The following is a 57,671-nucleotide window of genomic DNA, read 5'->3' as shown; positions in this document are numbered from 1 at the left end:
ACGCGCAGCGTCGTGGTGGACAGTCGCAGTTCAGCCCGTATCTGAGCGCGCCGGTAGACGGTTCGCCCATCGCTACCGTGCAGCACTACGTGATGGAGCACATCGCGAATCCGCTGACGGTCGAAGAACTCGCGCGTGTCGCGGGCATGAGCACGCGAAGCTTCGCGCGTGCGTTCGCGGAATCGGCGGAGATCACGCCGCATGAGTTCGTCGAGCGCGCGCGGGTGGATGCCGCGCGCCGCGCGCTGGAAAGCAGCGACGCGCCTTTGAAAACAATCGCGTATGAGTGTGGTTTTGGGAATGCCGACCGGATGCGGCTCGTCTTCGCGCGACGCATCGGCGTTTCGCCTGCGGACTATCGCGCGAGTTTTCGGGCGCAGTAAGCGCGATGCCGTTTTGGCAACGCGGGTACGCCGCTATCCCTTGACCTTCGCAGCCACCTGCGCAATCCGGCCACGTACGACGCCAATGGCCTGCTTCAACGCGTACACGTCCTGGAAATAGCGATACGGAATCCGTATCTGGCTGGCATTCGCATCAATGGTTTCGATTTCATCGCGCCATTGCGCGATCTGCTTCGGACCTGGATTCGAGCTCTTCCAGATTTCATCTTCAAGCGACTTGATCTCGCGGTACCAGACAATGAAGCGTCGTTTGATGCGCGCTTCCGCCATGCGCGGCAACGCCTGCAGCAGACCCAGCAACAACGCAGTAAAAGGAACGAGGATCAGGAGGCGCCTTTCGATAAAGCTCGCCAGCCAGAACGGGAGATAGCGTTGCAGGAACGGTCGACCGGATTTGAAGTAGCGCGTGCTTTCGTCGGAGACCGGAAATTCCTCGGTTTTCAGATTGGGGAACGTGCCGAGCGGCGTGAAGTAATCTTCGCCGCTATGGACCGTTCTGGCCGCATCAAGCAGCAGGTACGTGAGCGCGGGGTGCAGCGTGTCCCTGGAGACAAGCAGTGCAGTGGCCGCCAGCAACGTGACATCGGTCTGCGGAAGATCCTTGACGATGCTTGTCGACGCGCGCGGGAAAATCACCTTGGAAAGCGACGGAAACTTTTGCACCAGCGCATCGGCCTGGGCAAAATTCATCAGCTTCAAATTGCTGTTGAGCAGCGTGACCTGCATCGCCGCGTCCGGCCTGCCGATGAAGAATGCGGCATCCAGGGTGCCGTTTTCGAGGCCTTGATATGCTTTCTGCGCATCCATTTCCAGAAGCGCCGTGTTGTCGCGCGTGATGCCGCTCCATGAGAGCAGCACCAACGACACGTTAAGCAGGCCGCTGCCGGGAACGCCTACGGAGATTCTTTTGCCGCGCAGCTGCGCCAGTCTGTCGACGGTGGTGGCGCCGCGATAGAACACCCATATCGGCTCGTAGGAGACCGCGGCGATCGTCTGCAGGTGGTCCGATTCGCTCGGACTGCTGGTGCCCGACTGGATGAAGCCGACTTCGTAATCGCTGTCAGGATCCTTAAGCCGTTGGTAATTTTCGACCGAGCCGGAAGAGCTGCGGATATCGAGCTTGATGCCATCGCGTTTGAGGATCGGAGCATAGCGATCCGCGAAGCCACGATAGATGCCCCCATCCGCGCCCGTCGTGATGACGATCGTGCGCTGGATAGCAGGTTTTATCAGCATCCACACACCCCACCCCGAAGCGGCCAGCAACAGGATCACGCCAGCGATCAAAAGCCACCGGCGCCGCGGTGTCATCGGGCGTTTCTGGATTCGGTGAAGGGCCGGGTTCTGCCTCGCCATGCTTCGGTCTCTCTCGTCAGGGCGCGCCCGCGCGGTGCGGACTGGGCACAGGCTTGTGTGTGGCAGCGTTGCTGATCGTGCCGGATACGAAGATGGATAATGCAGCCGGCTCAGGGGCTTTGTCTATACGTGCGTTTACGCCCGCTTTGGGGGTTCGGAGATTTACGATATCGAACGCAAGGGCTCCCGGGCTGCCGGACGTAAAAGCACTGGTTTTGAAGGTATCCTGCCCGCATTCGAATACACTTGCAAAAACCCAGGACGTCGAACGATAAAATTGCCCGGGCGGTTAATTCAACGGAATTCTTCGGCAAGATGCGTATTATCTATTTCTGCACTTCGCCTGGACCAGGCGAACATGCAGGCGGCGTTAAGGTAATCTACGACCATGTGCGCACGCTGGTACGGCTCGGCGTGCAAGCGTATGTCATGCACGAACGCAGCGGATATTGCTACCCGTGGACCGATTTCCCGGTTCCCGTACTCGCGGACACCGAACTACGCCCGACCGACCACATCGTCATTCCAGAGATCAAGGCGGCGAAGCTCGCGCCAAAGCTCGTCGCAGCCAGCCTGCGTTACTCGATCTTCGTGCAGAACGGTTATTACCTGTCACATCGTGATGGAACGCTTTCGAACGATGACGTCGATTTTGCCTACGAGCAGGCGGCGTACATCCTGTCCATATCCGACGACACGTCCAGCCTGATCCGGTTGCACTATCCCGAACTCGCCCAGCGCGTGATGCGGATGACGTGCGCGCTAGACAGCGCGCTCTTTCACGCCAGCGATACGAAGGAAAGACTGATTACCTATATGCCGCGAAAGAACGGCACGCATGCCGCTGCGGTGGTCTTTGCGTTGCACCGGTATTTATCCGAAGGCTGGACCGTTCTTCCCATCGACGGACTTTCGATATCGGGTGTCGCGGAAGTCATGAACCGGTCTCGAATTTTTCTTTCGTTTTCCGGCATGGAAGGACTGGGTCTGCCGCCCATTGAAGCAGCCATGTGCGGCAACTACGTGATCGGCTATCACGGCGGCGGTGGAAAGGAATACTGGTTCGGACCGAACTTTCAATCGGTTGAAGTAGGCGACGTTGCCGGTTTTGTCGAGCAGATCGTCGAACGCATGAAGACGATCGACGCTGATCCCGGCCTGCACGAATTGCACGACGGCATGAGTTCGCTTTGCGCGCAGTTCTCGAACGAAAACGAAAGCGCGCATCTGCAAACATTCGTACACCAGCTTCAGATCGATGCTGCGACTGCCTGTGAAGGTAGCCACGTACTACCGAAACTGCAGAAGCATCGCAAGCGTGCAATTCTGAAGCGGCTCACGTGGGTGGGCCGCCGGGGTTAAAACGACGCAGGCGGCCGGCGCCTAACCACGGCCGCCTCAGGCGGTCACAGCACCGTGCATGCCGGTAGTTGCGATACCGCTGTCAGCATCATCTTCCGACGAAGAAGCGACACTCTGTCTGCCTCGACGCTCGGCGCCGAACGCGTGGCTTGTGCCGCGCTCGTCCTCATCCAGACGAAACACCGACACCGCGTCGCGCAACACGTCCGCCTGCCCTTCCAACGATTTCGCCGCAGCGGCCGCTTCCTCGACGAGTGCTGCGTTGTGCTGCGTGACTTCGTCGATCTGTGTGATGGCCTTGTTGACCTGGTCGATGCCGTCGCTTTGCTCCAGCGCGGCGGCTTCGATCTCGCTCATGATGCCCGTCACGCGTCCGACGGAATCCATCGCTTCCTGCATCGTGCGACGTGCCTCCGCGACGAGCGATGCGCCTTCCTGTACCTTCGTTGCCGAATCGCCGATCAGTTCCTTGATCTCCTTCGCCGCCGTGCCCGAGCGCTGCGCGAGGCTGCGCACTTCCGAAGCGACGACCGCGAAACCACGACCCTGCTCGCCCGCGCGTGCTGCTTCTACTGCTGCGTTGAGCGCGAGGATGTTCGTCTGGAACGCGATGCCCTCAATCATGCCGATGATCTCGGTGACCTTGCGCGACGAATCGGAGATACCGTCCATCGTTTCCGTCACGCGCGCGACGACGTTGCCGCCGCGCGTGACCGTCTCCAGCGCGCCCTGCGCGAGACGGCTCGCCTGCTTCGCGTTGTCGGTGTTCTGCTTGACCGTCGCGGACAGCTCTTCCATGCTCGCCGCCGTCTGCTGAAGTGCAGCGGCCTGCTGCTCCGTGCGTGCCGACAGATCGGCGTTGCCCGATGCGATCTCGTTCGCACCGAGCGTGATCGAACGTGTGCTGCCGCGCACCTTCGATACCGTGTCGACAAGTCCGTCGCGCATCTGCATGAGCGCCGACAGCAGTTGACCCATTTCGTTACGCGACTTCGATGCGACCGAAATGGTCAGATCGCCCGCCGCGATGCTGCGGAAATGCTCGATCGTCTGGTTGACCGGACGGATCAGTGCCACCGACAAACCAACGCGTGCCAGCAACGCAATCACAATCGCGATTACACCGATGCCGCCGAACAGAACCGTCGCCAGCATGACGCGCTTCGCGGCGGCGCCGGCTGCGCGCTCCTGCTCGACGGCCTGCACGCGCTGGAGCCCGTCGATCGCCTTCGCGTAGGTCGCGTAGTACGTGTTGGCCGTTTCGCCCTGGATCGTGCGGAACGTGTTGAAGTCGAAATCGGTGAGGGCCTTGAATTCCGGTTCAATCGCCTTGTCGACGAGCGCGCTGCGCGCGACGTCGACGGCGTGCGCCTGCTGCTTTTCCTCATCGCTGGAAAACGGACCGCTCGCGTAGGCGCGGAAGTCGCGCGTCGACTCCTCGAGCACCTTGTGCGCGGCCGGGATGAGGCCGTCGGTCTGCTTGCCGACGCTAAAGAGCGTCTCGTAGCTGCCAAGCGCAAGCCGCGCCTGCAACAGCTTTTCCGAGCTCGCCTTCAGATGCGACAGTGCGACCGCACTGCGCTGGGCCTCCTCGAGCCCATTGTTCGTGAGCTTGAGCGCGGCATAACCGACGCCGATCACAGTCAGCAGGAAAGCGACGAAAACGCTGATAACCAGCGTCAGTCCACCGCGGATGGTGATGTTGTTTAGCATTGTTTCTCCGGAACGTCGGGGTCGGTCAACGGCTGGCGCGTTGTCGGATGGTTCGAATGCCACGCCATCTGTGTGTTAACGGCGGCTTTCCGTAAGGGGTTGATTGGGGAAATCCATGAGAAACGGGGTTTCCTCGCGGTGTTTGCCGGTCTTTTGAATCATTATTTGGGAATTAACGGGTTGCTGCGCGGAGGCGCGCACAATCCCGGTTTCGGGGTTGTCGTGGGTTTCGTTTGTATAATTCCGGGTCTTCGCTCAGGTCACTTTCATGCTCAGTTTCGCGCTCGGCTTTCTCGTTTCACTGCTGGTCACGCTGTTGATCGTGCGCTACGCCCATCTGCATGAAAAATTCTCCACCGACACCGATCTTGCCGGCGTGCAGAAATTCCACGCACGGCCGGTGCCGCGTGTTGGCGGGACAGGGATTTTGCTTGGGCTGATTGTGTCCGCGCTGCAGTTGCATCATGCGTATCCGGCAGTTTCTGGCGGGATTCTCGGGCTTGTGGCGTGCGGGATGCCGGCGTTTGCTTCAGGGCTTGTTGAGGACGTTACCAAGCGTGTGTCGCCGCTGGTGCGCCTGCTTTGCACGATGGCCGCTGCTGCACTGGCGTTTTTTCTGCTCGATATCGGCGTGACGCGGATCAGCGTGCCGCCGCTCGACTTCCTGCTTTCCTATGCCGCGATTTCCTGCGCTGTCACCGTACTGGCAGTGGCCGCGCTCGCCAACGCGATCAATATCATCGATGGATTCAACGGACTCGCTTCGATGGTCGCGTTCATGATGTTCGCCTCAATGGCGTATGTCGCGTTTCAGGTTTCCGATCCGGTGGTGCTGTCCGCGTCGCTCATCATGATGGGCGCGGTGATGGGGTTTTTTATCTGGAATTTTCCGGCGGGGCTGATTTTTCTTGGAGACGGCGGGGCTTATTTTATCGGGTTCATGCTGGCCGAGCTTTCGATCATGCTTGTTATGAGGAACCACGATGTGTCGGCGTGGTATCCGGTTTTGCTCTTTATGTATCCGATCTTTGAGACGTGCTTTTCGATCTACCGGAAGAAGTTTATTCGTGGGATGTCGCCTGGGATTCCCGATGGCGTCCACCTGCATATGCTGGTTTATAAGCGGTTGATGCGGTGGGCTGTAGGGGTGAGGACTGCGAGGGAGTTGACCAGGCGGAATTCGTTGACGTCGCCTTATTTGTGGCTGCTTTGTCTCATTGCTGTGATTCCCGCTACGCTGTTCTGGCGGCATACGGTGCATTTGTTCTGCTTTGTTGTTGTTTTTGCTGTTACGTATGTCTGGCTTTATGTGAGTATCGTGCGGTTTAAGTCGCCGCGGTGGTTGGTGGTTAGGAAGGGGCGGCGGTGATGGTCTTATCGTGAACCTCGCCCACGAGGCTTGGTCGATCCGGCTGGAGCCATGCCCCGCGATTCCCGGTTTTTTGATCACAATTGCGGCCGCCGCGAGCGCGTGGAAATACATTCTGGCGTCCAAATGAGTTTAGCGTTCGGACATGCGCTCTACCGGGCACCACTGATAGCCAAAAAACGCCTGTCCCAAGCGTGCGTCATACGGTTCGCATTTTGACGGCAGCAACGAAAATCCGTGAGCGTGGAGAATGTGATTCACCCGGATCGCTTCAGCGACATTTTGTGCCTTTATATCCTGAACATCGTCGGGTCGAAGAGCAAGTTGACAAGTTCCGTCAACGTTAGATTGCACTGTCGCATGCAGGTGTAACCGTTCAACAAGCTGGCGAATTGCCGTGCAGCCGCGACTAGACTGCGTCAATCCCAATCCCTGTACGAAGTACTGCGCTTTAACAAGACTGTCGAGACGACTATTGTTGAACCCCTGAATGACCGCATAGGTAGGCCCACCGCGGCGGGCAATCATCGCCTTTACTCGCTCGTCGTAGGCCGGGGTAACTTCAAAGTTTTGAGCGATCTTGGTGAAGGCAACCGACGGCGGAAAGAATGTGGCCAGCCATCCCCGTGCCGAATCCGCGCCAACTATCAAAACGGTGGTGCGGTCAGGCTCACTAATAGCGGGAATATCCGCCTCGAAGGCTTTCCACGCCCAGCGTGCATGCCCCCAATTCCCCACTCCGCCAAATATCACGACAAACGTCGCTGCGCCAATCACCGTGCCGGCAATCAGTTTCCGGCGCTCAAATGGCAACAAGTCAACCAGTATCGTATACAACACCAGCGGCGCCAGCATTTCGATCGCCACAACGTAGCGGTAAACGCTAAACACTTTGAGCCACACCCCGTAGCCCGTCACAACAAAAAGCAGCACGAACACTTGTTTCGATCGCAGGCGATCGAACCTGCCTCCATTTCTGCAGCGCCAGACGGCCACCGGCAACCAGCAGATCACACTGCCATATAGCACTGCCCAGATTATCTGATGAATGTTGATCTCACCGACGCGCTGTGAGTTCAACGAAAAGATGAACGGCCATAATGCGGTTTCGACCCAGTTCTTCGGAAACCATCGCAAATCGGCTACGGTCATCCGGGGAACAAGATCGTTCGGAAACAGATTGCTGAACTGTGGAAATACTGGATTGTGGAATGTGTCCCACATCTTCAAGAACCAGAATCCTCCGGTCGCGGCGAGTCCGAGTAAGACACCGACACCAACGAGGAATGCGATTCTTATTCGCGTGCGGACGCTACCGGGATACGCGAGACAGGCCACGCACAAGGCAACTGCGTAGACTGCGTTTGTCAGCTTCAAACCGGCTCCAGCACCGGCCAAAGCACCTGCGGCCAGACTGACTGATACGGAGATCAACGACGCTTTGCCTAACTCACCCCAACTTCTCAAAACGAGCGCCACAGCACAAAGCAAGAGCAATGCGGTAGTGTCGTCGCCCATCGTATTACCGAGTCCTGACAGGAAATTTGCCGTGAGACAACCTGCAGCAGCGAGCAGGAGCGGAATCTTGTATCGATCTGCGTCATTTAGATCAACGAGAACGAGACGCGCAATCTCCAGCACCAAAAGGAAGCTCAGTCCATGAAGTACCCCGAGCCCGAAACCAACAATCGGCGCAGGAAAATGCGTGTAAAGGAAATATGTAGCGACATCCAGCAAAGGGTTGAAATACGACTGCATTCCTGCCGGGGCAAGGTCGATGTCGAGTTTCCCGTTAAGAAAGGCGAAGGCGTTATACAGGTGATAGTTGAACTGATCCCCGTTTTGGTCCTGACCGAGCCACAGCGAATAGCAGCCAAACAAGAGCGGAACAAAAATCCGCGAATTCTTCCACACGCGATCACTATTCAGGTTGAAAGCGAAGGCTCGCTCAAGCCACCCACTTACGCGCGATGCAACGGTCTTCGAAGTGAGTGTCATATTCAATGCGACGTCTTGTAAACCCAGTGACGGGCGATGAGGAAGTTGACCATGAGCCCAGCGACGGACCCCGCTGCTACAGAGAGCAGCGGAAGAAACCAATACTTGGGAAGTGTCGCGATGAGAGCACAATAAGTCGCGTAATTGACAATACCTCCGAAGGACATCGCCATGAGATATTTGCCTCCCTCTCGCCACACGTTTTTTCGATCACGGACGGAGAAGGTGAACCGCCGATTCAATTGCCACGTCGTCCATACAGCCAGCAGAAAGGACCATGCACGGCCAACATAGTAGCCAGTGCCAAAATGGAGGGAAATATATAGAACTGATGCATCGACGACGAATCCCGCTGCCCCGACGATACCAAATCTCAACAGTTGCGCTCTCATTTAGCGAAACTGGTGCGTATTCGACGGAGCCGGCACGCGCAAGTAGGCTAGCCGTTTAGCTTCGGCCCGACCGCGAGTGACAGTATCGAGCACTAATCCGCACACGAGAAGAAGGGTTCCGAACAGCATTATTGCGGCGCATAGCAATGCCGTGGGAAAACGAGGCACCAAGCCAGTTTGGACGTATGTTTCGAACACCGGTATTGCCAGGATCATGGAGGCGAGTGTGCATATTGCAAAGCCCAACGAGAAAAACAGTAGCGGCTTTTCCGTCTTGAAGAGACGCAGAATCATTAGCAATATCCGAAATCCATCGCTATAGGTGTTCAGCTTGCTTGCCGAACCTTCCGGGCGCGACTTGTAGGCCGTCGCGATCTCGGCAACCGCCATGCGTAGCTCAAGGGCATGCACAGTGAGTTCTGTTTCGATTTCGAATCCGCCCGAGTGCGCTGGGAAAGACTTTACGAAGCGCCGTGAAAATACTCTATAACCAGAGAGCATGTCTGAAAAAGAGTTGCCAAATATCCGCGCGACTACGCTTGTAAGCATCACATTTCCGAACCGATGCCCACGTCTGTAGGCGGACTCCTCATCGGATGTGCGGGCGCCAACTACCATATCGAGATCCTCGGCGAGCAGCCTTGCGATAAAGTTCGGCGCGTCCGATGCGTCATAGGTACCGTCACCATCGACGAGCACATAGATGTCAGCATCGATATCTGCAAACATGCGTCTTACAACGTTTCCTTTGCCTTGATAATCGACATGCCTCACCGCCGCACCCGCCTCTCGCGCCCGCGTTGTAGTGTAATCGGATGAGTTGTTGTCGAAGACGTGAATGCTCGCGTCCGGCAGATGTGCTGCAAAGTCCAAGATGACAGAAGCGACCGTCGCTTCTTCGTTGTAGCAGGGGATCAGTACGGCGACCTTCGCCGAAATCGGATTTTGCATCGTACTCTGTTGTTATTTGCTCAAGCGAGGTTGGGTTTTGGCGGCTTGGAAGGCCCGGAAATTTGCCATTTTCTCACGAGTCTCGACTCGCGTCCCTCGGAGACGGAGATGCCAGCGGTGGAGAAGCAAGCCACCCGGGTATGCCGCTGCAGCGGTTGTCCAGTTGTTAAAGCTATCCGGTGCTCACTCTGCCACTAGAGACCATGCAAATGGTGACGGGGGCAATAGCGTCGACCGCCGCTTTGTCCACTGTCGAGCACTTTGCGTGGTACCGCGCCCCACTTCTGCCGTCATGCCGCATTCTGAGCCCTCAACGCTCGAGCGGAGCGTGTGAGCGCCTGAATTTCCACCAGCGACAATCGGTCCACCAGCCGAGTATTCCCAATACCGCGTACCAGCATACGGCCATAAGCCACTGAACCTTAGTCGGCAAATGCAGAGCAAGCAGTGCGACCAAAGAACCAATCAGCATCAGTCCGTAGTAGAGAAGCGCGACGCGAACATGAGTGCCGCTCAATTGAACGAGGCGCTGATAGTAGTGCTCGCGATGCGCCTGCCAGAATTTTTCACCGCGCGCTAGACGTCGTATCAATGTCACAGTGGCGTCCGCAATAAACGGTGCGAAAACAAGCGGGGGAAACCAGATGGGCCATGCCGCATGTTGCCATCCCCAAAATCCCAGTGCACCGGCCAGAAAACCCAACGGTATCGAACCTACGTCGCCAAGAAAGATCCTCGCGGGTTTGAAGTTCAGCACAAGGAAGCCTAAGCCAGCGCCTGCTACAGCTACACCAGCAGCCGCCAGCTCTGGATGAGATGGTGTTGCAGCGATCGCGTAGGTCGCGAACCCAAACACGGTCATTCCCCCGGCTAACCCGTTCGAGCCGTCCATGAAGTTGTACAGGTTGACCAGCCAAACGAGCGCAATCACCAGCACGACAGCAAACCACCAGACAACGTCGACAACACTGGTCGCAACCGCCGCCCCAACCACGACGAGGTGCGCGGCAAACCTCACTCTCGCGGACAACCCTCGTCGATCATCAACTTGCGATACCACACCCAGCATGGCCGCTCCGAGCGCAATCCAGCGCAACGATGGCGCCCAGAGCGCGATTAGCAGTAGCGACGCCGGCAGCACCCCCCATCCGCCAATACGCGGCACGGGACGAGCATGCAAGGAACGATGATTCGGAATGTCGACGGCGATATCCCAGGCCCAGCCCGTTCGCAGCAGAATCAAAAGGATCGCCAAACAGAGAATCATCGCAACGGCAGCGATGGATAGCAACGAAAACGAACCGGGCAGGTAAGTACCGGGCGACATATCAGCGGCCTGTCCTGTATGCACGCACGGTTTCGGCAAGCCCTTCGGAGACGGTCCAGGGCGGCATCCATCCAATATCTTTCCGCATTCGCGAGACCTCGATACGGAGTGAGCTAGTCAGGCGTTCGATTTGCGCCGACCTTCCCGTCAACCGTCCAAGACTGCGCAACCAGGAAACCGGGACAGGTATCAAGCGGGCCGATTTGCCAAAGCCACCAGCAATGGCTCGGACCATTCCGGAGACAGACAGATCGTCGCCGTCGCTCACATGAAAGACACCTTCAGTCGGCTCCGGCCGCGTAGCGAGGACGCGGATCGCGTCAGCCAGATTGCCGACGTAGACCATACTGCGGCGAGCCTCGACTCCGCCGAGCGGCAAGGGAATGCCACGATCCACGGCTTTCATCAAACCCTGGAAGTTTGCGCGTACCCCCGGGCCATAGACGAGCGGTGGCCTGACGATAACAATCTCCATGCCTTTCTCTCGTCCGAAGGCTGTCAGCGCCTGCTCTGCTTCAAACTTCGAGATGCCATATGGATCGACAGGAGCTGGTTGGTCGTCTTCGCGCCACGGACGACCAGGCTCGCCCTCTCCCAGCGCCTTGACACTGCTGACGAATATCATCCGTCGTGCACCTGCGCGACGTGCCGCAGCCGCGGCGTTCAACGCGCCTTCGACATTCACGGCCCGATACGCTGCGAGCGGCTCGGCCATCCGATCCTGCATCACGTGCACGCGCGCGGCAAGATGTACGAGTACGTCGCACCGGCCTAGTTCCGGCATGCCGTCAGCGATCCCCTCGAAATTGTCGTCGGCGATCAGGCATTCGTGGGCACGCGCTTCTGAAATGCCAGAACGCCGCACGATCGCGATCACGTCATGACCCGTGTCGCACAGTTGCGAGCAAAGCGTGCGGCCAACGAATCCGTTTGCACCACTCACGGCAATCTGCATATCCCTGTTCCCTTGCATGCGCAGCACGAGGTGTAGCCTATATCACGCGGACAGTGCGCGATAAACGTTCAGTGTTTGCTTTACCGTCGCGTCCCAGGTGAGTTCGGTCGCCCGGCGCAGACCTTTGCCCACAAGCTCTTCGCGCAGTGGCTCATTTCCCAGGAGGCGCTCCAGACCGGCCGTAATTTCTTCGACGGAATACGGATTCACTTCCAGGGCGGCACCCGCCGTAACCTCTGGGATCGAAGTCACATTCGATGTCAACACCGGCACGCCGCTCGCCATCGCTTCAGCCACAGGAAGGCCGAAGCCCTCATACAGCGACGGATACGCAAATACAGCCGCTGACGCATACAGATGGAGAAGGGCTGCGCGCGAAACATAGCCGGGCGTTACGATCTGGCCAGCGCGCGCGAGCGGCTCAATTTCTTGCATCAGTTCCGAGTTCTTCCAACCGTCCGCGCCAATGAGCACCAGCGGAAACGCTTGTCGCATGTCCTCGGGCAGACAAGCGAATGCACGCACGAGACGATGGAGGTTTTTACGCGGCTGTAGCGTACAAACCGAAAGCACGAAACCGCGATACTTCAGGCCCAGCGATTCGAGCGCCGGAGTACAGACCTCGGCACTGTAAGGCTGAAACGATGACTCGACACCCAGATATATGGGAACGACTTTTTCTTCCGGCACGCCGTAGATGTCAAGAATCTCGTTTCGAGTATAGATGCTGTCGGCGATGATCGTCTGCGCCTGGCGGAGGGTCCGCGGCAACTCTCGGTCAAGATACTCGACGGCAACGCGAGGATGAAATTCGGGATGGCGCCGATGCGACAAGTCATGCACGGTTACCACCGACGGCCCCTTGTAGGGGGACGCGACGAAGTTAGTCTCATGGTAGATGTAGCCTCGTTGCGCAAAGTCACCACGCAACGCTCGTGACGCATTGTGTCGCATCACGGTTCGCATTCTGTACAAGCCAGGCAGCCCGCGCGACTTCTGGAGCAGCTTCGCCTTCAATCCGTCGCTGAACTGAACCGCCTTTTGCAATGCTGCTTGATCTGCAATCAGGTCCGTCAGGCGCTCTCCTTCGAACACCGTTGCGCCGACCCATCCGGCAACGTCCTCGACATCTGGTTGCCCACGCAGACCTTCCAGCAAATGTTGTGCGTAATAGCCGATTCCGCTTCTGGGAGGGCGAAGCGAATTAAGATCAAAAAGCAATTTCATGCGTGTGGCTTAAAGACGAATTGAGCAATGCTCGGAGGCAATGATGGCAGCAGAAGCCGTCATCGTGCGATAAGAAAGGAGAATTTCGCGGCGGGGTTCAACCGGTCTACTGCACCTGCCTGAGGCTTGGCACGCTTTGCAGCACGGGGGGCGACGTCGGTTGATATTCTGGCACCCACCGGCGCAGATCGCGGCGAACCTCATCATCCGCAGGTACGCGATGCTGCATCAGCCACGGCAGCAGTTCATCGAGAAGATTGCCCGGCACTTCGCGAGCTTGTGCGATCCGTAGCTTCGGATGCGGTGTACGTGTTGTCGTCTCGTCGCACGCCAGCAACTCTTCGTAAAGCTTTTCGCCCGGCCTCAGGCCTGTGAACACGATCCGGATCTGCTCCTCGTTGAATCCATATAGGCGGATCAGGTCGCGCGCGAGATCCACGATCTTCACTGGCTCACCCATGTCCAGGATGAAGATTTCCCCACCCCGGCCCATGCTCGACGCCTGCAACACCAGCTGTGACGCCTCTGGAATGGTCATGAAGAAGCGCGTGATCTCCGGATGTGTCACGGTCACCGGGCCGCCCTTCGCAATCTGCTGCTGAAACTTTGGAATTACACTGCCGGCGCTGCCGAGCACGTTGCCGAAGCGAACCGTCTCGAACTGCGTGCGTGAACTCGTTTGCTGCAAAGCCTGACATGCCATCTCCGCCAGGCGCTTGCTCGCCCCCATCACGTTGGTCGGGTTCACCGCCTTGTCGGTCGAGATCAGGACGAAATGTTTCACGTCGTGACGAATCGCAGCCCTTGCCACGCGATAGGTACCTAACACGTTGTTGCGCACGGCCTGCCAGGCGTTCAACTCTTCCATCAACGGCACATGCTTGTATGCGGCTGCGTGGAAGACGATGTACGGCGTATAGCGCGACAGGACTTGATCCAGCAACAACGAATCCTTCGCGTCGCCGATCATGGGAATTACCGACAGTTCCGGGAAACGATCGCACAACTCCTCTGTCAGTCGATACATAGCGTATTCGGACAGATCGAATACGATCAGTTGCGCTGGGTTAAAACGCAGGATCTGGCGGCATAGTTCCGACCCAATCGACCCGCCCGCTCCAGTCACCATGACTACCCGCCCGAGGAGCAGCGCTTCGACGTGCGGCATGTCGATTCGCACTGGCTCCCGACCCAGCAGATCCTCCAGGTCGATCTGGCGCACGCGAGAAAGGAAGGCTTGGCCCTGATTGAGTGTGGTTAGCGCTGGCAACACCATGGCACGGACACCGGCACGCACGCACAGGGTCGCGACCCGACGCTGAGCATCCACCGAGGCCGAAGGAATTGCGATGATCGCGTGTTCCACTCGCAGCTCCACCGACCAGCGCTGCAGGTCAGTGATCGAGCCAAGCACCTTGTATCCGTATATCTCGCGACCTTGCTTGGCCGGGTCATCGTCGAGCAGCCCGACCAGCCGCCACTCGCTCGACCGCGAGAGTTCGCGCGCCAGACTCGCGCCTGCCGTTCCGGCGCCCAGCACGATCACCGGCTTCCCTTGGGCGACGAGCCCGCCATACAGGTAGAACTCCTTGGTGGCTCGATAGAGCGCTCGCGATCCTCCCATCGCCAGAAACAATAGCAACGGGGAGACAACCAGCACGGACCGCGGAATAATCGGTGAAGGCTGCACCATCACTGCGCCGATCATGACGAGGAGACCGCCAGTCACCACCGACTTCGATATCCGTATCAGGTCAGGCAAGCTGGCGAACACCCACATACCGCGATAGAGGCCAAATACGCGGAACATCGCCGCATACGTGATCACCACCCATATGAGCGCATTGAAACCGCCATGCCAGAATTCCGCGGGAACCGATCCATTGAACCGGATGGCATATGCGGCAAGCCATGCGCCGGCGACCGCGAACGCATCGAATGCGAATGCGCTGAAGGACAGCCACGAGGACTTGAATCGAAGCATTCCCATTACACCCCAGGCTGTTCAGAACGGTTGGATTGATATGACGACGCCATTGCCGATTCGTAAGAAACCCTGCGAGAACGAGGAAACCCGCCCAGGATGTACCTTATGGCAGTCAGGCGGCAAACTGTAATGCCCGACATTATGCCGACACTGACAAGCAAATACCATGCTCGCCTTTGGTATTCGGCTCCGCGAATTGTGATCTCCAAGCACAATACAGCCGGACGCGCCACGAGGCGATGAAAAATGCGGGTCTCTGCTGCAACAACGGTAACGAGATGTTTGGCAACAGGCGACCGCGGATGCAAATTCCGCTAAAATTACGGTCTGCATAAGCCATCCATGCGCGACTTGATCAATTCGATGAATATTATTCCCGTCATTATTTGCGGCGGCGCAGGCACTCGTCTGTGGCCGGTTTCCCGCGAAGCCTTTCCGAAACCCCTGCTCAAACTGGCCGACGGGCAGAGCCTGCTCCAAAAGACGTTCCTGCGGGCGTCGCATCTCGCGAACGCGAACGAAGTCGTTATCGTCACGAACCGCGAGACGTATTTCCTCACGAAGGATGAATGCGTCGAGGTTGAGTCCTCCGTGTCCCAGCTGGGCTTCATCCTCGAACCGACCGCACGTAATACCGCCGCCGCAATTGGCGTGGCAGCCGAAGTGGTACGCGAACAGCATGGTGGTGACGCCATCATGCTGGTGATGCCCGCAGATCAACTGATCGAAGACGAAAAGGCCTTTGGCGTCGCCGTGCAACACGCAGTCCACTCTGCCCAGGAAGGCCGGCTCGTCACTTTCGGCATTCGCCCGACCCGGCCGGAAACCGGCTTCGGATATATCGAATACGAAGTAAAGCCCCTGCAAGGCACTGAAGCCGTTCACAAGGTAGTGAGTTTCATCGAGAAACCAAAACCAAGTGTCGCCGAGGAGTTAGTCGCGGACGGCCGCCACCTCTGGAACGCCGGGATGTTTTGCTTCACAGCGGAAACGATGCTGGCTGAGCTTGAACGTCACGCGCCAACCGTGGCTGAACCGGCTCTCGGTGCCGTACATGACGCGAAACGGAGCACCTCGGACGACGGCTATGTGATCGAGCTCGATGCCGCTCAGTTCGGCAAGGCCGAAGATATCTCAATCGACTACGCGGTTATGGAGCGCTCCGACAATGTTAACGTCGTCCCGTGTGAAATCGGCTGGAGCGACATCGGGTCGTGGCTCTCGATCAGCGACCTGACCCCCGCCGATGAACGTGGCAACCGGATTCACGGCGAAGCGGAACTGTACGATGTCGACAACTGCTTCATCCGTAGCGACGAGCGCGTAATCGGCGTCGTCGGCGTACGTGACCTGATCGTGGTCGATACCGCCGATGCACTATTGATCGCCGAGCGTGGGCGCGCACAGGATGTAAAGCAAATCGTTACGAAGCTGAAGCGGGCGAACCACGATGCGTATCGTCTGCACCGCACCGTTCATCGTCCGTGGGGTACTTATACCGTGCTGGAAGAGGGCGATCGCTTCAAGATGAAACGCATCGTCGTCAAGCCGCAGGCGTCGTTATCTTTACAAAAGCACCATCATCGCAGCGAACACTGGATTGTCGTTAGCGGCTGCGCGGAGATCGTCAACGGTGATCGGGTCATCTCGCTCCAGCCAAACGAGTCGACCTACATTCCCGCCGGGCACAAGCATCGCCTGATCAATCCGGGCGTAATGAACCTCGTTCTGATCGAAGTTCAGTGTGGCGAATATCTGGGCGAAGACGATATTGTCCGGTTCGACGATATCTATGGACGCGCACCAGCCGCATAGCCATCGCGCGTGCCGAAGCGCGTTTCGTTTGTCGCTGCCGGCGGGCGCCACACGGCCGTTGTGACAATGTTGAGGAACGGGCTTCGAGGCCGCTCCGCTGACCACTGAAAGCCGAGCGGATTTGCTCAGCCAAACTTATGCGCGTTCTACATTTCTACAAGACATACAAGCCGGATTCGATGGGCGGGGTCGAGGAACTGATCAACCAATTGTGTTCAGGCTCCGCGAGACGTGGAATCACGAGTGAAGTGCTTACCGTCAGCAAGAATACTACGACTGTGAACCTTGGTGACCATCTTCACCACAGGGCAAAACTCGATGTGGAAATCGCTTCATCGGCGTTTTCCACGGCGGCCTTTAAACGGTTCGCAAGCCTGGCCAGCGAGGCAGATCTGATTCACTACCACTTTCCGTGGCCGTTTGCCGATGTCGTGCACTTTGCTACTCGCGTGAGAAAGCCAAGCATCGTCACCTATCACTCGGACATCGTTCGGCAAAAAGTGTTGCTCCAGTTCTATCGCCCGCTGAGGGACAGGTTTCTCGCGAGCGTAGATAAGATCGTTGCGACGTCCCCAAATTATCTGGCGACGAGTCCGGTGCTGCAACGCTATCGGGATAAGGTTGAGGTTATACCGATTGGGCTGGATGCTTCTTCGTATGCGGCGCCCGCAGAAGAGCGCTTGCGACATTGGAAGGAACGTGTCGGCTCAACAAAGTTCTTTTTGTTTGTGGGCAACCTCCGGTACTACAAGGGTTTACACGTCCTGCTGGATGCGCTGCCCGGCACAGATTTTCGCGTTGTAATTGTAGGTGCGGGGCCGGTTGGAACCGCGTTACGCGAGCAGGCGCAACGACTGGGTCTTGAAGGACAGGTCAACTTTGTCGGACCGGTCGACGACGATGACAAGATTGCGCTCCTCACATTGAGTAGGGCGCTCGTATTCCCATCCCATTTGAGGTCGGAGGCATTTGGCATCTCGCTTCTTGAAGGAGCGTTGTTTGGGAAACCGATGATTTCCACAGAAATCGGAACCGGCACCTCGTACGTAAATATTGATGAAACGACAGGCCTCGTCGTGCCGCCCAGTGATCCATCAGCGTTGCGCGTCGCCATGCAGCGCCTGTGGGACGATGATGCGCTTACCACTAAACTCGGTCACAATGCGCGCGCACGTTTCGAGGTCAGATTCACGGCCCAAGCAATGGTTGATTCGTACGTCGATTTATACAAGCGGTTGATTGAGCACTGCCCCTCAAAAAAGAACTAGAGGATGCCAGGCTCTTCGATGGGTTACAACGTGCTCCGTCCTAGTGGACAGGAGCCGACCTTAACAAATGGTTCGTTATGAAAAATGCGAAATCTTTGACGATCGCCATTGTCGCGCCCTGCTACAACGAGGCTGAAGTACTACCGACCTCGATTCCTCGTTTAATGTCGTTGGTGGACGACCTTGTCAGCAAACATGCTTGTTCGCCTGATAGCTTTGTCGTTCTCGTAGACGATGGATCAAAAGACGGCACTTGGGACCAAATCGCCCATGCTTCACAAAAGTTTCCCAATGTCCTACGCGGACTGAGATTGTCTCGCAACGCCGGGCATCAGAACGCTTTGGTAGCAGGTCTCACATACGTCACTGGAAAGTGTGACGCGGTCATTAGCATTGACGCGGATCTTCAGGACGATCTGAACGCATTGCCCTTAATGATCGAGGAGCACCGAGCTGGAGCGGAAATTGTGCTCGGTGTGAAAGCATCCCGCGCCGACGATCCATTTATGAAAACGCTAACTGCGATTGCCTTCTATAAGGGCATGAAGTGGATGGGCGTCGATCTCGTGGAAAATCATGCCGACTGTCGATTAATGTCGGCCCGCGCGCTCCTGAACCTGTCAAAATTCCCTGAGTACGTGTTGTTTCTCCGCGGTCTGCAGCCACTCCTACACGGAAGGATTTCGACCGTTAAGTATGACCTTGCACCGCGCCTCGCAGGAAAAAGCAAGTACGGACTGAAGAAGATGCTTGGGCTGGCTTTGAACGGCATTACGTCGTTTTCGACCACGCCGCTTCGGCTTATTTCGTGGACGGGTGCGCTGGTTTTTGTCGTGTCGCTGCTCTTCGCTGTGGCGGCCCTCGGGAAAGCGCTATCTGGAGAAACCTTGCCCGGATGGGCTTCCATAACTGTACCGCTCTATCTCCTAGGTGGTCTGATCATGCTATCGATTGGGGTCACAGGGGAATACGTGGGAAAGATTTACATGGAAGTCAAACATCGGCCGCGATTCCTGATAGATGAAGTGGCACATATTGAGAGCAGGCTAGATGAGTAACAACGTGAATTTGGAAGGGCATCCTGTGATGAAGGTTTCCGCCGACGATGGCGAGCCGACCGAAGCTATGTTGGGATTGCGAGGACAAGGGGCCGCGCTCGCGTTGCTTTCATTCGTACTTTGGGCTGTGGTCTCGCTGCCGACGATACTCTTTTCCCGATGGTTCCCGCTGGACATGGGGGGATTGTTCTACATCGGCGATCATCTTCAAAGCTGGCTGCATTGGATCATTTCACCATATAACGGATCGGGTAGATATTTCCCATTTTATTGGCTTTATCACGCGCTTCAATTCCAGATTTTTGGCGCGAATGTCGCACCGTATTTTTTTATTCAAAGTGTACTTTTTCTCGCTGCGACGCTATTAACATGCAAGCTGGTATACCGACTCACGGGAAGTCGTGGCCACGCGGCCGCACTCGTCGTTCTTATTTACATAAGTTCACCGATTGCCGAAAACCTGAATACAATCGGCAAGGCTGAACCGCTTTCTTATTTTTTCATCGCATGTATAGTTTTTATATTTTATCGTGCCCAAGTCGCCAGAAGCCGCATATCGGTCTCCAACGGCCTGTTTATGATGCTTTTGTTTGCGCTTGCGATCTGGACAAAAGAAACCTCTGCGGTACTCCTTGGCTTCGCAGCGACAGGAATAATTTTGTCCCTGGTAGTGTATTTCCTGAGTAAGGATAGGTACTACATTCGGATGGCGTCAGTGTATGCAACATTGCTGGGATATCTGAGTCTCAGTGCAGCCTGCACTAAAATTCCATACGTCATCTTCAACAAAACCATATCTAGCACCAGCTATACCGAATATCAAATTACGGCGAAACTGGTCAGGGAAAATATCTATTTTTACGTGACTCAACAGCCCGATGTCCTCTTTTTCGGTTTGCTGTCGCTTGGACTTTTAGCATGGGCATTTTATAAGGTATTCACTAGTCGCCCTTCCTTGAGAGAAGCCGAAATGCGAAGCCTGGTGATGGTTACTAGTATTTGCGCGATGGCATGGGCGTACTATCTTGCGTTGATGATTTGGCGTTGGCCGATGGGCTACTACATGCTCATTCCCGCCGTCCTGTTCAAGTTCAGTGCCGTCTATGGCATGTTCGCATTCAAAAAACGATCACAGAGGAATGCCCTCGTTATCAAGAGCGCATATACCGCAGTGATCGCGTTTGGAATCTATGGTGCACTGACCACGTATTACATTGCGTTCAGCCAGATAGCATACTCACGAATTTATACTGAGGCCATTCTGAAATATAAGAATATTCAGAAATCGGACGAAAAACTAATTATCGAATCCTATCCGTTTTACGCGGAGCAAATAGGCGGAACGGCAAACCTGCTTTCGCTCGACGATCCGTATAGCTCGCGCGTCAAAGGCATCGCTGATCTGTTGGATCCAGCAGCAATTAACCCAGAATTGCTGAAAATTCTGAATGTCTCGAAAGTTGATTTAGATAATAATATTCACAGCCTTCCCAAAAAGAACGATTATCTTCTTGTGTTCACTGGGGACAAGCTTGCCACGTGGTTTTTGCGTGGTGTTACACCTTACTTTACGAAGGATTCGTTGCTGAAGCAGCAAAAAGAGTACGATATGGAACTGGTTGACGAAGATTCAATCAGCAATCCAGCGCTATTCATCAATACGTGGACGAACAGACCCAATACACGGCAAACGTACGTCGGCTACAAGCTTTACCGTGTATTAGAGAACGAGCCGAAGTTCTTGTGGTCGGGACGATATCCAGATGGCTGGATCGGAACCCATGCGTCTCTGAAGGTGAATCGAGCATACACCCACCCGATCGTGATTCGGGTGAGTGCGCCGCCGTTCACGTTGCCGAACAAAATCACAATAACAAAAGATGGGAAACCGCTCCAGGTCGTTGAACTAACAGACACCAACGAGAAATCGATTGAGCTTCGAGCTGCGCCTGCCGGTATGGATATTTTTGACTTTGCTGTTCAGCGAGCAGTCTCACCAAAAACGCTTAAGATAAACGACGACAAACGAGAACTGGGCGTGCGAATCACACTGGAAGATACGTCAATTAGCGTTGATTCCAAGCGATAGGACACGGCGCTTTTGCTCTTGTGACTCCACGTCCGCGTTCGAATTTTCGGTACCGGAACGACTCGCGGTTATACCTGTCGCCTGCCCTCGCATTGACATTTTTCGCGGCTGCTTTCGGAATCTAGCCACTACATGAGACAACTATTAACTTTTGCTGTGATAGGAGTATTCAATACTGCCTTTGGGTACGGCATCATATTTTTTTGTATGTACGCTTTGTCTATAAGCCCTGAGGTCAGCAACATTGTGGGATACATCATCCCCGTTGGAACATCGTACCTGCTAAATCGGCGGTTTACATTTGAGAGCAAACAGCGGCGCGCAACCGAGTTCGCGAAATTCATGGTGGTCTTTTGCGTCGCCTATTTAGTCAACTTTGCGACGCTCGTGATCTTCGTCAGACTTCTGCTGGTGAACAAAGGGTTGAGCCAATGTTTCTCGGGCGCGGCATATGTAATTACCTCATTCACGATGAGTAAATATTACGCATTCAGATCGACAGAAAAAGCAGAAACGGGCGGCTAGGTGCTCTGTGGAAGGACGGTGTCAGGCGTGTCCATTTGCGTGCTACTTCGAGGAAAACGAGCGTGCAAATCCCGTTTAATTCAGTCGGACCTACTGTCGCCCTCCCCCATAGCATCTATGCTGGGTTCATGCTGTCGCTCTTCGCGCAACGAAAAGGAACCCATCCTCAGGATTGGTCGCATAGTTGTGAAAATCCTGGAAACGCGGACCAGTACCCCTGCAGAACCAGTTTTCGTTGAACGGGTGCTGTTCGAGTATGACCAGGCCGTTCTCGAGGAATTTTTCTTTCCACCAATCTCGGGGCTTGAGCGTCACGTGATAGGGTTGACCATCTTTAGCAACATACTCGACAAGCGAAACAGATCCAATAAAATATCCATCCGATTTCAGATGTCCGCTTATGTTTTCGAACAGACCAGGAAAATCACTTTCATCAATGTGCTCCAATACTTCCCACATCGTCACCACGTCGAATTTGCATGACTCGGCGGTATGTCGCACCTTGAAATCGAATGGTTTTGTTATATCGCAGGTAAAAAGATTATTCTGCAACAGAGGCCAGTAACCGATTCTGTTCTGGCGACAGAAATCGGAGCCGTCGACGCCGACAGCAAATATGTCATTCATAGCGAATTCAAACACTATGCCGGCAGCACCGGTACCCAAGTCGAGAAACTTTATATCCGGGCCCAGGAGACTAATGCAATTTTGCACAAAGAATGTCGGCCTGGCGACTCCTTCCATTGTCGAATCAGGCATGATGTGATCGCTGCTGTCCATGGCAATCGGATAATCCGTCTTCAATTCAACGACTTCGGAAGCATTGAATGCTGGTCGCTTTTCCAGATTGAGTATTGACGGCATCGCTTCAATATACAGCCGTTGCAATTGCGAAATCTGGTAGTTCGTAGCTTGAACGGCCAGTTGACCGTCATACTCGATTGTTCTTGACCTTGCCTCGACAATGCGGGTCAGCTCGTTGACGTCGAGAATCAGTGATTCAAGAGTGTTCGAGCGCTCTTCCACGACGCGCATCAATGACTCGAGCGTTCTCGAGCGCTCTTCCACGACGCGCAGCAGTGACTCAAGAATCGTGGATCGATCCTCTACCACTCGCACGTGCGTGTCGATTGTTCTGGATTGGTCACCTATGGCGACCACCGATTGCCCGACGTCATCGATTCGTCCGAGAAGATCCGATTCAATAGCCTTGAAAATGCGCTGACGCTTGGTACCCAAAGAACGTACGACCGATTTTATTGACGGTAATTTCATCGAATGGATCCGGCTCCCATATCCAATTTTTTCACGGCCACGGTTTCCTGCTCGAGGGTTGAACGAAGACCCAAATCACAGACTCCGTCGAAAACGTATTCCTTGTTTTTCAGAATGATAGTTATATGACCTGCTTCATCCATCCAATGAAGGACCTGCTGGTTTCCGTAGAATTTGTCATACTCCCGCGCAACGACTACCTGCACTTCGTAAAGGTTAGCGCCCAGATTACAGGCCCCGGAAAACGAGACCTTAAAGCGTTCGCCCTTCTTGAAACGTTTGTTCCAAAACATGTCATCGGCGGAGCTCTCAGGGAGGCGCATATCTTCGTTTAATGTTCCCCATGTCGTAACCTTGACGCCTTCCTTACTAAGAATGCGGAACGCTACATTCAGATTTACGATATCGACATGGCTAACGCAGTCGACGACAATTTTGATTTTATCGCCGGCATAGAAAACAGTCTGTGGTGTATCGTCAGCCGCGCGGACTTCGACGCCGAGTATCTCAACTTCACGACTACCGTAAGATTTTGTTGTTGCCTGATTTAGCGATCCTCCCGTCGATCGCTTCTGCAAATCGAGAAAAGCGGCCTCCTCTTCCTGCTGGAGAAACTCGCGGTACGAGAACAGAACATCAGGTGTCGCGCCGTAGTTCGCTGCGTGGCCAGTCTTCAAAAAAACAGCGCGACTGGTGAGCGATCGAACGATTTCCTGGTCGTGTGACACGAATAACAACGTGCAGCCGTTATCGAGTAATTTCTCAATTTTTCGATAACACTTCTTTTGAAACAACGCGTCGCCAACCGCTAGCGCCTCATCAACGATTAAGATGTCAGGCTCGACCTGCGTCTGTACCGCAATGGCGAGCCGCACCACCATTCCGCTCGAATAGGACTTCACCGGCTGATCCAAGTGGGAGCCGATGTCGGCAAATGCTGCAATTGCATCAAACTTCTTGTCCATCTCGGCTCGGCTAAATCCAAGTAGCGCGCCATTCAGATAAACGTTCTCCCGCCCGCTGAAATCCGGATTAAACCCGGAGCCAAGTTCGAGCAATGCCGCCACTCGACCGTTCGTGGAAACGGAACCGGCAGTCGGCGTTAACGTACCCGTGATGATTTGAAGCAACGTGCTTTTTCCGCTGCCGTTGCGACCGACAATACCAAACGCCTCACCTTTCCGTACTTCGAATGAAATATTCCGCAGCGCCCAGAACTCTCGAAAGTAGTCGTGAGGCGTCGCTCGCAGGAGTCGCCTTAAATGCGGCATGACAAATTGTTTGAGTCGGTCACTGGGTTTGTCGTAAAGCTCGAATCGCTTCGACACTTCCTCGACTGTAATGGCGATATCGTCAGAGGACATTAGCAAAGCCCTTTCGCGTCTTTTGGAACCAAGCGTAGCCAATCCATGCCACTAATGCAGCGACAATTGTATACGCGGCCAACGCGTCCCAATCGGGCGTAGTTCCAAATACAAGTACGGCCCTCGTCTGCTCAATGATCAGTGTCAGTGGATTTAACATCAGCCAAGGCCGCACCACTGCCGGAAGCGCCGTAATCGGATAAAACACCGGCGAAGCAAACAACAACACCGTCATCACCAGACCTATTGGCTGGGCGACGTCCCGAAGGAAGACGCCGAGCGAAGCCAGCCCCCAAGCAGCCCCAAGTGTCAGGATTACGAGCGGCAGCATGACGATCGGAAGAAATACCACCGTCCAGTGGAGATACCCGTTAAGAACCACGAAGAAAATCAATAGCACGAGCAGGCTGACAACCGCGTGAAACAACGCCGCACCGATCGCTGTCACCGGCAGAATTTCCAAGGGAAACACAATCTTCTTCACGTAACTTACATTGTTCAATATGAGCCCGGGAGCCCGGTTCAGGGTCTCCGCAAACAAGGTATGCACGATCATGCCGACGAACAACAGGATAGCGAACTGCGTCTTGCTTTCGGGCAACGTACCACCCCATCGAGCTTTGAACACTACTGAGAACACAAAGGTGTAAATGGCAAGCAAAAAAAGCGGATTGAAGAAGGACCACATGACGCCCATGACGGACCCCTTGTAGCGCCCGACTACATCGCGCTTCGTCATCTGCAAGATCAACTGGCGATTGCTCCACAAACTTCGAACGAGCGATGCCAGGGAAATAGGTTTTTCGGCGTGGGGATTCATAATGGAATGTGGTTTTGGCAACTGGTATAGCTGTCAATATCCTTACGTGATACGGCGTGGCCGCTGTGTCCCAAGCTTCCTCGCTACCCTGGTTCCCAAGTGCTTCATACGGGCCCCTGGGCCCATTTCCCGCAACGCTTTCATCTGATATAAGATCCAACGTCGACTAAAGCGTGAGTACGGAACTGTAGTCGGTTGCTGAATCGCTCGAGGCGCAAGAGACGGTAAATCGCGGACAAATCCTCGATTTACCGTGAACACATTAGGAGCGAAGTCACCCAGCAATTCATTTTCCTGCATCTGATGCCAGTTTCCTTTGGGATACGCCGCCTCCAGATCGATCACAATCGTCGCCGGAATCTCCTGATAGATCTTGTTTTCGCCTACCAGCGCGGCTAGGGGCTTGAGATGCAGATGAGGCAACGCGAGTTCGAGGTCCCCCGCCAGCCCGATGTGCCGGAAGATAAGGCGCCCGAATCCGATCGGTGCGTCTGCATCGTGATAGCCGAACTCAATGTGCTCGTGCACGGCATGGACCGGTGCACTGCCTTTCTTCATGATGGCCGCAGTGGCCACGCAATTTCTATCGGGATTGCGAATCAGGCTGCCAGCGAGGACCTGAACGTGGTTCGAATAAAGCGCTTCATTGGGAGCGACGAAAATAATGGCGTCGCCTCTCGGCGCGTCGGCGAGAAGGTCAGCAATGACTGCCCCCACTTTTCGTTCGCTCTTGAATGCGCCGGTCGGTCCGTAGTCGAAAAAATCCATCTCAAGTACTTCGATCCGCACTGGCGAAGTCGCAAGAGCTTTCTCAATTGCCGTTCGGTTCTTTTCCGCTGCGACCCTGTCAATCACGAATACGGGTAAAAGCGCCGTGTATTCTTGAGCATCGACACTGGCAATGTGCGAGCGCAGCACCTCTTCCGACCACTCAGGCGTCAAAAGGTACAAAGCAACGTGAAGCTTCGGCGCGCTTGCATCGAGACCCTGATGGCGTAGCAGCGCACTCTTTCGGTCATTAAGACCGAGATACAGGTCCCGTACGTTTCTCGTGAGCGTGAATCGCTGTTTGAAGATCTCCTGTGCTTTCGCGATCTTTGCCAACGCTTGTTCAGGGCTCGCTTTCGCCCAAGCCAAATGGTTCTGAATATCTTCGAAGATCTTCTCAACGGAACAGCGACTGTCGATATAAAGTAACGAATCGCCAAAGTACCGCGAAGCGAACTTATTCTCATCGCAAATAACCAACGCGCCGGCGGCCACACTTTCAAACAGCCGGTTTGACATGAGTTCTGAGTTTTTGTGCGCCTGTGAAGAAAGGACGAGCGCGATACCTGCTTTTGAGATTTCCTGGAGCATGGAGACTCCGTCAAACGGAATCTCGCACATGTAACTTTTGTAGCCTTTCCAGACTTGCACGTCTTGGAAAATCGTGGGACCGTAGATGCGCATTAGTCCGGTTTGATCAAGACGCTTGAGTACGTCCTGATGGCGGGACTTCCCACCGCTAATCGCTTCCCAATTGATGCCGATATAGAATAGCTTCTGATCACCCAATGACGGCGGGTACACGATGTCGGCCGTCGAGTGGTAGAGGTTGAACAGTGGCGGCAGATGGGTCATCTCGTTTCGCACCATGCGCGAAACATGATCATCAGCGGCACGTGAACTGCAACTAACGAAATCGTTGTGAGTCAGCAGATTCCGGGATGTTCGCTGATAACCCCACTCGTGATAGAACTGAAGCGGGTTCCACAAAGCTACAAACGAGAAGACGTCATAGAACTTCGGCGTATCGTAGTGAAGATGAAGAACGAAATCGACGTCCTTTTTGCTCACCATGATTTCAGGGGCGTCAAGCAAACGCCCGTCTGCGTGTATTTCAACGCACTCCAAGCCGAGAGCAGTCGCGGCGATCTTCAACCGCGCTATGCACTCATCCTCCGCGGTTTTGATTCCAGGCCACAACTTGACGACCGCAAAGCGACCAACGAGTCCTGCGGGCAAAATAAAATCGTTAGTCATGCTCTCGTTCATGCCCGTTACTTTCTTCAAAAAAGCACACTCAATTGACTGCGAGCCCCTAAGGGCTCGCGACACACTTGTTACTACTGGAAAGTTTTACTCGCCGAAGGATCGACGATTCAAAGCCGCCCACTTTGCGGCGTTTCGAGAAGCTTCAGGAAATCTCTATACGAAGTCTCAAGACCTGCTCTCTCGCTGATTTTCGGCTCCCAGCCCAAAGCGCGGATACGCGAGCTGTCGAGCAGCTTGGCCATGGTGCCGTTCGGCTTGGAAGTATCGTAGACGATACTTCCCTCAAAACCGACCACCTCGGCGATCAAGGTCGCTAGGTCCTTAATGGCCAGATCGTGTCCTGTCCCGACATTGAAGAGATCGTGCGTAACCGGTGCAGCCATCAGGCATTTCATAGCGTCGGCCAAGTCATCCACATGGAGGATTTCCCGGCGCGGTGTACCATCGCCCCACACGACAAATTCCGACTTCCCAGCAACTTTCGCCTCGTGCGTGCGACGCAAAATGCCGGCGACAACGTGACTGTGCTGCGGATGGTAGTTGTCCCCCGGGCCGTACAGATTAGGCGGGATTATGGAGATGAAATTGCAACCGTGCTGCTTGTTATAAGCGCGGCACATCTCAATACCCGCAATTTTGCTGATCGCGTACGCACGAATGTTGTCGTCAAGCGGTCCCGTCATCAAGGCATCTTCCTTGATTGGCTGCTCGGCCTTCGTCGGATACGTGCAGTTGGAGGCGACGAACACCATCTTTTTCACGCCGGAGCGATATGCCGCTTCCATGACGTTCGACTGGACCATCAGGTTGTCGTACAGGAAATCCGCAGGCAACGTGGCATTAGCATGGATGCCACCTACCTTCGCCCCAATGTGGAAAATCAATTCGGGCCTGTTCTTGTCAACCCACTCCAGCACGGCGCGCTGATCGCACAAATCCAGTTCCTGGCGGGAGGTCAGCAACAAATTTGCATTTTCGCCTTCGAAACGCCGGACCAACGCCGATCCCAACATGCCACGATGGCCCGTGATCCACACTTTCTTGCCAGCGAAAAATGGAATCCCGTTTTCTGTAAAAACAGACTTATGAGTCTCAGACATGCGCATCGTCCATAAAAAATTCGCACCGGAGTGCTAACCCAAAACATTGCAAATTTAGCATGCTTCGGCCTGCCCGACCAGAAAACGAAGTCTATGATCCTAGTCGGAAGTGATTGAAATTAGTCAAAAAGCACGAGGTTAGAGCCGGAGTAACGACTTCGCTCTCTTTTCTGAGCCGTTTGCCGCACATGGCATGACGGAAGAGCAAACGTTGTGCCTTTTGATCCTCGATCGAGGGCGGCCCCGGTCAGATAAATCCGACCCAATCCGAGTCGAACATCACCGCCTTCAACTGCTCGACACTTTGTTCCCAAGTCAGCCAATTAAGGTTCGAGGACAGGGGAGCGCGCCCTTGCTCGGATAGTTTCAACCAGTCTTCAATAGACTTTGCCAGCGTCATTGGATCGCCACCGTCGAAATAGCACGCATGTTCGCCCGCGATCTCGCGAAATACGGGTAGATTGCGAGCAATAATGGGGATCTGCTTTTGTGCGGCTTCGATGAGTGGCAATCCAAAACCTTCCCCCTCGGAAGCCGCCAACAGACATGAACTGGCCTCGTACACCTTTTCGAGGTATTCGTCGCTCACGCCTTGCAGCCAAAACAATTGAACACCACATTGTGGATGATTCTTCATGACGCTAATCAACTTCTCCTGCAACCAACCCGGCTTGCCTACCACGACAAGATTCGCACGAACATCCTTCTTCCATAGTTGATCGAACGCCGCGAGGACCTGCTCGTGCCCCTTTCGCGGCTCGACCGTTCCGACCATCAAAAAAGACGGACGGGATCGCAGTTGCGCCAACACTTTCTCAGCGTCGGCTTCAAGGCCAACGGAGGGATTGGTGCTGTGGATGTCTGCACCGAGATGGAAGTAACCGAGTTTAAGTTCGGAGCGTCGCTGCGGTGGCCGTGGACCGTACCAACGATACAGATCATCAACGACTGCACGCGAAATGCCGATCAAACCATCGGACACCTCGCCGATGGTTTGAAGCCAATGTGGAAACCAGCTTGCCAGTCCGTCAGAGAACCACTCGGGGCGCTGGACGGGCAATAGGTCATACACTACAAAATAGATCGCGACGCCCTTGCGCCTCATCCCTTGAAACCACGACTGCGCTGCCGGAACCATATCTGTGCACAGGTCCAATCCGAGAAACAGATCGCCGGCCCCCGCGTCTACCCAATCGTCTTCGTTCTCAACTTCCGCAACCGGAAATCCGAGCGATCGACTAAAACGATCGGCATAACGATAGGCTTTCGCTCTATCGTCGACACGCACGAGTCGGACAACCCAGCCCGTGACCGGAAAACCGAGAAGGCGCATAACGACGGCTCGCGTCACCCGCTGAATACCAGCCTTCGCATCAAAATCGCTTAGTTGCGATACATCAACCAGCAATTGGCGTTGCCCGTTTCGGCGTAGGTTGTGCGCGATCGATGATGCCGCAGCGATTCGATCTGATTCGCCTGCAGGAGCCTCTATGCGTGCGAGGGCCGACAGAAGCGCTCCGTAAAGTGAACTCGCTTGCTGCGGGACGGCATTACTCGTCGCTTGTCGTCGCGACACAGCTTGCTCAAAGGCGCGCACAGCGTGTTCGCCTCTTTTGCTTTCTAATGAAGAATTAGTGTCGCCGGTCTGAACTGAAATATCGGCGATTCGGTTCGAATCAATGTGCCACTCGTTCGACGCTTGCTCAGCGGCCAATCTCGACGTCGCGAGGAGCAGATCGACCTGCTTCAGCGTCTCAATTCTGCTCTGAAAGAAATCGTCAGCGGCCGTCTCGCATGCATCCGATTTGACGCGTAAATATCGGTGAAGGTCGTAGTGGGTAGCGGCGATAATCGGCGCCCGATCCAGTACCTTCGCCGTCACTATTGATCCCCTCTCAAGCAGACCGCCAATGTGTACAACGTCCGGACGCAACTCTAAAATCGCGTGTTCGCGGATCAGTTCCGCCGCTCGCGCACGCCAAGCATTCCCCGTCGACTCGGTTGTAGTTGCCGGCAAGGCGATCACGACGATGCGTTCCGAATGCAGCAAACTTGCGAACTCATTGCGAATCAACTCAACAGTGTCGGGAAAAAGATCACTCAACAGGATCCAGATCTCGTGCTCCGCAGAATGCTGAACAATCGCCTTCGCGAGTGACAGGCTATAGCGCCCCACACCGCGCAAATGATTTGTGACCTGACAAACTTGCAGGTCCAGAACAACACGCACTATTGCCCCTTCATGTTTTATCGGGCGTCAGGCCGCGTCGATGATTGTTGCGCAGAGGCCTGCGACGAAATAACCCTCATGAAATCTTCGTGAACCAACCGCGCCCGCGCGCAAAGCCTGTCGACTTGCTCTACGGTCAGCGGCAGCGAGGGCGGTGGCCTATGCGCCGTGCCGTCCAGCGAAACACTCGCAAGCCGCGCTCGCATTTGAGGAAAACGCGACAATACAAAGATGATGCTCTGCTTCAATTTTGGGCGCGCGTTTACCTGGTCGGCAACCGGCCGCAACCACCGACGAGCACCAGCTGACACTATGCGACTGATGGTCTTCCGACGCCCGAGTGTCTTGGCCCGTGCCGTCATGCCACCTGCCACTGTGTCACGATGGTGAAGACGCGCCCGGCGTCCCGTCATTCGCACCAGTGGTAGCGGTGCGGTTGCTTATCATCCATTTAATCGTCTCAGGGAACGCGATAGGCAATGTGTTCGGTACAAGGCGTCGCAGCTTTGCTGCAGATCCGACGAGTACATTCACCTCATTTTGCCGAACGAATGAAGGATTCACGCGAACCTCGAGATCGTGACCGGATGCTTGCCGCACAATCTCCACGACCTCATGTAACGTATACGGATGTTCGCTGCACACGTTGACCACCTCACTCACCGCTTCCGCTTCAAGAAGTTCACGATAGATGCGTGCGACGGCACGGACGTCAGAGAAATCACGCGCTACGTCGAGATTTCCGAGCTCAATGAAAGGCCGCCGCTCGGCAAAACAAGAAACAATCTTCGGCACCAGAAAGCGCTCCGACTGCCCGCAGCCCGTGTAATTGAATGGTCGCGTGACTACAATCGGAAGGCGATCAAACCACGTACGCACCAGATGCTCCATGGCCACCTTGCTTGCAGCGTAATGATTCACGGGCGCCGGCGTAAAACTCTCCTCCAAAACGCCCGCTGCGTTGCCATACACGTTGGCACTACTAGCAATAAGGATTTTTTTCGGCCGATGGCCGACGTCGGCGCACGCTTGCAGTAAATTCAATGTGCCAAGGACATTGACGCGATACATGTCAAGCGCGTCATCATCTGCAACGAAGCTACTCGCAGCAAGGTGGACAATGTGCGTGGGCCGCACTTCGTCGATTACGTTTCGACACTGCGCCAAAGATGTGATGTCAAGCGTACGCTCGCCAGGCCCGGCAGGTTCAACGAGCGTACCAATGACTTCATAACCGGCGCCAACCAACTCAGCACGCACATACGCGCCCGTGAATCCACGAGCGCCAGTAACGAAAGCTAAAGGCACCGAGGGCTCAGTACGAAAGACCAACTTTGTTTCTCCGCAGATCTGCCTCGACCATCATTGCGCAGAGTTCCTCAAGCGTGGTCTTTGGTTCCCAGCCGAGCTTAGCCTTAGCCTTTGCTGGGTCACCGATCAACAACTCGACCTCGGCCGGGCGATAAAACTTCGGATTCACCCGCACAAGAACCTTGCCGCTCGCCGCGTCAACGCCTTGTTCCTGCTCCGCCTGTCCACGCCAACTCACTTCAGTACCGATTGCCTTGAACGCCATCGATACGAAATCGCGAACGGTTTCTGTGCGATTCGTCGCGAGCACGAAAGTATCGGCTTCGTCAGCCTGAAGCATCCGCCACATGCCTTCGACGTACTCCTTCGCGAATCCCCAGTCGCGCTTTGCATCGAGATTACCCAGCTCAAGCACGTCCAGTTGATCGAGGGAAATCTTCGCTACCGAATCGGTAATCTTGCGGGTAACAAACTCTCGTCCACGCAACGGAGATTCATGATTGAACAAAATGCCGCTTGACGCGAACATGTCATAAGATTCGCGATAGTTAACGGTCATCCAGTGAGCATAGAGCTTCGCCACGCCATACGGACTGCGCGGATAAAAAGGCGTGCCTTCTTTTTGAGGAATCGCCTGAACCTTGCCAAACATTTCAGACGTTGACGCCTGATAGTAGCGAATGGAACGGTCGACTACCCGTATTCCTTCGAGCAGGTTAACCGCACCGACACCTGTAATCTCAGCGGTCGTCACTGGCTGGTCGAACGACACCCCGACAAAGCTTTGCGCGGCGAGATTGTAGAGTTCGCGCGGTTGCGCCTTCTCAAGCAGACGGATTGTCGAGCCAAGATCCGTCAGATCATGCTCCACGAGATGGAGGTTCGGATGATGAAGAATGCCCAGTTCTTCCAGCCGCCAGAAGTTGACGGAACTCGTACGCCGATACGCGCCGTAAACTTCGTAGCCGCGTTCAAGCAGCATCTGAGTTAGATACGCTCCGTCCTGCCCCGTCATGCCAGTCACAACTGCGCTCGTCAATTCCATCTCCGTTAAAAGCTCCCCCGGCATCCTATCGTCACAAAACTGGGGGAAAAATGATAAAAAATCGTGCTTATTATATCCGAGCGACCGCACACCCCGAACCGTACGCCGGCACAATCATTGTGCCGAACCCATCCCGTTTGCTTTTCAGTGAAATTTGAGCGGATACCGAACTTCACGTCGCACTCCAGGGTTACATAGTCCCAACACAAACACCAAGTGCCGTTTTCCAATCCGGTGCCCGCAAGTCGAACGCTGTGAGCAATTTTGCGTTCGACAACCGGGAATTCTTGGGGCGCATCGCAGGTGTCGGATACAGGTCTGAGGTGATCGCGTTTATCGTCGGTCTCTGTGCAAGCGGTGCCAGCTCAAATATAGCCTTCGCGAATTCCGCCCACGACGTCACTCCAGTTGCAGTTAGGTGATAGATACCGAAGCGCTCCGACCACCATCTGTCATCGTGCAGATGCTCCACCAGCGCTTGCGTCGCGATATGCGCCGTCAAAGCAGCGATCGTCCCCGACCACGTCGGCGCTCCCACCTGATCGGCCACGATACTCAGCTCGGACCGCTCCGCAGCAAGCCGCAACATCGTCCGCAAAAAATTGCGTCCACGTGTGCCATAGACCCAGCTCGTCCGAAGCACGAAGTACTTGCCACCCACCTGCTCGATCGCCCGCTCACCCGCAAGCTTGCTTTTGCCGTAAACATTGAGCGGACCAGTCGGATCGCCTTCCTCATAAGCACCATCCTTGGTGCCATCAAAAACATAGTCGGTAGAGAAGTGAAAAAGCGCAGCGCCCACGCGCCGGGCCTCTTCCGCCAGCACCCCTGGCGCCTCGCCATTCATCCGCATAGCGGCATCGACATCAGTTTCCGCCTGATCCACCGCCGTGTAAGCCGCCGGGTTGACGATAAGCGAGGGCTTGATCTCACGGACCACACGCCGCATCTGGTCGAAATCCGACAGATCGAAAGCTTGCCGCCCGGGAGCAACAATCCGGCCGAGGCCCTGCAGGCTCCGTAGAAGTTCAAAGCCCACCTGTCCGGTGGAGCCGGTCACAAGAATGGTACGTTCGTGCAGATCGGCCATGAGGACGTCCTTGAAATCAGTGCATCCTCACGTCTGAAGCACTGTCGGACGACGGTAACAGACTGGATGCACGATTATAGAATCGCCGGTCGAGCGACCGAAGCGAGCTAACAAACAGATACAAACGTGCCTATTTTCTTTAAATTCAACACCTTGCACTCACACCAAACTTCATGTTGAAGTCCGGGGCAATGGAAGATCACGCATAACTCTCCGCCTCCCCAAACCCCTTCCCCGCCGCATCCTTCGTCGCTAGCGTCGGCTCACCCTCAACCGGCCATTCGATCCCAACTTCCGAATCATTCCAGATCAAACACCGTTCGTACTCCGGAAACCAGTAATCCGTCGTCTTGTACAAAAACTCGGCCGCCTCCGACAGCACAACAAACCCATGCGCAAACCCCGGCGGGATCCACATCTGGCGGCTGTTCTCCGCACTCAGATTCACACCCACCCACTTGCCGAAATCAGGCGAGCTCCGACGCATATCGACAGCCACATCGAACACCTCGCCGCTAACAACCCGCACCAACTTCCCCTGCGCATGCTCGATCTGATAATGCAGCCCGCGCAGCACACCCTTCGCCGACCGCGAGTGGTTATCCTGCACGAACTCGACATCCACGCCCACCTTCTCCGCAAACTCCTTCGCGTTGAAGCTCTCGAAAAAAAAACCACGCGCATCACCAAACACCTTCGGCTCGATGAGTTTGACTTCGGGCAGTGCCGTCGGGGTTACCGTGATTGCCATATAACTTTGTCCGTCAACAGATTCTTGAGATATTGCCCGTATTCGTTCTTCGCCAGCGGCGCGGCAAGCTCCGTCAATCGGGCGGCGTCGATCCAGCCACTCCGGTAAGCGATCTCTTCCGGACACGCCACCACCAGGCCCTGTCGCTTCTGCAAGGTCGCGATAAACGTCGCCGCTTCGATCAGCGAATCGTGCGTCCCCGTATCGAGCCATGCATAACCGCGCCCCATGATCTCGACACGCAGCTTCTTCGCTTCCAGATAGCGCGAATTCACGTCGGTGATTTCAAGCTCACCACGCGCCGACGGCCTGATTTCCGCAGCGATATTACAAACGTCGTTATCGTAGAAGTACAACCCGGTCACCGCATACGGTGAGCGCGGCTTCGCAGGCTTTTCCTCGATCGAAAGCGCCTGCAACTGGTCGTCGAACTCCACCACGCCATAACGCTGCGGATCGTTCACGTGATACGCGAACACCGTCGCGCAATCCGTCCGCGCATTCGCCTTCTCCAGCTGAAGCGCGAGATCGTGGCCATAAAAAATGTTGTCGCCGAGAATCAGCGCACAGTCGTCGTTGCCGATGAAATCGCGTCCAATGATGAACGCCTGCGCAAGGCCGTCAGGCGATGGCTGCACCGCGTACTGAAGATTCATCCCCCACTTCGAGCCGTCGCCAAGCATCGACTGAAACCGCGGCGTGTCGGCGGGCGTCGAGATGATCAGCACGTCGCGGATGCCCGCGAGCATCAACGTCGACAGCGGGTAGTAGATCATCGGCTTGTCATACACCGGCAGAAGCTGCTTCGATACGGCGTGCGTGATCGGATACAGCCGCGTGCCCGATCCCCCCGCGAGAATGATTCCCTTGCGTGCCATTGACGCTCCCTCAGGCCTGTCCGGCGTAGTGAGTTTCCATCCAGTGACGATAGTTGCCGCTCGTCACGCCAGCGATCCACTCCGAATTCTCGAGATACCAGCGCACGGTCTTGCGCATGCCAGTTTCGAACGTCTCCGCAGGGCGCCAGCCCAGTTCACGCTCGATGCGCGTCGCGTCGATCGCGTAGCGACGGTCGTGGCCGGGCCGGTCCTTCACGAACTCGATCTGCTTCGCGTACGGCGCACCGGTCGACGAAGGACGCAGTTCATCGAGCGTCGCGCACAGCGTGTGCACGACGTCGATGTTGGCCTTTTCGTTCCATCCGCCGATGTTATAGGTCTCGCCAGGCGCGCCCTTTTGCAGCACGGTGCGGATCGCGGCGCAGTGGTCGCCGACGTACAGCCAGTCGCGCACGTTCCTGCCATCGCCATAGACGGGCAGCGTCTTGCCGGCCAGTGCGTTGATGATCGTGAGCGGAATCAGTTTCTCGGGGAACTGGTACGGGCCGTAGTTGTTCGAGCAGTTGGTGGTCAGCACCGGCAGGCCGTACGTGTGGAAATACGCGCGCACCAGATGGTCCGAGGCGGCCTTGCTCGCCGAATAAGGGCTGTTCGGCGCATAGGGCGTGCGTTCGTTGAACGCGGGATCGGTGGGTTCGAGCGAGCCGAACACTTCGTCGGTCGAAACGTGCAGGAAGCGGAACGCTTCCTTCTCGCTGCCCGCGAGGCCGTTCCAGTAAGCGCGCGCCGCCTCGAGCATCGTGAACGTGCCGACGACGTTCGTCTGCACGAATTCGCCCGGCCCGCTGATCGAGCGGTCGACGTGGCTTTCGGCCGCGAAGTGCAGCACCGCACGGGGCCTGTGTGTCGCGAAGAGCGTATCGAGCGCGGCGCGGTCGCAGATATCGACGCGCGCAAAAACGTGACGTGAATCGTTGGCGAGCGGCGCGAGCGTCTCGGCGTTGCCCGCATAGGTGAGTTTATCGACGTTGACGACGGGCTCATCTCCGTCGCGCAGCCAGTCAAGAACGAAGTTGGCGCCAATAAAACCTGCGCCTCCAGTCACCAGGATCATGTTCTTCCTCAGAATCGCCTCGCGACGTGCTTCGTGTCGCGGAAGCGGTGCGTTCAAGGCAGCCCGTACGACCATGCTGCGTCGTGCCACGGCATCAAACGGGCTATTATGTCACGCTATGTTGTGCAGTCCGTGACCCTCTGCGGATCCGGGCACCGGTCTGTCGCCGCCGCAGCCGCACCGGCTGACAGGCGGTTCCCACCGTCATTGATGCCGCATCGTTTTTTTGGCGTCAATGCCCTGACACATATGTCACAACCACGTTACGAATTATCCAGTCCGTATCCAGATGACCACCCGGCCCGCACCACTTGCCTTCGGCGACCTTCAGGGCTGCCGCACCCAGTTCCAGCAACTGCTCGCCAAAGCCGCCCCTTCCGACGACACGCCACTGTGGTTTGCCGGCGACATCGTCAATCGCGGCCCGGAATCGCTCGCCACGTTGCGCGACCTCGTCGCGATGGGCGATCGCGCAGTCACGGTTCTCGGCAATCACGATCTGCATCTGCTGTCGGTTTCAGCGGGCATCCGTAACGTGAAGAAAGGCGACACAATCGACGAAATCCTCGCCGCGCCGGACGCCGAAGACCTGCTGGAATGGGTACGTCACCGTCCGATCGCGCATTTCGAGAAGAACATGCTGCTCGTCCACGCGGGCGTGCCGCCGCAATGGGACGCTGCCTTCACGATGGAAATGGCCGGCGAACTGGAACGCGCGCTGCGTGCGCCGACCTGGAAGGAAACGCTCGCGGGCCTGTACGGCAACGAGCCGAATCGATGGAAGTCGGGTCTGAAAGGAATCGACCGGCTGCGTCTGACGTGCACCGCGCTCACACGTATGCGCTTTTGCAACGAGGAAGGCTCGATGGACTTCACGTCGAGCGGCGGACTGAATTCCGCGCTGCCGGGCTACATGCCGTGGTTCGACGTCCCTTCGCGACAATCGGCCAGCACGACCGTCGTTTTCGGTCACTGGGCGGCGCTTGGTCTGATGGTGCGCGATAACGTGATCGGACTCGACTCAGGCTGCGTCTGGGGCAATCAGCTCTCAGCGATCCGGCTGACGGACGATCCGGCCGGCCGCATCGTCACGCAGGTAGATTGCTCTGCGTGTCGCGGGACGGGTAACTGACCCGCTAGCTGGTTCGCGTGCCGTCGATGTCGACGTCTTGAGTCAAGGCGACGTCGACGGTGTCCGCAGTCTTCTGACTGGGCTCGGGAATCTCGAGAACCTCGGCCGCAAACGCATTGCCGCCACCCTGCATCCCCCTCAACGCCCGCCCCACCACCGCCTCCGTCTCCGCCGCCAGCAACCGCCTGTCGGCCCCCGAAGCCAGCGGCGCCCCGACATAAACATGCGCGGTCAGCGGGCCGCCTTTCAGCATCGCATTCAACGAATCGCTGAGCGTGAGATCGTCGATATACGCAGGCGTCGTCGACTGCCGCCCCTCTGCATCCTCATACATGAGACACACCGGCTGCACAGGGCAAGAAGCCGACACCGCCGCCTGAAACAGGTTCGCGTGAAACGGCAGCAGCGCGAGACCATCGGACGTCGTGCCCTCGGGAAACACGCACACCAGTTCGCCCGCGCCCAGCCGTTCAGCCAGTTCATGCACGATCCGTCTCGCGTCGCTGCGTTTCTCGCGCTGGATAAACACGGTGCCAAGCTGCTCGGCCAGCCACCCCACCACCGGCCAGTTGCGAATCTCGGCCTTCGACACGAACGGCGTCGGTCGCCACGCGTTGATCACGTAGATATCGATCCACGAAACGTGGTTCGCCACGACAAGCGCGCCCGCATCGAGCCGCGCCTCGTCGTTATGCACGACGAGGCGCATGCCGCACAGCCGCAGCATCTTCAGCGACCACGCGCGGTTGAGTTCGAGCCGCTCACCGGCGGATGCGCGCGGAAAGCGCGTCGCGACCGTCCACATGCCGTGCAACAGATGCGCAACCAGTCGTGTCTTGCGAAACGCGAGCTTCATGTTCGACGCTTTCCGTCTCTGTATCGATGTTCTGTCAATCATGCATCAACGCTGTTCGAACGCGAGATGACCCGCGACGATCGTCGCGCGCACGCGCGCCGGCAGTTCGTAGCCGAGAAACGGCGTGTTGTGCCCCTGGCTCTTCAGCGCACGCGGCTCGACGCGCCAGTGCCCGTTCGCATCGAACACACACAGATCAGCCACGGCGCCCACGGCGACGCGCCCGGCAGGCAGCTTCAGCACGTCAGCCGGCGACGACGTAATGCGGTTCAACGCCTTCGCCAGCGGCACATTCGCTTCGCTCGCCCATTTCACCGTCAGCGACAGAAAGAGTTCGAACCCTGTCGCGCCCGGCGTGGCTTCGGCGAACGGCAGCAGTTTTTCGTCGTCGTCGACGGGCGTGTGGTCGGAGCAGATCGCATCGATCGTGCCGTCGACGAGGCCCGCGCGGATCGCTTCGCGATCGCGCTGCTGGCGCAGCGGCGGGTCGAGCCGGTACTGCGCATCGAAGTAGCCGATATCGACGTCGATCAGATGCACGTGGTTCACGGTCACGTCGCACGTCACGGGAAGCCCTTCGGCCTTCGCCGCACGCATAAGCGCGACGCCCGCCGCCGACGACACATGCGAAAGATGCACGCGCGCACCCGTCACGCGGACGAGTTCGAAAATCGTATGCAGCGCGATCGTCTCGGCCGAAACCGGCACGCCCGACAAGCCGAGCCGCGAAGCCAGCGCGCCGCTCGCGGCGACGCCACCCTTCGCGAGATACGCATCCTGCGGACGCAGCCACACGGTGTAGTCGTACGTGCTCGCGTATTGCAGCGCGCGCAGCAGAACCTGTGTATCGACCACCGGCACATCGGCCTGCGAAAAGCCGATGCAACCGGCTTCCGTCAGCTCGACCATTTCGGTAATCGTCGTGCCCTTCAGGCCGACAGTCAGCGCGCCGAGCGGATACACATGCGCCTGATTGAGCTTCAACGCGCGAAACTTGAGCATCTCGACGAGACCCGGTTCATCGAGCGTCGGATCGGTATCGGGCGGGCACACGAGACTCGTCACGCCGCCCGCGAGCGCCGCGGCCATTTCGGATTCGAGCGTCGCCTTGTGCTCGAACCCCGGCTCGCGCAGACGCGCCGACAGATCAACCAGACCCGGCGCGATCGACAGCCCTTTGGCATCGATCGTCTTCGTCGCATGAAAATCCGCAGGCGCGTTGCCAAGGGCGACGATCTTGCCGGCTTCGATGTAGATGTCCTGCCGCTGTTCGGTGCCCGCTACCGGATCGATCAGCGTGCCACCCTGGATATGAATCTTCATTTGCTGCCTTTTTTCTGCGTTTCGTTGCGTGCCGCGTGTTCGCGCAAGAAGTTCGGTCGTCGCATTTCAGCCGTGATTGCCGGCGACAATGCCCATCACCGCCATGCGCACCGCGATACCGAACGTCACCTGATTCAGGATCACCGACTGCGGACCATCCGCCACCTGCGAATCGATTTCGACACCGCGATTCATCGGGCCGGGGTGCATCACGATCGCATCGGGCTGCGCGAGCGCGAGACGTTCGGGCGTCAAACCCCAGCTCTTGAAGTACTCCTGCGCTGAAGGCAGCAGCGCGCCACTCATCCGCTCGTTCTGCAGACGCAGCATGATGATCACGTCGACGTCCTTCAGCCCTTCGTCGAGGTTGTGGAACACGCGCACGCCCATCTGTTCCAGCCCGCCCGGCAGCAGCGTGCGCGGACCGATGGCGCGCACTTCCGGCACGCCGAGCGTGGTGAGCGCATGAATGTCCGAACGCGCGACCCGCGAATGCAGGATGTCGCCGACGATCGCCACACGCAGGTTCGTGAAATCCTTCTTGTAATGACGGATCGTGTACATGTCGAGCAGACCCTGGGTCGGGTGCGCGTGACGTCCGTCGCCTGCGTTGATCACATGCACGTGCGGCGCGCAGTGCTCGGCGATCAGGTACGGCGCGCCGCTCGACGCATGACGCACGACGAACATGTCGGCGTGCATCGCGGAGAGGTTGTTGATCGTGTCGAGCAGCGATTCGCCCTTGCTCGTCGACGACGCGTTGATGTTCAGGTTGATCACGTCCGCGGAAAGACGCTTCGCGGCGATCTCGAACGTCGTGCGCGTGCGCGTCGAATTCTCGAAGAAGAGATTGAACACCGACTTGCCGCGCAGCAGCGGCACCTTCTTCACCTCGCGATCCGTCACGCTGACGAACTGCTCGGCCGTATCGAGAATGTGATTGACGATCGACTTCGGCAAACCTTCGATCGTCAGCAGATGTTTGAGCTCGCCGTTTTTGGTGAGCTGCGGGTTGCCCTTCAGAAAGCCGAAGCGGAACCGGTCCGCGGCGGCGCTGCTGTCGGTGGAACCTGGGGTCGCGGTGTTCATCGTGTACCTGCTGCGTTAAACGTGTGCTGGAATGTGTGCGTTGGCGCTCGCCGCTTGCCTGGCAGCGCGCGCGGCCGCCGGAGAAAGCCGCAGCGATCCGCATCCGGTTCGCCCGCTCAGTCGGCGCGCGCTTCCGTGTGGAACGTGAACGTCGGGTCGTCGCCTTCGCTGCGGGCAAGGACGAGCGTCGCATCGGCCGGCACGTCGATCGTGCCGCCGGTAAAGCGCGCGGCAATCGGCAACTCGCGCCCGCCACGATCGGCGAGCACCGCCAGTTCCACCGAAGCCGGACGTCCATAGTCATACAGTTCGTTCAACGCGGCGCGTACCGTGCGGCCGGTGCCGAGCACGTCATCGACGAGCACGATCCTGCTGTCGTCCACATCGAACGGCAGCGAAGTCGGGCTCGCCTGTGCGTGCAGGCCACGCTTCGCGTAGTCGTCGCGATGGAGCGCCACGTTGACGACTCCAAAACTCGCCATCTTCAGGTCGCGGGCGAGCCGTTCGGCGAGCCACGCGCCGCCGCTGTAGATGCCGGCGAGCACGATGCTGCCTTCGGCGCCTGCGGGTGTCGTGATCGCCGCGCAATATGCCGCGCGAATCTGTTCGAGGACGGCGCGATACAGCGCCTCGGCGTCAATGGAACTCATGATCGTCGGGTAGTCCGTCTAGATATTGCTGGAGGATGATGCTGGCGGCTTCGGCGTCGAGCATGTCGGCGCGGCCGTTGCCGGCACGGATCTCCGCCTTCGCCTCGACCGACGAATAGCGTTCGTCGACCCAGGTGACCGGCAGATTGAAGCGCCCGTTCAGCTGGTTGCCGAAGCGTTTGGCGAGCTGCGTCATTTCGTGCGGCGTGCCATCGGGATGCATCGGCAGGCCGACGACGAGCGCATCGGGCTTCCATTCGCCGATCAGTTTGCCGACGGCTTCGAAGCGGTATTCGCGGCTGCGGTTCTGCACGACGACGAGCGCCCGCGCATGACGCGTCAGCAAATTGCCGACGGCGACACCAATGCGTTTTTCGCCATAGTCGAACGCAAGGAGCGTTGCCTCACGTCCGCCTGAAAGGCTCATGCGTGGCCTGCTTCGCCCGAAAGCATCGACAGATTGATGCCAAGCAGCGACAGCGCCGCTTCGAGCCGCTCTTCGGCAGGCACGTCGAAAACGATTTTCGGATCGGCTTCGACAGTGAGCCAACCGTTCTTCGAGATTTCTTCCTCGAGTTGCCCCGCGCCCCAGCCGGCATGGCCGAGCGTAAGCAGGAAGCGCTCCGGCCCCGTACCGCTGGCGACGGCTTCGAGCACATCTTTCGACGTGGTCATTTCAAGCCCGCCCGGCACCGACATCGACGACGTGTACGGCGTGCCGTCTTTCGGATCGTGCAGCACGAAGCCGCGCTCGGTTTGCACCGGGCCGCCGAAGTACACGGGAACATGCAGCAGAGGTTCGATCTCGAGCTTCAGATCGATGCGATTGAAGAGCGCTTCCAGGTCGATATCGGTCGGCCGGTTGATGACGAGACCGAGCGCGCCGCGCTCACTGTGATCGCACAGGTAGACCACCGTGCCTGAAAATGTGGGATCCGCCATGCTCGGCATGGCAATCAGGAACTGATTGGTCAGGTTGATGCGATCGGTACTCATGGACATGGTTCGAATTTTAGCAAAGACGGTGCGGAATGGCGGGCTTCGAGCGTACGCAGGAACGCATGGAAAAGGCGCGTGGGCGACACGGTTCGCAGGGCTCCGTCGACGGCGTGGATATTGCACTTTATCACGCGTGGAGCGGCGGCCTGTCAGGCACTTCGCGGGCTACCCGCGTTCCGGCTCGCGAGGTTTCATGGGCCGACAGGTTCGCTGTTATACGCGGTGCTGTTTGCGCTGGTTCCGTGGTGTTTCCATCGCGGTTCCCTTGTTAACGGCACGCGTCCGTCGTATAGCAGGGTTCGCGCCTGCGCCGCGCTTCATTTTGCGGCTCACGCCGCACCGGCCAGCGCCGGGTCGGGCGCGCCGCCCTGCTCGATCGCGCGCGTGAGCGCGGCGAGCGCGGCGCTGCTGTCGGCCGGTGCGACGCCTGCCGCTATCTTGTGCAACATCGCCCGCAACGCCTCGGCGGCGTGATCCAGCGAACGGGCGTCCGGGGCGTCGACGATCGTGTGCGAGCGCACCGCCGGCGTCGTCACGCCCGCGTGCGCGCGACGCCGCCACGCAAGCCCGAGCGCATCCGCCAGCAGCGCGACGTGGCCAAGGCCAAGCGCACAGGCGGCCGAACCGAGCCGATACGCGGCGTCGCCGGCCTGCAACGCAGCGCTGGGGTCGGCTTTCTCGGGATTGTCGGCCTGCCGGGCATGGTCGGATAACGCGACGATCGCGGCGTCGGCGGTCTGGAGGAAATCTTCATACGCATGCGCGTTCACCGTCAGCACGCCGAGGTCGCGGGTACGCGCGGTACGCACGGCGGCTGATTCGGCCTGGGCGGTTTCCGCCTCCCACAGCGCCTCCGACGCCTGCGTGCCCGCCACATGCCAGTCGACCGTCAAGCCGTAGTCGTGCAGCAGTTCGACCTGACCGGCATCTTCGGCCGAGGCGCCGAAGAGTGCGTAGTCGCGCCAGAGCGTGGCGAGCGTCGCCCGTACGAGCGAGCGCGGCGCGAGCGGCGTGCCGCGCGCGTGATCGGCGAAGACAAGATTGCAGCGGGCGTAGAAATGACGGGCGCTACCGGACGCGTCGGCGGCGTTCCCGCCCGCGCGCAGCGCGCGGGCGCACGCCGCGGCGAGACGCCAGAAATCGTATGGATCGGGGCCGGCAGCCTCGGCGAGACAGGCATCGAGTTCGTCGAGCGCACCGTGAATATCCGGCGGCGGCGCACCCTCAAGCGGATGCGCGCGCAGAACGGGCAACAGCGCGCGTTCGTAGCGGGCGCGCAGATGCGCCAGCGTGCCGGCCGGTTGGGCATGCAGCGTAACGGGCGGCACGGGTCGAGCAGCGAGCGCGAGATCTTCGAACGTCGTGGCATACCCGGGCGTGTGCTGGGCGATCTGCTGGCCAAGCGCGCGATAGTGCGCGAACAGCGCCGGCGAACACGACAGCTCGCGCAGGTTGTGCCGACCAACGGCCTCGCGGAATACTTCGAGCGCATCGCTCAGTTCGGTGCGATTCCGGTCGTCGTGGGGCGCGTCGGCCTGCGCCATCGAAGAGGCCAGCGCAAGCGCATTGGCGAAGCGATGCGCCGCCAGCCAGCCCGCCTCGCGCAGTGCGCGCGCAGCCTGGAGCAGCGGCGCAGTGGGATCCTCGCGCTGCACCAGCGCGAGCCGCGCTTCGGCAAGCGCGGATTCCGCACTGCGTACGATGCCGCCGCGCGGATTAGGCAAGGCTTCGAAGGAACCGGTGGTAGCGTGGCTAGCGAACATGGATAGTCGACGAAGACACCTGTGGGCCCTCTGCGCTCCGGAAGGTGACGCGCGGCCAGCGGTGCGCGTCGCGCGTCGGCGCGTAGACGGTACGATGAGCACTACCCTTGCGACACAGCCAGAACGACGCCGGTCCCGGCGCGTCAGTGCGGCACCCCGGCCGGCAACGACGAGCGCAGCGGCCTCGCACCATTGCCCGCGAATACCTCAGGCATTACGCAGCGACAGGCACAACCCAGACACACGCAACGTATCCGACCGGCGAACCGGTCAGATCTGGACCATCTCGAAGTCTTCCTTGCGGGCGCCGCATTCCGGGCAGGTCCAGTTGATCGGGACGTCTGCCCAGCGGGTTCCCGGCGCGATCCCTTCATCTGGCAAACCGGCTTCTTCGTCGTAGATCCAGCCGCAGATCAGGCACATCCAGCTTTGATATTCCATTCTTATGCCGCGTCGAAAAGTCTAAAAAGTCGGTTGAATCAGGACCATGATGGTACCGTGTTGCTGCCCCCATGCCTAGCGATCCTGGCCAGGCCCGCGCGTGATTCAGGTCAACCCGGGCATGAATTTGCACTGGCGCTCGAAAAAACGCCCTGGCATCAGATTAGGCCGCATAATTGGGGCAACCCCGGGCCACGTGCCTGGCACCCTTTTTGATCAATCCAGCAAGATTTTCATGCCCAGCGACACTCCTCCGATCGTCCTCACCTTCGGCCTCTCCGATCCGACCGGCGGCTCCGGCATCCAGGCGGATCTGATGACGCTGGCCAGCATGGGATGCCACGGCGTCTCCGTACTTACCGGTTACACCGTACGCGATTCGGCAAGCTGCGATGAGGTCACCGGTCTCGACCCCGAGGTCGTCGCCACGCAGGCGCGGATGCTGCTCGAAGATATGCCGATCGCCGCGTTCAAGGTCGGCGCGGCGACGCGTGCCGAAGTGGTGAGCGCCATCGCCGAAGTGGTTGCTGACTACGACGACATTCCGCTGATCCTCGCGCCCGACTTCACGCTCGACGACGAACATGTGCTCGCCGCCGACGAACTGCGCGAAGCCATCGCCGATCTACTCGCACCGCAAACCACGCTGCTCGTCGCCGATTTCGCCACCCTGCTCGCGCTCGCGCAACCCGATGGCGACGCCGAGGCACCGAGCCTCGATGCAGCGATCTCCCATTTGCTGTCGCAGGGGTGCGAGTACATCCTGTCGGCGGAAACGGGCACGCATCGCCTGGTCAACACGCTTTTCAGCGAAGACGGCCAGTTGCGTCAGGATATGTGGGATCGCGGCCCGAACCGCATCATGGGCATGACCGATACGCTCGGCGCGGCGATCGCCGCGTTGCTCGCCAATGGTCAGGATCCGGCTGAAGCCGTGCGCGAAGCGCAGGAGTACCTGTATCAGGCGACGCGCGCCGCGTTTCGTCCCGGCATGGGCGCGTATATGCCCGACCGTTTCTTCTGGGCACGCAGCAATGAAGACGAAGAAACGCCGCGTGCAAGCGGTAAGGGCGCGCCGCCGGACGAAGCGCGTCACTGAGCTTTTCGGCTCTTCCCCGCGCGAGACGGTTTGATGAAACAACAAACCGTCCGCGCAGAAAAAAACCCGCATTTCTGCGGGTTTTCTTTTTGGGCCGCGCATCTTTCGACGCGCTTCCCACATGTGTTCCAGACCGGGCCGCGAAGGCCCGGGAACCGGAATTACATGTCCATGCCCATGCCGCCCATGCCGCCGGGCATACCGCCGCCCATCGGTGCATCTTCCTTCGGCAGTTCGCAGACAGCTGCGTCCGTCGTCAGCAGGAGACCGGCGACCGAAGCTGCGTTTTGCAGCGCCGTGCGCGTCACCTTCGTCGGGTCCACAACACCTGCGTCGACCAGGTCGACGTACTCGCCCGTTGCTGCGTTGTAGCCGTAGTTGCCCTTGCCTGCTGCAACTGCTGCCACCACGACGCTGGCTTCTTCGCCGCCGTTCGTGACGATCTGGCGCAGCGGTTCTTCCATCGCGCGCAGCACGATCTTGATACCTGCGTCCTGATCGGCGTTAGCGCCCTTCAGACCAGCGATAGCCGTACGAGCGCGGATCAGCGCAACACCGCCACCTGCCACGATGCCTTCTTCCACAGCCGCGCGCGTTGCGTGCAGTGCGTCTTCGACACGTGCCTTCTTTTCCTTCATTTCGACTTCGGTCGCAGCGCCAACCTTGATCACCGCAACACCGCCTGCCAGCTTGGCAACGCGTTCCTGCAGCTTTTCACGGTCGTAGTCCGAGGTTGCTTCCTCGATCTGCGTGCGCACTTGCTTCACGCGTGCTTCGATCGTTGCACCTTCGCCTGCGCCGTCGATGATCGTCGTGTTTTCCTTGCCCACTTCGATGCGCTTCGCCTGGCCCAGTTCTGCCAGCGTTGCCTTTTCGAGCGTCAGGCCGGTTTCTTCAGCGATGACCTGGCCACCCGTCAGGATAGCGATGTCTTCGAGCATGGCCTTGCGACGGTCGCCGAAGCCCGGAGCCTTCACAGCAACGGTCTTCAGGATGCCACGGATGTTGTTCACCACCAGCGTTGCCAGTGCTTCGCCTTCGACGTCTTCTGCGATGATCAGCAGCGGACGGCCAGCCTTGGCGACTTGCTCGAGCACCGGGAGGAGGTCACGAATGTTCGAAACCTTCTTGTCGTGCAGCAGCACGAACGGGTTTTCGAGCACGGCAACCTGCTTGTCCGGGTTGTTGATGAAGTACGGCGACAGGTAGCCGCGGTCGAACTGCATGCCTTCGACAACGTCCAGCTCGTCCTGCAGCGACTTGCCGTCTTCGACGGTGATGACGCCTTCCTTGCCGACCTTGTCCATCGCTTCAGCGATGCGGTCACCGATCGACGAATCGCTGTTCGCGGAGATCGCGCCAACCTGGGCGATTTCCTTGTTCGTCGTGCACGGCTTGCTGATCTTGCGCAGTTCTTCGATAGCGGCCGTCACGGCCTTGTCGATACCGCGCTTCAGGTCCATCGGGTTCATGCCCGATGCGACGTACTTCATGCCTTCGCGAACGATCGATTGCGCGAGAACGGTTGCCGTCGTCGTGCCGTCGCCTGCGTTGTCGCTGGTCCGGGAAGCCACTTCCTTGACCATCTGTGCGCCCATGTTCTGGAGCTTGTCTTTCAGTTCGATCTCTTTTGCGACCGAAACACCGTCCTTCGTGACCGTCGGGCCGCCGAAGCTGCGTTCCAGGACCACGTTGCGGCCCTTCGGACCCAGCGTGACCTTCACAGCGTTCGCGAGGATGTTCACGCCTTCAACCATCTTGGCACGGGCGGAATCACCGAATACGACGTCTTTAGCTGCCATCTTCAAACTCCTTGAATTCTCTGGGATATAGCCGGGATTTCAGCGATTTTTCGCTTACTTCTGCACCACGGCCATGATGTCTTCTTCACGCATCACCAGCAGTTCGTTGCCATCGACCTTGACGGTCTGGCCAGCGTACTTGCCGAACAGGACGCGATCGCCCACTTTCACGTCGAGTGCGATCTGCGCACCCTTGTCGTCACGCTTGCCCGGGCCGACTGCGAGGATTTCGCCTTGATCCGGCTTTTCCGCTGCGGCTTCGGGGATCACGATGCCCGACGCAGTCTTGGTTTCCTGGTCAAGACGCTTGACGATCACGCGATCATGCAAAGGACGAAGGTTCATACATACTCCTCTCTGGATTGAGACTGAAGAACGCTGAGAAAACCCGGCTGGCAGGGCCAACCGGAAATGTTGTTAGCACTCTCGTGCAGCGAGTGCTAATTATATGGACGGGCGGTGACAAATTCAAGAAGGGGCGCGGGGATTGTTTCGCCAGGGGCTGCTCAGCGGGAGTGTTGTTCGTCTCGAACCTGAATCTCGCGGCGCGGCAAATCTGGATGGATCTGGATAATTCCCTTTTGAAACAGTGGCCTGCCTATAGACGCTCGCCGACGTCACACCCGATATCGATCATTTGCAGACGGCTGCCTGGCGATCGGGTTCACCGAATTTTTCTCAATGATCGCAGCCCAGGGAAATCCCTTAGCCCGCAGATAGCAGGCGATATTTCGCTTCGGATGGACGCGCGAGAACTGCAAGGATCGAGAGAACATTCCGCCGACGACTGCCCGGGATGATCGGCACGCAGCCTGGCTTCGATCCAGCGGCGTCGATCTGCAGTGTCACCGATGCATTGCCGCGGCGACGAGAACATGGAACGGTAGCGCGAGGAGCGCCGCCCCGGCGACGCCGAGCAGCCACAACGCAACGAACCATATCAGGCGTTGACGATACGTCTTTCCGGTATCGCGGCTTGTTTCAGACATCGCGTCTCCTGTCGGCCCGGAGTTAGCGCCAATCGATCAAGGTTTAGTCCATTCAGGGCAATCAGATGATCCGTTCATACCGTTTTGGAATCCATATTAATTTTTTGACCGCATCTCCTGCCCTGATAGCGAAAACGGCCCGCCTGCATCGATGGTAACGATACCGCAGGAGAAAAAGAAATCGCCGGACCCGATATGAAGTATCGAAATAAACAGTGAATTGAGAGGGGACGGCCCTGTCCCGCATCCGGACGCGTCGCAAAGCCCTTCTGCAGTTTCCATAAGACAGCCTCACGGTATAACATCTGCGAACACAACAGCAAACCTGCTTCGGTCCTTCGGAAATGTGACGCGTGTCCGTTTCAGGCTCATCATCGCGAAGCGGGAAACATTCGTTCGGCTGTTGCCGGAATCCATAACGGTTTATCAACATCCAGTCCCATGCCTAAAGACACGCCAGAATCGCAAGCCGTTTGCAATAACGTCGTCACGCGTAGCGCGATCTTCATCGTCGCGACCCTTGTGGGCGGCGATGAAGCAGCCGGCACGGTGCGCGCGTGGTGCGCGGATATCGCCGCCCTCGTGCGCTCGGTCGGCAAGCGCGTCCCCGCAGGCAACCTGTCGTGCGTGTGCGGCTTCGGCTCCGACGCGTGGGACACGCTGTTCGGCACTCCGCGTCCCGCTGTGCTGCATCCGTTTCGCGAATTCGGCGAAGGCGAACGCCACGCCGTGGGCACGCCCGGGGATATCCTGCTGCACATCCGCGCAGACCAGATGGATCTCTGTTTCGAGCTCGCCACGCAGCTGACAGGGCGGCTGCGCGACGCGGTCACCGTGGTGGATGAAGTGCATGGTTTCCGCTACTTCGATTTACGCAGCATGGTGGGCTTCGTCGACGGCACCGAAAATCCGACGGATCGCGAGGCCGCCGATTTCACTCTCATCGGTGACGAGGATCCGGACTTCGTGGGCGGCAGCTATGTCCTCGTGCAGAAGTATCTTCACGACATGACTGGCTGGAATGCGCTTTCCGTCGAGACGCAGGAGCGCATTATCGGTCGCACGAAATTGTCCGACATCGAACTCGACGCAGCGGTCAAACCGTCGTCATCGCACAGCTCGCTGACAACGCTCGAAGAGAACGGCGAGGAAGTGAAAATCCTGCGCGACAACATGCCGTTCGGGCGTCCCGGCGCGGGCGAGTTCGGCACCTACTTCATCGGTTACGCGCGTTCGCCCGCGCCGATCGAGCAGATGCTGGAGAACATGTTCGTCGGACGGCCGCCGGGCAATTACGACCGGCTGCTCGACTATAGTCGCCCGGTCACGGGTGGCCTCTTCTTCGTGCCTTCGGCCGACTTGCTCGAGGCGCTCGCTGACCGCGATCCGCAAACCGCCGTTGCCGGCCAGCAGTCCGAACCGTCTTCGTCCATCGCGCCGCATCACGACGGCTCGCTGAATATTGGCTCTCTCAAAGGAAGCTCACAGCATGAATAACCTGCATCGCGAACTTGCCCCCATCTCCCGTGCCGCGTGGTCGCAGATCGAAGAGGAAGTAGCGCGGACGTTCAAGCGCTCCGTCGCCGGTCGTCGCGTGGTCGACGTCAAGGGTCCGGGCGGCGCGGAACTGACGAGCGTCGGCACGGGGCATCAGACCACGGTCGCCTCGCCGCAGCAAGGCGTCGTCGCGAAGCTGTCCGAGGTCAAAGCCTTCGTTCAGTTGACCGTGCCGTTCGAATTGCGGCGCGATGCGATCGACAGTGTCGAGCGCGGCGCGAAAGATGCCGACTGGCAGCCGGCGAAAGATGCCGCCAAAGAGCTCGCCTATATCGAGGATCGTGCGATCTTCGACGGGTATCAGGCTGCGGGCATCGGCGGGATTCGCGAAGGTTCGTCGAATCCGTCGCTCACGCTGCCGGCCGACGTCAGCGACTATCCGGGCGCGATCAGCACCGCGCTCGAACAGCTGCGGCTCGCGGGCGTCGACGGCCCCTATTCCGTGCTGCTCGGCGCCGATGCGTACACGGCGCTTGGCAAGGCAAGCGATCAGGGCTATCCCGTCATCGAGCACATCAAGCGGATCGTGAACGGCGACATCATCTGGGCACCCGCGCTCGCGGGCGGCTGCGTGCTGTCCATGCGCGGCGGCGACTTCGAGCTGCATCTTGGCGAAGACCTGTCGATCGGCTACGCGAGCCATACCGACTCGGTCGTGCGCCTCTATCTGCGCGAGACGTTGACCTTCCTGATGCTGACGAGCGAAGCATCGGTCTCGGTGACGCAGGCGGAATAGGCGGGGTCTGTTCGAATCTGCTCGCCGTCGCCGCCGCCGTTGCGGGCTCAGGCCCGCAACGGTGATTTCAGAAGCGTGGAAACATCATCGTCGGGAAGTACGTCAAGGCAACCTGTCGCTTCGTCACAGTCGACGCGTACCCTTCCGACGATTTCCGGAATGCACGTCTTTAACATCGTCACGACCATGCGTACCCGTCGCGGCACCGGACGCTGCGCCTGGGTCAGCACGTTCAGCTCGAAAGGCAGCACGTCGAATTGCGGCAGTATGCGAACCAGCCGGCCGTCCAGAAGCGCATCGACGCACGCCGGCTCTTCCAGCACCCCGATGCCGACACCCGAGAGAATCATTTCATACATGGGCCGCCAGTGACTGGTCTTGATTGCCGTATGGATCGGCGCGCTCTCCACGACGCTCGCCACGTGCCTGAGCGGCAACTGCTCCGTGCCGAACATCCCCTGGACGCGAATGAACGGATGATTCGCGAGGTCACCCGGCCCGGTAACCGGACCGTGCTGGCTCAAATAGCCCGGCGCGGCAACGAGGATGCGCCCAACCTGGCCGAGCTGACGCGCAACGAACGCTCCCTCTCCGAGTTGCCCGAGACGGAAGGAGATGTCCACGCCCTCCGTCACGAGATCGACGATCCTGTCGTTCAGGACCAGTTCCAGATTCAGTTCGGGCCACGCTGCACGAACCCGCGTCAACGCCTCCGGCACGACCGTCTCGCCAAAGCAGTGCGGCGCCGCGATGCGAATCGTTCCCCTGAGAATCTGCCCGTCGTTCGACACTTCGGCGACCGCCTGCTCGACGGCGCCCAGAATCTTCCTGCTGTGCTCGTAGAAGGTGACGCCTTCGGGCGTGCAGTTGAATGCGCGTGCGCTACGGAGCAACAGCCGGCAGCCAAGGTGCTTCTCGAGCCGCTCGATGCGCTCGCTCGCGGCCGGCTGACCGATGTTCAGATCTCTCGCCGCGCTGGAGATACTCCCGCGCTCGACCACCCTGACGTAAATGCGCATGGCTTCCAGCAGATTCATGACGCACAGCCTGCTTTTGCACCGCCCCGGTCTGCGGACCGCTGACGGCATGCGTCGCTTCTTCCCTTCGGTTTTACCTCTTCCATGTCCTGGCTCCAGTATTACGCGCAGCAAGGTCCCGGCATCGGGACCCTGCACCGCCTGTTCAATGGAAGAAAGAGTAAGACCGCAGGGGTAGTCGCGGAGTGCACAAATCGGGCCGCCTCGCACCAGTACAGTTCTGCTACGATCCCGGCACCGGGCGAACGCCTGCCGGTGCGAGCGCGGACAGGCCAGGGAGGCCAGTACAACTTGTCGCAACGAAACGCCAGGGGAATCGTCGGATGAACCTCTATGAGAAGCTTGCAGACGACATCGAGAAGTCGATCCGCCAGGGCGTGTACGTTCATGGCGAACGCCTGCCGTCGGTAAGACAGATCAGCCAGCAGCACCGGATCAGCGTCACGACGGCTATCCGTGCGTATCTGCTGCTCGAAAGCCGCGGCCTCGTGACAAGCAGGCCCCAATCCGGCTATTTCGTCAACTTCCAGAACGATGAGGGCGAGCGAAAGACGCTTGAACTCCGGCCGTCGAAACCGGTTCCGATTTCGTCGCCGGTCGACGTCAGCCGGCTGGTGCTTTCGACGCTGCGCTCGATCGGTGTCGACGATGCGGTGCCGCTCGGTTCACCCTACCCCGACCCGAGTCTGTTTCCATTCGACAGGATCAACCGGTACGCCTACGACGCGGGCCGAAGCAACACGCAGTGGGGCGTGACGGACGCGCTACCGCCCGGCAACGCGAAGCTCGTGCGGCAGATCGCGCGTCGCTACCTCGAGAACGGCATGGCCGTCGATCCGAACGAGATCATCATCACGGTCGGCGCGACAGAGGCGATCAATCTCTGTCTTCAGGCGGTCGCGAAACCCGGCGACGTGATCGCCGTCGAGTCGCCGACGTTCTACGCGATGCTTCATGCGATCGAACGGATGGGCATGAAGGCGATCGAGGTATCGACGCATCCGGAGCATGGCATCGATATCGAGGCACTCGCTGCGATCGTGGAGACGCAGCCTGTCGCCGCCTGCATGGTCATGCCGAACTTCCAGAATCCGCTGGGCTTCCAGATGCCCGACGAGCGCAAGCGCGAGCTGGTCGGGTTCATGACGAAGCGGGATATTCCGGTCATCGAAAACGGTGTCTACAACGAACTGCACTTCACCGGCACGCACCCCAGCACGTTGAAGTCTTTCGATACGAAGGGACTGGTACTTCATTGCTCGTCGTTCTCGAAGAGTCTGACGGAAGCCTACCGGATCGGCTGGGCGTTGCCGGGGCGCTACCGCGATCAGGTCGAGAAGCTCAAATTCCTGAACACGTTGACCTCTCCGGCGATTCCGCAACTGGCGATTGCGGAATTCCTCGAACGCGATGGTTTCGAGCATCATCTGCGAAGGGTGCGCAAGGCGTATGCGCAGCAGGCGAAGCTCATGAAGGCGACCGTCTCGCGTTTCTTTCCCGAGGGCACGCGCATGTCGAACCCCGCGGGCGGCTACGTGCTGTGGGTCGAACTGCCTCCGAAGGTCGACGCGATGCGGCTCTACAAGCTCGCACTCGACCAGGGTATCACCATCGGACCGGGCTACATGTTCTCGGTCTCCGAGACGACCTACCGCAATTTCATCCGCCTCAATTACAGCAGCCCGTGGTCGAACGAAATCGAGCAGGCGGTGATCACCGTCGGCAAGCTCGCCGCGATATGCGCCCGCTAGCGGCACGCTGGCCACTGACGGATGCGTCGATGCACCCTTTTACGTCAGTTGATAAGCGCGCACCGGTACGATCTCGTCGGGAATGTCACACCCGCACAGTTCGAGAATCGATCGCTCGATATTGCAGGTCATGGCGTCGAGCGCCAGCGCATTCGGCGCGAGACTGAACGGCTCCGCGACTTCACTGGCAATCGCTTCGAGCGCAATCAGCGTATAGGCGAAGAAGACGCAAAGCAGCGGCGTGAACAACTCCGTCGAATCGACAAGACCGAACGGCAGCAAAACACAATACGCGTAGACGGTTCGGTGAAGCAGCACGCTGTAAGCAAACGGAATGGGCGTGGACGCGATCCGCTCACATCCTCCAACGGTCTTTCCCAATTCGTTGATCTGAGCGTCGAGCATCCAGAGCTTCGTGTCCGTTATCGATGCCCGGCATTGCAGATCGGCGAAGTCGCGACGAAGCTCATTGAGAAGCACAGACGGCTTGTAGCAGGTGTGCTGCAACGCCTCGGTTCGCGTGCGCCCGAGCAGGCGAAGGAGGTCCGGCGTCGGGTCGGTTCTTCGCAACTGGTGCTTCAGCGCATAGACACTCGCAATCAGGATACGGGCCGTGGCAAGCCTGTCGGCGCTGTCCGGGACGTAACACAGCATCTGCGACGTCAGCGCCCGCGCGGCGTTCAGCAGGTTGCCCCAGAGATGGCGAGCCTCCTGGAACCGCTCGTAGCTGGCGTTATTGCGAAACGCCAGAAAGATCGCGAGCGCAAGGCCGAATAACGTGAAGGGCGCCGTATTGAGCGGCACCTTCTCGCCGAAAATACGCCCTTGCGTCAGCACGGCGAGACTGCTGATCACCCCCATGAAAATCAGCTGGGGAATAATCGATTGCAACACAGAACCGTTCCAGACAAACAGCAACCGGAGCCAGTTTTCCTTTGGCCTCACAATCATGATGTGCTCTTGTAGTGTACTGACTGGCGGATGGCCGCCCGGGTCATTCAATCGTTGCGCCGTCACCCTCAGTGGTAGCCGGCGTCCCCTTCCCGCACCTTGCCCCGGAATACGCGGTACTGCATGGCGTTGTAGACGAGGATAACCGGCAGCACGATCACCGTGCCGACCAGCGTAAACAGCTGGCTCGAGTGGCTCGACGATGCTTCCCATATCGTCAGGGACGGCGGAACGATGTTCGGCCAGATGCTGATGAGCAGGCCGCTGTAGCCAAGAAAGCACAGTCCGAGCGTGAGAAGAAAAGGCGTCGCCTCATACCGCAATCGCAGCGAGCGGAAGATGCCCCACACACAGGCGATGACAAGGATCGGCACCGGCAGGAACCAGCCGAGATTGCCGCTTCCGAACCAGCGGTGCGCCACCGCCGGCAATCCGATCACGGTCCACAGACTCACAACGGCCATCACTCCGAGCAGAACGCCCACGAGCGGCCGCATCACCTCGCGCATCTTGCGCTGCAGCTCGCCTTCGGTCTTCAGGATGAGCCAGCCGCAGCCGAGCGTCGCATACGTGAAGAGCACGCCGATCCCGCAGAACAGGCTGAACGGCGAAAGCCAGTCGAACGGGCCGCCGGCGAAACGGCCATCGACGATCTTGATGCCCTGCAGCAGCGACCCCAGCACGATGCCCTGGCAGAGCCCCGCGAGCGCGGAACCGCCAATGAAAGCAAGGTCCCACGCGTGCTGGGTCCGGACGGCCTTCGCGCGCAGTTCGAAGGCGGCCCCGCGGAAGATCAGGCCCACGACCATCAGGATCAGCGGCAGATAGTTCGCCGGCAGCAGCGTCGAATAGACCACCGGGAACGCCCCGAAAAGCCCCGCGCCGCCGAGCACGAGGAACGTCTCGTTACCGTCCCAGACCGGTGCGATGGTGTTGAGCATCACTTGCCGGTCGCCCTTAGCCTCGAAGAACGGGAACAGCAGGCCGATGCCGAGATCGAATCCGTCCAGCATCACGTAGATGAAAACGCCGAGTCCGATGATCGCGGCCCACACGACAGGAAGATCGATTTGCATGGTGTCACTCCCCTTCCAGTGCGTCGAGCGGGCGATTGTTCAATATCGGATGCCGGCGGGACTTGCGGCCTTCGATATGTTCTTCAGGTCCGCGCTTCATCATCTTCATCATGTAGTAGAAGCCCATGCCGAACACCAGGAAATACACCAGCACGAAGATCAGCAATGAGACCCCTGCCTGCTGGGCGCTAATCGGCGAGAGCGAATCTTTAGTACGCAAGACACCGTAAACCGTCCAGGGCTGGCGGCCGACCTCCGTCGTGATCCACCCGGCCAGTAGCGCCACGATTCCGGAAGGCCCCATGCACAGCACGAAACGCTGATACCACCGCGTCTCGTAGAGGCGTCCGCGCAGCCTGAGCACGAGGCCGACGAGCGCCGTCAGCAGCATCAGCATGCCGAGACCCGCCATGATCCGGAATGTCCAGAACACGATCGGCGAATACGGACGGTCCTGCGGGGGAAACTCCTTGAGACCACGGATTTCTCCGTTCCAGCTATGGGTCAGGATGAGGCTGCCCAGGTGCGGTATCTGGATCGCGTAGCGCGTCACTTCCGCATCCATGTCGGGCAGACCGACCAGATTGAGCGCGGTGCCGCCTTTCTCGGTGTCCCACAGTCCTTCGATCGCCGCGATCTTGGCCGGCTGATATTCGCGTGTGTTGAGGCCATGCGCATCGCCCACGACAATCTGTATCGGCGTCAGGAAAAGCAGGATCCACAGCGCCATCGAAAAACTGCGCGTGACGGGTTTGTCGCGGCGGCCTTTCAACAGATGCCACGCGCCGCAGGCGGCAACGATGAAACCCGCGACGATGAATGCCGCGATGGTCATATGCGCGAGGCGATACGGAAACGACGGGTTGAAAATCACCTTCATCCAGTCGACCGGTACGATACGGCCATTCTCGATGGCGAATCCTTGCGGCGTCTGCATGAAGCTGTTCGACGCGAGAATCCAGAACGTGGAAATGAGCGTGCCCGCCGCAACCATGAGCGTTGCGAAGAAGTGTCCGCGTGGACCAACACGTTGCCAGCCGAACAGCATGACGCCGAGAAAGCCGGCCTCGAGAAAGAACGCCGTCAGCACTTCATAGGTGAGGAGCGGCCCCGTGATGTTGCCGGCAACGCTGGAAAATCCGCTCCAGTTGGTGCCGAACTCGTAGGCCATCACCACACCCGAGACCACCCCCATGCCGAAGCCGACCGCAAAGATCCTCGACCAGAAGAGAAACATCTCTTTGTAGGCGACGTCGCCGGTCAGCAACCAGCGCCACTCCAGCACGGCGAGGAAACTGGCCATGCCGATGCTGATCGCGGGAAAAATGATATGAAACGAAACCGTGAACGCAAACTGCAACCTGGCAAGGTGGAATGCATCGAAGATTTCCATGATTGGTCAATGGCTCCAGGTGACAACAGCATTTGCGTAAAAACGGACGCCATGTGGCGACGGGACGACCGCGCGCCTCATCGAGCGCGATAACACACGCTCTGCTGGACAACAGATTGAACGGGAATCGCACGCATGTGCGGCAATGCGGATACGCGATCGCCGCCGGATGTTTCTGGCAGGACAGCGTGCCCGTCCGGCCTGTGTATGTCGTGGCGGGGGAACCCCCGGGGGGGGCGCGGGGGGGGGGCCCCG

At 58.2% G+C, this 57,671-nt stretch carries 49 protein-coding genes (1 of these 49 running past the window's edge); 13 read left to right on the top strand and 36 right to left on the bottom strand.

Annotated features, from left to right (window positions below; all coding sequences use genetic code 11):
- Window positions 1–383 carry the 3' portion of a GlxA family transcriptional regulator gene (locus tag LPA34_RS00240; RefSeq protein ID WP_228973674.1) on the top strand. The gene continues 574 nt to the left of window position 1, outside the view, so 383 of the gene's 957 nt are visible here — the last part of the coding sequence; its start codon lies beyond the left edge, outside the window; it ends in the stop codon at window positions 381–383.
- A gap of 33 nt (window positions 384–416) precedes the next feature.
- On the opposite strand, the gene LPA34_RS00235 is transcribed toward LPA34_RS00240, so the two are convergent.
- Window positions 417–1,715, bottom strand: a complete 1,299-nt coding sequence (locus LPA34_RS00235; protein WP_228973672.1) for a TAXI family TRAP transporter solute-binding subunit — start codon at window positions 1,713–1,715, stop codon at window positions 417–419.
- 474 nt (window positions 1,716–2,189) lie between these two features.
- Between LPA34_RS00235 and LPA34_RS00230 the strand changes: the two genes are divergently transcribed.
- Window positions 2,190–3,122 carry a hypothetical protein gene (locus tag LPA34_RS00230; protein WP_228973667.1) on the top strand — a complete coding sequence of 311 codons (933 nt, stop codon included), beginning with the start codon at window positions 2,190–2,192 and terminating at the stop codon, window positions 3,120–3,122.
- 36 nt (window positions 3,123–3,158) lie between these two features.
- Here LPA34_RS00230 and LPA34_RS00225 read toward each other — a convergent pair whose 3' ends face one another.
- Window positions 3,159–4,835 carry a methyl-accepting chemotaxis protein gene (locus tag LPA34_RS00225; RefSeq protein ID WP_228973665.1) on the bottom strand — a complete coding sequence of 559 codons (1,677 nt, stop codon included), beginning with the start codon at window positions 4,833–4,835 and terminating at the stop codon, window positions 3,159–3,161.
- 268 nt (window positions 4,836–5,103) lie between these two features.
- Between LPA34_RS00225 and LPA34_RS00220 the strand changes: the two genes are divergently transcribed.
- Entirely contained in the window at window positions 5,104–6,204 is a 1,101-nt protein-coding gene (locus LPA34_RS00220; RefSeq protein ID WP_228973663.1) for an MraY family glycosyltransferase, read from the top strand.
- 132 nt (window positions 6,205–6,336) lie between these two features.
- Here LPA34_RS00220 and LPA34_RS00215 read toward each other — a convergent pair whose 3' ends face one another.
- The 7 genes from LPA34_RS00215 to LPA34_RS00185 form a co-directional block, all read right to left on the bottom strand.
- The gene (locus tag LPA34_RS00215) at window positions 6,337–8,208 is read right to left on the bottom strand and encodes a hypothetical protein (protein ID WP_411178716.1); all 1,872 of its coding nucleotides are present in this window, start codon (window positions 8,206–8,208) and stop codon (window positions 6,337–6,339) included.
- Window positions 8,205–8,594 carry a GtrA family protein gene (locus LPA34_RS00210; RefSeq protein ID WP_228973657.1) on the bottom strand — a complete coding sequence of 130 codons (390 nt, stop codon included), beginning with the start codon at window positions 8,592–8,594 and terminating at the stop codon, window positions 8,205–8,207. Before LPA34_RS00210 ends, LPA34_RS00215 begins: the two co-directional genes overlap by 4 nt.
- Complete coding sequence (locus LPA34_RS00205) at window positions 8,595–9,545, bottom strand: glycosyltransferase (RefSeq protein WP_228973655.1); 951 nt, start codon at window positions 9,543–9,545, stop codon at window positions 8,595–8,597.
- Between the two features lie 310 nt (window positions 9,546–9,855).
- Entirely contained in the window at window positions 9,856–10,872 is a 1,017-nt protein-coding gene (locus LPA34_RS00200; protein ID WP_228973651.1) for an MraY family glycosyltransferase, read from the bottom strand.
- Window position 10,873: 1 nt separating this feature from the next.
- Complete coding sequence (locus LPA34_RS00195) at window positions 10,874–11,827, bottom strand: NAD-dependent epimerase/dehydratase family protein (RefSeq protein ID WP_228973649.1); 954 nt, start codon at window positions 11,825–11,827, stop codon at window positions 10,874–10,876.
- Window positions 11,828–11,869: 42 nt separating this feature from the next.
- Window positions 11,870–13,054: a glycosyltransferase family 4 protein gene (locus LPA34_RS00190; protein WP_228973647.1), complete on the bottom strand. Its 1,185-nt coding sequence runs from the start codon at window positions 13,052–13,054 to the stop codon at window positions 11,870–11,872.
- Between the two features lie 106 nt (window positions 13,055–13,160).
- Window positions 13,161–15,038 carry a nucleoside-diphosphate sugar epimerase/dehydratase gene (locus LPA34_RS00185; RefSeq protein WP_228973645.1) on the bottom strand — a complete coding sequence of 626 codons (1,878 nt, stop codon included), beginning with the start codon at window positions 15,036–15,038 and terminating at the stop codon, window positions 13,161–13,163.
- 366 nt (window positions 15,039–15,404) lie between these two features.
- Here LPA34_RS00185 and LPA34_RS00180 point away from each other — a divergent pair, with 366 nt between their 5' ends.
- The 5 genes from LPA34_RS00180 (at window position 15,405) to LPA34_RS27035 (ending at window position 21,796) form a co-directional block, all read left to right on the top strand.
- Entirely contained in the window at window positions 15,405–16,856 is a 1,452-nt protein-coding gene (locus tag LPA34_RS00180; RefSeq protein ID WP_228974151.1) for a mannose-1-phosphate guanylyltransferase/mannose-6-phosphate isomerase, read from the top strand.
- Between the two features lie 137 nt (window positions 16,857–16,993).
- Complete coding sequence (locus tag LPA34_RS00175) at window positions 16,994–18,124, top strand: glycosyltransferase family 4 protein (RefSeq protein ID WP_228973643.1); 1,131 nt, start codon at window positions 16,994–16,996, stop codon at window positions 18,122–18,124.
- A gap of 77 nt (window positions 18,125–18,201) precedes the next feature.
- Window positions 18,202–19,182 (top strand): glycosyltransferase family 2 protein, encoded by a 981-nt coding sequence (locus LPA34_RS00170; protein ID WP_228973641.1) that lies wholly within the window; start codon window positions 18,202–18,204, stop codon window positions 19,180–19,182.
- Window positions 19,175–21,271 (top strand): ArnT family glycosyltransferase, encoded by a 2,097-nt coding sequence (locus LPA34_RS00165; RefSeq protein WP_228973639.1) that lies wholly within the window; start codon window positions 19,175–19,177, stop codon window positions 21,269–21,271. Before LPA34_RS00170 ends, LPA34_RS00165 begins: the two co-directional genes overlap by 8 nt.
- A gap of 132 nt (window positions 21,272–21,403) precedes the next feature.
- On the top strand, window positions 21,404–21,796 hold the full coding sequence (locus tag LPA34_RS27035; protein ID WP_411178715.1) for a GtrA family protein: 393 nt from the start codon (window positions 21,404–21,406) through the stop codon (window positions 21,794–21,796).
- Window positions 21,797–21,922: 126 nt separating this feature from the next.
- Here the strand turns inward: LPA34_RS27035 and LPA34_RS00160 are convergent, their stop codons facing one another.
- The 12 genes from LPA34_RS00160 to rfbB all read right to left on the bottom strand — a co-directional run bounded on the left by LPA34_RS00160 (window position 21,923) and on the right by rfbB (window position 36,772).
- Window positions 21,923–23,071: a methyltransferase domain-containing protein gene (locus LPA34_RS00160; protein WP_228973638.1), complete on the bottom strand. Its 1,149-nt coding sequence runs from the start codon at window positions 23,069–23,071 to the stop codon at window positions 21,923–21,925.
- Entirely contained in the window at window positions 23,068–24,435 is a 1,368-nt protein-coding gene (locus LPA34_RS00155; RefSeq protein WP_228973636.1) for an ABC transporter ATP-binding protein, read from the bottom strand. Before LPA34_RS00155 ends, LPA34_RS00160 begins: the two co-directional genes overlap by 4 nt.
- Complete coding sequence (locus tag LPA34_RS00150) at window positions 24,425–25,255, bottom strand: ABC transporter permease (RefSeq protein WP_228973635.1); 831 nt, start codon at window positions 25,253–25,255, stop codon at window positions 24,425–24,427. Before LPA34_RS00150 ends, LPA34_RS00155 begins: the two co-directional genes overlap by 11 nt.
- A 42-nt stretch (window positions 25,256–25,297) precedes the next feature.
- Window positions 25,298–27,280: a glycosyltransferase gene (locus tag LPA34_RS00145; RefSeq protein WP_228973633.1), complete on the bottom strand. Its 1,983-nt coding sequence runs from the start codon at window positions 27,278–27,280 to the stop codon at window positions 25,298–25,300.
- Between the two features lie 119 nt (window positions 27,281–27,399).
- Complete coding sequence (locus LPA34_RS00140; protein ID WP_228973629.1) at window positions 27,400–28,392, bottom strand: GDP-L-fucose synthase family protein; 993 nt, start codon at window positions 28,390–28,392, stop codon at window positions 27,400–27,402.
- A gap of 247 nt (window positions 28,393–28,639) precedes the next feature.
- A complete protein-coding gene (locus LPA34_RS00135; protein ID WP_228973626.1) occupies window positions 28,640–30,622 on the bottom strand; it encodes a glycosyltransferase in 1,983 nt (660 codons plus the stop codon).
- A gap of 378 nt (window positions 30,623–31,000) precedes the next feature.
- Window positions 31,001–31,954, bottom strand: a complete 954-nt coding sequence (locus LPA34_RS00130; RefSeq protein ID WP_228973625.1) for a GDP-mannose 4,6-dehydratase — start codon at window positions 31,952–31,954, stop codon at window positions 31,001–31,003.
- Window positions 31,938–32,978: a GDP-mannose 4,6-dehydratase gene (gmd, locus tag LPA34_RS00125; protein ID WP_228973623.1), complete on the bottom strand. Its 1,041-nt coding sequence runs from the start codon at window positions 32,976–32,978 to the stop codon at window positions 31,938–31,940. The genes LPA34_RS00130 and gmd overlap by 17 nt, the downstream gene beginning before the upstream one ends.
- Before the next feature lie 190 nt (window positions 32,979–33,168).
- Window positions 33,169–34,068 (bottom strand): dTDP-4-dehydrorhamnose reductase, encoded by a 900-nt coding sequence (gene rfbD, locus LPA34_RS00120; RefSeq protein ID WP_228973621.1) that lies wholly within the window; start codon window positions 34,066–34,068, stop codon window positions 33,169–33,171.
- Window positions 34,069–34,267: 199 nt separating this feature from the next.
- A complete protein-coding gene (gene rfbC / locus LPA34_RS00115) occupies window positions 34,268–34,819 on the bottom strand; it encodes a dTDP-4-dehydrorhamnose 3,5-epimerase (protein WP_228973619.1) in 552 nt (183 codons plus the stop codon).
- Window positions 34,804–35,697, bottom strand: coding sequence for a glucose-1-phosphate thymidylyltransferase RfbA (gene rfbA, locus LPA34_RS00110; RefSeq protein ID WP_228973617.1), 894 nt, complete (start codon window positions 35,695–35,697; stop codon window positions 34,804–34,806). Before rfbA ends, rfbC begins: the two co-directional genes overlap by 16 nt.
- Window positions 35,698–35,707: 10 nt before the next feature.
- Window positions 35,708–36,772, bottom strand: a complete 1,065-nt coding sequence (rfbB, locus tag LPA34_RS00105; RefSeq protein WP_228974149.1) for a dTDP-glucose 4,6-dehydratase — start codon at window positions 36,770–36,772, stop codon at window positions 35,708–35,710.
- 289 nt (window positions 36,773–37,061) lie between these two features.
- Between rfbB and LPA34_RS00100 the strand changes: the two genes are divergently transcribed.
- A complete protein-coding gene (locus tag LPA34_RS00100) occupies window positions 37,062–37,904 on the top strand; it encodes a symmetrical bis(5'-nucleosyl)-tetraphosphatase (RefSeq protein WP_228973615.1) in 843 nt (280 codons plus the stop codon).
- Between the two features lie 4 nt (window positions 37,905–37,908).
- Here the strand turns inward: LPA34_RS00100 and LPA34_RS00095 are convergent, their stop codons facing one another.
- The 8 genes from LPA34_RS00095 to LPA34_RS00060 form a co-directional block, all read right to left on the bottom strand.
- A complete protein-coding gene (locus tag LPA34_RS00095; RefSeq protein ID WP_324251696.1) occupies window positions 37,909–38,760 on the bottom strand; it encodes a lysophospholipid acyltransferase family protein in 852 nt (283 codons plus the stop codon).
- 45 nt (window positions 38,761–38,805) lie between these two features.
- Entirely contained in the window at window positions 38,806–40,083 is a 1,278-nt protein-coding gene (locus LPA34_RS00090) for a dihydroorotase (protein ID WP_228973613.1), read from the bottom strand.
- A gap of 66 nt (window positions 40,084–40,149) precedes the next feature.
- Window positions 40,150–41,172: an aspartate carbamoyltransferase catalytic subunit gene (locus tag LPA34_RS00085; RefSeq protein WP_228973611.1), complete on the bottom strand. Its 1,023-nt coding sequence runs from the start codon at window positions 41,170–41,172 to the stop codon at window positions 40,150–40,152.
- Between the two features lie 116 nt (window positions 41,173–41,288).
- Window positions 41,289–41,822: a bifunctional pyr operon transcriptional regulator/uracil phosphoribosyltransferase PyrR gene (gene pyrR, locus LPA34_RS00080; protein ID WP_228973609.1), complete on the bottom strand. Its 534-nt coding sequence runs from the start codon at window positions 41,820–41,822 to the stop codon at window positions 41,289–41,291.
- A complete protein-coding gene (gene ruvX / locus LPA34_RS00075) occupies window positions 41,809–42,249 on the bottom strand; it encodes a Holliday junction resolvase RuvX (RefSeq protein WP_228973606.1) in 441 nt (146 codons plus the stop codon). Before ruvX ends, pyrR begins: the two co-directional genes overlap by 14 nt.
- Window positions 42,246–42,824, bottom strand: a complete 579-nt coding sequence (locus LPA34_RS00070) for a YqgE/AlgH family protein (protein WP_090532060.1) — start codon at window positions 42,822–42,824, stop codon at window positions 42,246–42,248. The genes ruvX and LPA34_RS00070 overlap by 4 nt, the downstream gene beginning before the upstream one ends.
- 326 nt (window positions 42,825–43,150) lie before the next feature.
- A complete protein-coding gene (locus LPA34_RS00065) occupies window positions 43,151–44,584 on the bottom strand; it encodes a hypothetical protein (protein ID WP_228973604.1) in 1,434 nt (477 codons plus the stop codon).
- 270 nt (window positions 44,585–44,854) lie between these two features.
- Window positions 44,855–45,025 carry a rubredoxin gene (locus LPA34_RS00060; protein ID WP_013338354.1) on the bottom strand — a complete coding sequence of 57 codons (171 nt, stop codon included), beginning with the start codon at window positions 45,023–45,025 and terminating at the stop codon, window positions 44,855–44,857.
- 235 nt (window positions 45,026–45,260) lie between these two features.
- Between LPA34_RS00060 and LPA34_RS00055 the strand changes: the two genes are divergently transcribed.
- The gene (locus tag LPA34_RS00055; RefSeq protein WP_228973603.1) at window positions 45,261–46,124 is read left to right on the top strand and encodes a hydroxymethylpyrimidine/phosphomethylpyrimidine kinase; all 864 of its coding nucleotides are present in this window, start codon (window positions 45,261–45,263) and stop codon (window positions 46,122–46,124) included.
- Between the two features lie 161 nt (window positions 46,125–46,285).
- Here the strand turns inward: LPA34_RS00055 and groL are convergent, their stop codons facing one another.
- From groL to LPA34_RS00040, 3 genes are all read right to left on the bottom strand, one after another.
- Window positions 46,286–47,926 (bottom strand): chaperonin GroEL, encoded by a 1,641-nt coding sequence (gene groL / locus LPA34_RS00050; protein ID WP_228973601.1) that lies wholly within the window; start codon window positions 47,924–47,926, stop codon window positions 46,286–46,288.
- Between the two features lie 54 nt (window positions 47,927–47,980).
- Window positions 47,981–48,271, bottom strand: coding sequence for a co-chaperone GroES (gene groES / locus LPA34_RS00045; protein ID WP_007178996.1), 291 nt, complete (start codon window positions 48,269–48,271; stop codon window positions 47,981–47,983).
- A 500-nt stretch (window positions 48,272–48,771) separates the two neighbouring features.
- Complete coding sequence (locus LPA34_RS00040) at window positions 48,772–48,915, bottom strand: hypothetical protein (protein ID WP_228973599.1); 144 nt, start codon at window positions 48,913–48,915, stop codon at window positions 48,772–48,774.
- A gap of 441 nt (window positions 48,916–49,356) precedes the next feature.
- Here LPA34_RS00040 and LPA34_RS00035 point away from each other — a divergent pair, with 441 nt between their 5' ends.
- Window positions 49,357–50,412, top strand: coding sequence for a Dyp-type peroxidase (locus tag LPA34_RS00035; protein ID WP_228973597.1), 1,056 nt, complete (start codon window positions 49,357–49,359; stop codon window positions 50,410–50,412).
- On the top strand, window positions 50,405–51,208 hold the full coding sequence (locus LPA34_RS00030) for a family 1 encapsulin nanocompartment shell protein (RefSeq protein ID WP_228973596.1): 804 nt from the start codon (window positions 50,405–50,407) through the stop codon (window positions 51,206–51,208). Before LPA34_RS00035 ends, LPA34_RS00030 begins: the two co-directional genes overlap by 8 nt.
- A gap of 47 nt (window positions 51,209–51,255) precedes the next feature.
- Here the strand turns inward: LPA34_RS00030 and LPA34_RS00025 are convergent, their stop codons facing one another.
- Entirely contained in the window at window positions 51,256–52,245 is a 990-nt protein-coding gene (locus LPA34_RS00025) for a LysR family transcriptional regulator (protein WP_228973594.1), read from the bottom strand.
- A gap of 323 nt (window positions 52,246–52,568) precedes the next feature.
- On the opposite strand from LPA34_RS00025, the gene LPA34_RS00020 reads away from it, so the two are divergent.
- Window positions 52,569–53,996, top strand: coding sequence for an aminotransferase-like domain-containing protein (locus LPA34_RS00020; RefSeq protein WP_228973591.1), 1,428 nt, complete (start codon window positions 52,569–52,571; stop codon window positions 53,994–53,996).
- Between the two features lie 39 nt (window positions 53,997–54,035).
- Here the strand turns inward: LPA34_RS00020 and LPA34_RS00015 are convergent, their stop codons facing one another.
- From LPA34_RS00015 to LPA34_RS00005, 3 genes are all read right to left on the bottom strand, one after another.
- On the bottom strand, window positions 54,036–54,947 hold the full coding sequence (locus LPA34_RS00015; RefSeq protein WP_228973589.1) for a bestrophin family protein: 912 nt from the start codon (window positions 54,945–54,947) through the stop codon (window positions 54,036–54,038).
- Between the two features lie 68 nt (window positions 54,948–55,015).
- Window positions 55,016–56,023, bottom strand: coding sequence for a cytochrome d ubiquinol oxidase subunit II (cydB, locus tag LPA34_RS00010; protein ID WP_228973587.1), 1,008 nt, complete (start codon window positions 56,021–56,023; stop codon window positions 55,016–55,018).
- 4 nt (window positions 56,024–56,027) lie between these two features.
- The gene (locus LPA34_RS00005; RefSeq protein WP_228973585.1) at window positions 56,028–57,416 is read right to left on the bottom strand and encodes a cytochrome ubiquinol oxidase subunit I; all 1,389 of its coding nucleotides are present in this window, start codon (window positions 57,414–57,416) and stop codon (window positions 56,028–56,030) included.
- Between the last annotated feature and the right edge of the window lie 255 nt (window positions 57,417–57,671).

The sequence above is a fragment of the Paraburkholderia gardini genome (genome assembly GCF_907164575.1).
Classification (GTDB): Bacteria; Pseudomonadota; Gammaproteobacteria; order Burkholderiales; family Burkholderiaceae; genus Paraburkholderia; species Paraburkholderia gardini.
Note: the sequence above shows the minus strand (reverse complement) of the source record. Positions and strands in the feature narration are given on the sequence as shown.

Excerpts from the sequence above, each read along its gene's own strand:
- LPA34_RS00235 (WP_228973672.1), bottom strand. The coding sequence starts at position 1,715 with ATGACACCGCGGCGCCGGTGGCTTTTGATCGCTGGCGTGATCCTGTTG.
- LPA34_RS00230 (WP_228973667.1), top strand. The coding sequence starts at position 2,190 with ATGCACGAACGCAGCGGATATTGCTACCCGTGGACCGATTTCCCGGTT.
- LPA34_RS00225 (WP_228973665.1), bottom strand. The coding sequence starts at position 4,835 with ATGCTAAACAACATCACCATCCGCGGTGGACTGACGCTGGTTATCAGC.
- LPA34_RS00220 (WP_228973663.1), top strand. The coding sequence starts at position 5,104 with ATGCTCAGTTTCGCGCTCGGCTTTCTCGTTTCACTGCTGGTCACGCTG.
- LPA34_RS00210 (WP_228973657.1), bottom strand. The coding sequence starts at position 8,594 with ATGAGAGCGCAACTGTTGAGATTTGGTATCGTCGGGGCAGCGGGATTC.
- LPA34_RS00205 (WP_228973655.1), bottom strand. The coding sequence starts at position 9,545 with ATGCAAAATCCGATTTCGGCGAAGGTCGCCGTACTGATCCCCTGCTAC.
- LPA34_RS00200 (WP_228973651.1), bottom strand. The coding sequence starts at position 10,872 with ATGTCGCCCGGTACTTACCTGCCCGGTTCGTTTTCGTTGCTATCCATC.
- LPA34_RS00195 (WP_228973649.1), bottom strand. The coding sequence starts at position 11,827 with ATGCAGATTGCCGTGAGTGGTGCAAACGGATTCGTTGGCCGCACGCTT.
- LPA34_RS00190 (WP_228973647.1), bottom strand. The coding sequence starts at position 13,054 with ATGAAATTGCTTTTTGATCTTAATTCGCTTCGCCCTCCCAGAAGCGGA.
- LPA34_RS00185 (WP_228973645.1), bottom strand. The coding sequence starts at position 15,038 with ATGCTTCGATTCAAGTCCTCGTGGCTGTCCTTCAGCGCATTCGCATTC.
- LPA34_RS00180 (WP_228974151.1), top strand. The coding sequence starts at position 15,405 with ATGAATATTATTCCCGTCATTATTTGCGGCGGCGCAGGCACTCGTCTG.
- LPA34_RS00175 (WP_228973643.1), top strand. The coding sequence starts at position 16,994 with ATGCGCGTTCTACATTTCTACAAGACATACAAGCCGGATTCGATGGGC.
- LPA34_RS00170 (WP_228973641.1), top strand. The coding sequence starts at position 18,202 with ATGAAAAATGCGAAATCTTTGACGATCGCCATTGTCGCGCCCTGCTAC.
- LPA34_RS00165 (WP_228973639.1), top strand. The coding sequence starts at position 19,175 with ATGAGTAACAACGTGAATTTGGAAGGGCATCCTGTGATGAAGGTTTCC.
- LPA34_RS27035 (WP_411178715.1), top strand. The coding sequence starts at position 21,404 with ATGAGACAACTATTAACTTTTGCTGTGATAGGAGTATTCAATACTGCC.
- LPA34_RS00160 (WP_228973638.1), bottom strand. The coding sequence starts at position 23,071 with ATGAAATTACCGTCAATAAAATCGGTCGTACGTTCTTTGGGTACCAAG.
- LPA34_RS00155 (WP_228973636.1), bottom strand. The coding sequence starts at position 24,435 with ATGTCCTCTGACGATATCGCCATTACAGTCGAGGAAGTGTCGAAGCGA.
- LPA34_RS00150 (WP_228973635.1), bottom strand. The coding sequence starts at position 25,255 with ATGAATCCCCACGCCGAAAAACCTATTTCCCTGGCATCGCTCGTTCGA.
- LPA34_RS00145 (WP_228973633.1), bottom strand. The coding sequence starts at position 27,280 with ATGACTAACGATTTTATTTTGCCCGCAGGACTCGTTGGTCGCTTTGCG.
- LPA34_RS00140 (WP_228973629.1), bottom strand. The coding sequence starts at position 28,392 with ATGTCTGAGACTCATAAGTCTGTTTTTACAGAAAACGGGATTCCATTT.
- gmd (WP_228973623.1), bottom strand. The coding sequence starts at position 32,978 with ATGGAATTGACGAGCGCAGTTGTGACTGGCATGACGGGGCAGGACGGA.
- rfbD (WP_228973621.1), bottom strand. The coding sequence starts at position 34,068 with ATGGCCGATCTGCACGAACGTACCATTCTTGTGACCGGCTCCACCGGA.
- rfbC (WP_228973619.1), bottom strand. The coding sequence starts at position 34,819 with ATGGCAATCACGGTAACCCCGACGGCACTGCCCGAAGTCAAACTCATC.
- rfbA (WP_228973617.1), bottom strand. The coding sequence starts at position 35,697 with ATGGCACGCAAGGGAATCATTCTCGCGGGGGGATCGGGCACGCGGCTG.
- rfbB (WP_228974149.1), bottom strand. The coding sequence starts at position 36,772 with ATGATCCTGGTGACTGGAGGCGCAGGTTTTATTGGCGCCAACTTCGTT.
- LPA34_RS00100 (WP_228973615.1), top strand. The coding sequence starts at position 37,062 with ATGACCACCCGGCCCGCACCACTTGCCTTCGGCGACCTTCAGGGCTGC.
- LPA34_RS00095 (WP_324251696.1), bottom strand. The coding sequence starts at position 38,760 with ATGAAGCTCGCGTTTCGCAAGACACGACTGGTTGCGCATCTGTTGCAC.
- LPA34_RS00090 (WP_228973613.1), bottom strand. The coding sequence starts at position 40,083 with ATGAAGATTCATATCCAGGGTGGCACGCTGATCGATCCGGTAGCGGGC.
- LPA34_RS00085 (WP_228973611.1), bottom strand. The coding sequence starts at position 41,172 with ATGAACACCGCGACCCCAGGTTCCACCGACAGCAGCGCCGCCGCGGAC.
- pyrR (WP_228973609.1), bottom strand. The coding sequence starts at position 41,822 with ATGAGTTCCATTGACGCCGAGGCGCTGTATCGCGCCGTCCTCGAACAG.
- ruvX (WP_228973606.1), bottom strand. The coding sequence starts at position 42,249 with ATGAGCCTTTCAGGCGGACGTGAGGCAACGCTCCTTGCGTTCGACTAT.
- LPA34_RS00070 (WP_090532060.1), bottom strand. The coding sequence starts at position 42,824 with ATGTCCATGAGTACCGATCGCATCAACCTGACCAATCAGTTCCTGATT.
- LPA34_RS00065 (WP_228973604.1), bottom strand. The coding sequence starts at position 44,584 with ATGTTCGCTAGCCACGCTACCACCGGTTCCTTCGAAGCCTTGCCTAAT.
- LPA34_RS00060 (WP_013338354.1), bottom strand. The coding sequence starts at position 45,025 with ATGGAATATCAAAGCTGGATGTGCCTGATCTGCGGCTGGATCTACGAC.
- LPA34_RS00055 (WP_228973603.1), top strand. The coding sequence starts at position 45,261 with ATGCCCAGCGACACTCCTCCGATCGTCCTCACCTTCGGCCTCTCCGAT.
- groL (WP_228973601.1), bottom strand. The coding sequence starts at position 47,926 with ATGGCAGCTAAAGACGTCGTATTCGGTGATTCCGCCCGTGCCAAGATG.
- groES (WP_007178996.1), bottom strand. The coding sequence starts at position 48,271 with ATGAACCTTCGTCCTTTGCATGATCGCGTGATCGTCAAGCGTCTTGAC.
- LPA34_RS00040 (WP_228973599.1), bottom strand. The coding sequence starts at position 48,915 with ATGTCTGAAACAAGCCGCGATACCGGAAAGACGTATCGTCAACGCCTG.
- LPA34_RS00035 (WP_228973597.1), top strand. The coding sequence starts at position 49,357 with ATGCCTAAAGACACGCCAGAATCGCAAGCCGTTTGCAATAACGTCGTC.
- LPA34_RS00030 (WP_228973596.1), top strand. The coding sequence starts at position 50,405 with ATGAATAACCTGCATCGCGAACTTGCCCCCATCTCCCGTGCCGCGTGG.
- LPA34_RS00025 (WP_228973594.1), bottom strand. The coding sequence starts at position 52,245 with ATGAATCTGCTGGAAGCCATGCGCATTTACGTCAGGGTGGTCGAGCGC.
- LPA34_RS00020 (WP_228973591.1), top strand. The coding sequence starts at position 52,569 with ATGAACCTCTATGAGAAGCTTGCAGACGACATCGAGAAGTCGATCCGC.
- LPA34_RS00015 (WP_228973589.1), bottom strand. The coding sequence starts at position 54,947 with ATGATTGTGAGGCCAAAGGAAAACTGGCTCCGGTTGCTGTTTGTCTGG.
- cydB (WP_228973587.1), bottom strand. The coding sequence starts at position 56,023 with ATGCAAATCGATCTTCCTGTCGTGTGGGCCGCGATCATCGGACTCGGC.
- LPA34_RS00005 (WP_228973585.1), bottom strand. The coding sequence starts at position 57,416 with ATGGAAATCTTCGATGCATTCCACCTTGCCAGGTTGCAGTTTGCGTTC.